The 57,671-nt window shown below is 44.8% G+C and carries 53 protein-coding genes and 1 pseudogene; 31 read left to right on the top strand and 23 right to left on the bottom strand.

Going from position 1 to position 57,671, the window contains the following annotated elements:
• Window positions 1–34: 34 nt before the first annotated feature.
• Entirely contained in the window at window positions 35–6,145 is a 6,111-nt protein-coding gene (locus RIC07_RS01920; protein ID WP_446393034.1) for a CHAT domain-containing protein, read from the top strand.
• On the opposite strand, the gene RIC07_RS01915 is transcribed toward RIC07_RS01920, so the two are convergent.
• Window positions 6,092–6,484: a hypothetical protein gene (locus tag RIC07_RS01915; RefSeq protein WP_446393033.1), complete on the bottom strand. Its 393-nt coding sequence runs from the start codon at window positions 6,482–6,484 to the stop codon at window positions 6,092–6,094. The two genes, RIC07_RS01920 and RIC07_RS01915, sit on opposite strands and share 54 nt — an antisense overlap.
• Window positions 6,485–6,621: 137 nt before the next feature.
• Window positions 6,622–6,822, bottom strand: coding sequence for a hypothetical protein (locus tag RIC07_RS01910; RefSeq protein WP_446347773.1), 201 nt, complete (start codon window positions 6,820–6,822; stop codon window positions 6,622–6,624).
• 154 nt (window positions 6,823–6,976) lie between these two features.
• Between RIC07_RS01910 and RIC07_RS01905 the strand changes: the two genes are divergently transcribed.
• On the top strand, window positions 6,977–7,198 hold the full coding sequence (locus RIC07_RS01905) for a helix-turn-helix transcriptional regulator (RefSeq protein WP_446393032.1): 222 nt from the start codon (window positions 6,977–6,979) through the stop codon (window positions 7,196–7,198).
• A gap of 157 nt (window positions 7,199–7,355) precedes the next feature.
• Entirely contained in the window at window positions 7,356–7,640 is a 285-nt protein-coding gene (locus RIC07_RS01900; protein ID WP_446374948.1) for a DUF427 domain-containing protein, read from the top strand.
• A 271-nt stretch (window positions 7,641–7,911) separates the two neighbouring features.
• Here the strand turns inward: RIC07_RS01900 and RIC07_RS01895 are convergent, their stop codons facing one another.
• On the bottom strand, window positions 7,912–8,688 hold the full coding sequence (locus RIC07_RS01895; protein WP_446393031.1) for a hypothetical protein: 777 nt from the start codon (window positions 8,686–8,688) through the stop codon (window positions 7,912–7,914).
• 215 nt (window positions 8,689–8,903) lie between these two features.
• Window positions 8,904–9,599 carry a sigma-70 family RNA polymerase sigma factor gene (locus tag RIC07_RS01890; RefSeq protein WP_446393030.1) on the bottom strand — a complete coding sequence of 232 codons (696 nt, stop codon included), beginning with the start codon at window positions 9,597–9,599 and terminating at the stop codon, window positions 8,904–8,906.
• Window positions 9,600–10,271: 672 nt separating this feature from the next.
• Here RIC07_RS01890 and RIC07_RS01885 point away from each other — a divergent pair.
• The gene (locus tag RIC07_RS01885) at window positions 10,272–10,607 is read left to right on the top strand and encodes a hypothetical protein (RefSeq protein ID WP_446393029.1); all 336 of its coding nucleotides are present in this window, start codon (window positions 10,272–10,274) and stop codon (window positions 10,605–10,607) included.
• Here the strand turns inward: RIC07_RS01885 and RIC07_RS01880 are convergent.
• The 3 genes from RIC07_RS01880 to lepB all read right to left on the bottom strand — a co-directional run bounded on the left by RIC07_RS01880 (window position 10,591) and on the right by lepB (window position 15,329).
• Entirely contained in the window at window positions 10,591–11,592 is a 1,002-nt protein-coding gene (locus RIC07_RS01880; RefSeq protein ID WP_446393028.1) for an aldo/keto reductase, read from the bottom strand. The two genes, RIC07_RS01885 and RIC07_RS01880, sit on opposite strands and share 17 nt — an antisense overlap.
• Before the next feature lie 195 nt (window positions 11,593–11,787).
• Window positions 11,788–14,106 (bottom strand): GAF domain-containing protein, encoded by a 2,319-nt coding sequence (locus RIC07_RS01875; protein ID WP_446393027.1) that lies wholly within the window; start codon window positions 14,104–14,106, stop codon window positions 11,788–11,790.
• 179 nt (window positions 14,107–14,285) lie between these two features.
• Window positions 14,286–15,329 (bottom strand): signal peptidase I, encoded by a 1,044-nt coding sequence (gene lepB, locus RIC07_RS01870; protein WP_446393026.1) that lies wholly within the window; start codon window positions 15,327–15,329, stop codon window positions 14,286–14,288.
• 229 nt (window positions 15,330–15,558) lie between these two features.
• Here lepB and RIC07_RS01865 point away from each other — a divergent pair, with 229 nt between their 5' ends.
• Window positions 15,559–16,242, top strand: a complete 684-nt coding sequence (locus RIC07_RS01865; RefSeq protein ID WP_446393025.1) for an SAM-dependent methyltransferase — start codon at window positions 15,559–15,561, stop codon at window positions 16,240–16,242.
• 352 nt (window positions 16,243–16,594) lie between these two features.
• On the opposite strand, the gene RIC07_RS01860 is transcribed toward RIC07_RS01865, so the two are convergent.
• Both RIC07_RS01860 and RIC07_RS01855 read right to left on the bottom strand, forming a co-directional pair.
• Window positions 16,595–16,792 carry a hypothetical protein gene (locus RIC07_RS01860; RefSeq protein ID WP_446374963.1) on the bottom strand — a complete coding sequence of 66 codons (198 nt, stop codon included), beginning with the start codon at window positions 16,790–16,792 and terminating at the stop codon, window positions 16,595–16,597.
• 147 nt (window positions 16,793–16,939) lie between these two features.
• Window positions 16,940–17,143: a hypothetical protein gene (locus tag RIC07_RS01855; RefSeq protein ID WP_006101891.1), complete on the bottom strand. Its 204-nt coding sequence runs from the start codon at window positions 17,141–17,143 to the stop codon at window positions 16,940–16,942.
• Window positions 17,144–18,098: 955 nt separating this feature from the next.
• Here RIC07_RS01855 and RIC07_RS01850 point away from each other — a divergent pair.
• Complete coding sequence (locus RIC07_RS01850; protein WP_446393024.1) at window positions 18,099–18,656, top strand: hypothetical protein; 558 nt, start codon at window positions 18,099–18,101, stop codon at window positions 18,654–18,656.
• Here RIC07_RS01850 and RIC07_RS01845 read toward each other — a convergent pair.
• Window positions 18,647–19,288: a DUF938 domain-containing protein gene (locus tag RIC07_RS01845; RefSeq protein WP_446393023.1), complete on the bottom strand. Its 642-nt coding sequence runs from the start codon at window positions 19,286–19,288 to the stop codon at window positions 18,647–18,649. The two genes, RIC07_RS01850 and RIC07_RS01845, sit on opposite strands and share 10 nt — an antisense overlap.
• 757 nt (window positions 19,289–20,045) lie before the next feature.
• Between RIC07_RS01845 and RIC07_RS01840 the strand changes: the two genes are divergently transcribed.
• On the top strand, window positions 20,046–20,516 hold the full coding sequence (locus RIC07_RS01840) for a hypothetical protein (protein WP_446393022.1): 471 nt from the start codon (window positions 20,046–20,048) through the stop codon (window positions 20,514–20,516).
• An 85-nt stretch (window positions 20,517–20,601) separates the two neighbouring features.
• Here the strand turns inward: RIC07_RS01840 and RIC07_RS01835 are convergent, their stop codons facing one another.
• Both RIC07_RS01835 and RIC07_RS01830 read right to left on the bottom strand, forming a co-directional pair.
• Window positions 20,602–22,482 (bottom strand): glycoside hydrolase family 10 protein, encoded by a 1,881-nt coding sequence (locus RIC07_RS01835; RefSeq protein WP_446393021.1) that lies wholly within the window; start codon window positions 22,480–22,482, stop codon window positions 20,602–20,604.
• Window positions 22,483–22,534: 52 nt separating this feature from the next.
• Window positions 22,535–22,711 (bottom strand): hypothetical protein, encoded by a 177-nt coding sequence (locus RIC07_RS01830; protein WP_446393020.1) that lies wholly within the window; start codon window positions 22,709–22,711, stop codon window positions 22,535–22,537.
• 709 nt (window positions 22,712–23,420) lie between these two features.
• Between RIC07_RS01830 and iscB the strand changes: the two genes are divergently transcribed.
• The 3 genes from iscB (at window position 23,421) to RIC07_RS01815 (ending at window position 25,591) form a co-directional block, all read left to right on the top strand.
• Window positions 23,421–24,767: an RNA-guided endonuclease IscB gene (iscB, locus tag RIC07_RS01825; protein WP_446393019.1), complete on the top strand. Its 1,347-nt coding sequence runs from the start codon at window positions 23,421–23,423 to the stop codon at window positions 24,765–24,767.
• Entirely contained in the window at window positions 24,751–24,900 is a 150-nt protein-coding gene (locus RIC07_RS01820; RefSeq protein WP_446393018.1) for a hypothetical protein, read from the top strand. Before iscB ends, RIC07_RS01820 begins: the two co-directional genes overlap by 17 nt.
• 178 nt (window positions 24,901–25,078) lie before the next feature.
• Complete coding sequence (locus tag RIC07_RS01815) at window positions 25,079–25,591, top strand: hypothetical protein (protein ID WP_446393017.1); 513 nt, start codon at window positions 25,079–25,081, stop codon at window positions 25,589–25,591.
• Window positions 25,592–25,664: 73 nt separating this feature from the next.
• Here RIC07_RS01815 and RIC07_RS01810 read toward each other — a convergent pair whose 3' ends face one another.
• From RIC07_RS01810 to RIC07_RS01795, 4 genes are all read right to left on the bottom strand, one after another.
• Window positions 25,665–26,042, bottom strand: coding sequence for a DUF423 domain-containing protein (locus tag RIC07_RS01810; protein ID WP_446393036.1), 378 nt, complete (start codon window positions 26,040–26,042; stop codon window positions 25,665–25,667).
• A gap of 232 nt (window positions 26,043–26,274) precedes the next feature.
• Entirely contained in the window at window positions 26,275–26,829 is a 555-nt protein-coding gene (gene cysC / locus RIC07_RS01805; RefSeq protein ID WP_446374975.1) for an adenylyl-sulfate kinase, read from the bottom strand.
• A gap of 226 nt (window positions 26,830–27,055) precedes the next feature.
• Window positions 27,056–28,096 (bottom strand): glucokinase, encoded by a 1,041-nt coding sequence (locus tag RIC07_RS01800; protein ID WP_446393016.1) that lies wholly within the window; start codon window positions 28,094–28,096, stop codon window positions 27,056–27,058.
• A 9-nt stretch (window positions 28,097–28,105) separates the two neighbouring features.
• On the bottom strand, window positions 28,106–28,744 hold the full coding sequence (locus RIC07_RS01795) for a histidine phosphatase family protein (RefSeq protein WP_446393015.1): 639 nt from the start codon (window positions 28,742–28,744) through the stop codon (window positions 28,106–28,108).
• A gap of 702 nt (window positions 28,745–29,446) precedes the next feature.
• On the opposite strand from RIC07_RS01795, the gene RIC07_RS01790 reads away from it, so the two are divergent.
• The 14 genes and pseudogenes from RIC07_RS01790 (at window position 29,447) to RIC07_RS01725 (ending at window position 43,732) form a co-directional block, all read left to right on the top strand.
• The gene (locus RIC07_RS01790; protein WP_446393014.1) at window positions 29,447–30,406 is read left to right on the top strand and encodes an RNA polymerase sigma factor, RpoD/SigA family; all 960 of its coding nucleotides are present in this window, start codon (window positions 29,447–29,449) and stop codon (window positions 30,404–30,406) included.
• A 110-nt stretch (window positions 30,407–30,516) separates the two neighbouring features.
• Window positions 30,517–30,858: a DUF760 domain-containing protein gene (locus RIC07_RS01785; RefSeq protein ID WP_446393013.1), complete on the top strand. Its 342-nt coding sequence runs from the start codon at window positions 30,517–30,519 to the stop codon at window positions 30,856–30,858.
• A gap of 29 nt (window positions 30,859–30,887) precedes the next feature.
• A pseudogene (gene mutT / locus RIC07_RS01780) lies at window positions 30,888–31,450 on the top strand (8-oxo-dGTP diphosphatase MutT); the annotation flags it as partial.
• 1,215 nt (window positions 31,451–32,665) lie between these two features.
• Complete coding sequence (locus RIC07_RS01775; protein WP_446393012.1) at window positions 32,666–33,550, top strand: alpha/beta fold hydrolase; 885 nt, start codon at window positions 32,666–32,668, stop codon at window positions 33,548–33,550.
• A complete protein-coding gene (gene mutT / locus RIC07_RS01770) occupies window positions 33,543–34,787 on the top strand; it encodes an 8-oxo-dGTP diphosphatase MutT (RefSeq protein WP_446393011.1) in 1,245 nt (414 codons plus the stop codon). Before RIC07_RS01775 ends, mutT (RIC07_RS01770) begins: the two co-directional genes overlap by 8 nt.
• Before the next feature lie 920 nt (window positions 34,788–35,707).
• The gene (locus RIC07_RS01765; protein WP_446393010.1) at window positions 35,708–36,448 is read left to right on the top strand and encodes a glycosyltransferase family 4 protein; all 741 of its coding nucleotides are present in this window, start codon (window positions 35,708–35,710) and stop codon (window positions 36,446–36,448) included.
• Between the two features lie 26 nt (window positions 36,449–36,474).
• Window positions 36,475–37,101 (top strand): glycosyltransferase family 4 protein, encoded by a 627-nt coding sequence (locus RIC07_RS01760; protein ID WP_446393009.1) that lies wholly within the window; start codon window positions 36,475–36,477, stop codon window positions 37,099–37,101.
• A 33-nt stretch (window positions 37,102–37,134) separates the two neighbouring features.
• Complete coding sequence (locus RIC07_RS01755) at window positions 37,135–38,820, top strand: FAD-dependent oxidoreductase (RefSeq protein WP_446393008.1); 1,686 nt, start codon at window positions 37,135–37,137, stop codon at window positions 38,818–38,820.
• A 36-nt stretch (window positions 38,821–38,856) separates the two neighbouring features.
• Window positions 38,857–39,396 (top strand): metal-dependent hydrolase, encoded by a 540-nt coding sequence (locus RIC07_RS01750; RefSeq protein WP_446393007.1) that lies wholly within the window; start codon window positions 38,857–38,859, stop codon window positions 39,394–39,396.
• A 13-nt stretch (window positions 39,397–39,409) separates the two neighbouring features.
• Window positions 39,410–40,264: a TylF/MycF/NovP-related O-methyltransferase gene (locus tag RIC07_RS01745; RefSeq protein WP_446393006.1), complete on the top strand. Its 855-nt coding sequence runs from the start codon at window positions 39,410–39,412 to the stop codon at window positions 40,262–40,264.
• Between the two features lie 42 nt (window positions 40,265–40,306).
• Window positions 40,307–41,098, top strand: a complete 792-nt coding sequence (locus RIC07_RS01740) for a methyltransferase domain-containing protein (RefSeq protein ID WP_446393005.1) — start codon at window positions 40,307–40,309, stop codon at window positions 41,096–41,098.
• Between the two features lie 42 nt (window positions 41,099–41,140).
• A complete protein-coding gene (locus RIC07_RS01735) occupies window positions 41,141–41,893 on the top strand; it encodes a class I SAM-dependent methyltransferase (protein ID WP_446393004.1) in 753 nt (250 codons plus the stop codon).
• 37 nt (window positions 41,894–41,930) lie between these two features.
• Window positions 41,931–42,704, top strand: a complete 774-nt coding sequence (locus RIC07_RS01730; RefSeq protein WP_446393003.1) for an acyltransferase — start codon at window positions 41,931–41,933, stop codon at window positions 42,702–42,704.
• Window positions 42,705–42,745: 41 nt separating this feature from the next.
• Window positions 42,746–43,732, top strand: coding sequence for an NAD-dependent epimerase/dehydratase family protein (locus RIC07_RS01725; protein ID WP_446393002.1), 987 nt, complete (start codon window positions 42,746–42,748; stop codon window positions 43,730–43,732).
• A 109-nt stretch (window positions 43,733–43,841) separates the two neighbouring features.
• Here RIC07_RS01725 and RIC07_RS01720 read toward each other — a convergent pair whose 3' ends face one another.
• Window positions 43,842–45,239, bottom strand: coding sequence for a flippase (locus RIC07_RS01720; RefSeq protein ID WP_446393001.1), 1,398 nt, complete (start codon window positions 45,237–45,239; stop codon window positions 43,842–43,844).
• 326 nt (window positions 45,240–45,565) lie between these two features.
• Here RIC07_RS01720 and RIC07_RS01715 point away from each other — a divergent pair, with 326 nt between their 5' ends.
• Both RIC07_RS01715 and RIC07_RS01710 read left to right on the top strand, forming a co-directional pair.
• On the top strand, window positions 45,566–47,344 hold the full coding sequence (locus tag RIC07_RS01715; protein ID WP_446393000.1) for a metallophosphoesterase: 1,779 nt from the start codon (window positions 45,566–45,568) through the stop codon (window positions 47,342–47,344).
• Between the two features lie 78 nt (window positions 47,345–47,422).
• On the top strand, window positions 47,423–48,019 hold the full coding sequence (locus RIC07_RS01710; RefSeq protein ID WP_446392999.1) for a hypothetical protein: 597 nt from the start codon (window positions 47,423–47,425) through the stop codon (window positions 48,017–48,019).
• 98 nt (window positions 48,020–48,117) lie between these two features.
• Here RIC07_RS01710 and ychF read toward each other — a convergent pair whose 3' ends face one another.
• Window positions 48,118–49,209 carry a redox-regulated ATPase YchF gene (gene ychF / locus RIC07_RS01705; RefSeq protein ID WP_446392998.1) on the bottom strand — a complete coding sequence of 364 codons (1,092 nt, stop codon included), beginning with the start codon at window positions 49,207–49,209 and terminating at the stop codon, window positions 48,118–48,120.
• A 38-nt stretch (window positions 49,210–49,247) separates the two neighbouring features.
• On the opposite strand from ychF, the gene RIC07_RS01700 reads away from it, so the two are divergent.
• Window positions 49,248–50,600, top strand: coding sequence for a helix-hairpin-helix domain-containing protein (locus tag RIC07_RS01700; protein WP_446392997.1), 1,353 nt, complete (start codon window positions 49,248–49,250; stop codon window positions 50,598–50,600).
• 98 nt (window positions 50,601–50,698) lie between these two features.
• Here RIC07_RS01700 and RIC07_RS01695 read toward each other — a convergent pair whose 3' ends face one another.
• Window positions 50,699–50,980: a hypothetical protein gene (locus RIC07_RS01695; RefSeq protein ID WP_446392996.1), complete on the bottom strand. Its 282-nt coding sequence runs from the start codon at window positions 50,978–50,980 to the stop codon at window positions 50,699–50,701.
• A 153-nt stretch (window positions 50,981–51,133) separates the two neighbouring features.
• Between RIC07_RS01695 and RIC07_RS01690 the strand changes: the two genes are divergently transcribed.
• Window positions 51,134–51,418, top strand: a complete 285-nt coding sequence (locus RIC07_RS01690) for a hypothetical protein (protein ID WP_446392995.1) — start codon at window positions 51,134–51,136, stop codon at window positions 51,416–51,418.
• Between the two features lie 225 nt (window positions 51,419–51,643).
• Window positions 51,644–51,808: a hypothetical protein gene (locus tag RIC07_RS01685; protein ID WP_446392994.1), complete on the top strand. Its 165-nt coding sequence runs from the start codon at window positions 51,644–51,646 to the stop codon at window positions 51,806–51,808.
• A gap of 120 nt (window positions 51,809–51,928) precedes the next feature.
• Here the strand turns inward: RIC07_RS01685 and RIC07_RS01680 are convergent, their stop codons facing one another.
• The 4 genes from RIC07_RS01680 to RIC07_RS01665 form a co-directional block, all read right to left on the bottom strand.
• Window positions 51,929–52,303 (bottom strand): transposase, encoded by a 375-nt coding sequence (locus RIC07_RS01680; RefSeq protein ID WP_446392993.1) that lies wholly within the window; start codon window positions 52,301–52,303, stop codon window positions 51,929–51,931.
• A 258-nt stretch (window positions 52,304–52,561) separates the two neighbouring features.
• Window positions 52,562–53,311, bottom strand: a complete 750-nt coding sequence (locus RIC07_RS01675) for a DUF4058 family protein (RefSeq protein WP_446392992.1) — start codon at window positions 53,309–53,311, stop codon at window positions 52,562–52,564.
• Between the two features lie 180 nt (window positions 53,312–53,491).
• Window positions 53,492–53,689, bottom strand: coding sequence for a hypothetical protein (locus RIC07_RS01670; RefSeq protein ID WP_446375027.1), 198 nt, complete (start codon window positions 53,687–53,689; stop codon window positions 53,492–53,494).
• A gap of 30 nt (window positions 53,690–53,719) precedes the next feature.
• Window positions 53,720–55,228, bottom strand: coding sequence for a UbiD family decarboxylase (locus RIC07_RS01665; RefSeq protein ID WP_446392991.1), 1,509 nt, complete (start codon window positions 55,226–55,228; stop codon window positions 53,720–53,722).
• 76 nt (window positions 55,229–55,304) lie between these two features.
• On the opposite strand from RIC07_RS01665, the gene RIC07_RS01660 reads away from it, so the two are divergent.
• Both RIC07_RS01660 and RIC07_RS01655 read left to right on the top strand, forming a co-directional pair.
• A complete protein-coding gene (locus RIC07_RS01660; protein WP_446392990.1) occupies window positions 55,305–56,729 on the top strand; it encodes an NYN domain-containing protein in 1,425 nt (474 codons plus the stop codon).
• Between the two features lie 179 nt (window positions 56,730–56,908).
• Window positions 56,909–57,553 carry a MotA/TolQ/ExbB proton channel family protein gene (locus RIC07_RS01655; protein WP_446392989.1) on the top strand — a complete coding sequence of 215 codons (645 nt, stop codon included), beginning with the start codon at window positions 56,909–56,911 and terminating at the stop codon, window positions 57,551–57,553.
• The last annotated feature ends 118 nt before the right edge of the window (window positions 57,554–57,671 follow it).

Here is a 57,671-nt window from a genome sequence, read left to right as displayed (position 1 = left end):
ATTATAGAGGAATTACCTCCCTCAGGAGAAGTCTATGTCAGTCCCCATCTACCTGAAACTACTGTCAACCCTAACCTTATGCCTAACCACATTGGGGTTCATGTCATCGGGGTTAACCCAACCTATTGTTTCCGATGACAGTACCGATACGACTGTGAATCAAGAGGGAAACCGCTTCGATATTGAGGGGGGGGAATTGTCAGGAGATGGCGCGAATCTCTTCCACAGTTTTAGTCAGTTTGGTTTAGATTCGGGACAAATTGCCAATTTTTTATCAAGCCCATCGATACAGAATATTCTCTCACGAATTACTGGTGGTGATCCATCGGTTATTAATGGGTTAATTCAAGTTAGTGGTGGCACTTCTAATCTGTTTTTGATGAATCCGGCAGGTATTGTCTTTGGCAATCAGGCTCAATTAAACGTCCCCGCCGCCTTTACTGCTACAACCGCTACAGGGATTAGTTTTGGCGATAACCTGTTTAATGCCACCGGGATCAATGATTACACGTCTCTGGTAGGAACCCCCAATGGCTTTGTCTTTAATACACCAGAACCCGGTTCTATCGTTAATACAGGTACACTCGAAGTCAATTCTGAACAGAATCTCAGTTTAATTGGCGGTACGGTTGTGAGTACGGGTGAGTTAGTCGCCCCAGAAGGTCAAATTACCGTCGCCACGGTTCCTGGTAATCAATGGGTGCGGATTAGTCAAGCCGGACATTTGCTGAGTTTAGAGGTTCCGGCGGCGGCGACGGAAGTGCCGTTTACGCCTCTTTCTCTTCCACAATTGCTAACGGGAGGAAACGTTGGTAACGCCACAGGTTTGTCGGTGAATGAACAGGGTGAAGTTGCGCTTACGGGTTCAGGGATTGCGATTGATAATGGTGATCTGGTTGCGAAGACGGTAACGGGGGGATCAGCGTTACTGTCAGCAGAGAATAATCTCACGTTGGTGGAGAGTCAGTTAACCACAACTGGGGATTTGCAGCTATTGGCGCAGGATACGGTACGGGTACGGGATACTGTGGCGAATCCATTTAGGGCAGAGGCGGGGGGGGATCTTACTATTCAGGGTGAACAAGGTATTGATATTCTGACGCTGAATCATCCGGGAACACCCTTTCAAAGTGGTGGCAATTTGACGTTAGTCAGTGATGGTTCGATATCAGTAGATGCCCACTTTAGAAGTGGCGGTGATTTTTCAATTCTTAATTTATCAGGAGAACCTGCTAACTTCGTTAGCCTTTATGATCCGATTATTACAACCGGGGGAAATTATAACGTTGGAACTTACGATGGACCTGCACTTAAGGTTGAGGCAGAGGGTAATATTCGGGGAAGAAATATTACGATTACAGAACCTGATCAATCGGGTATGATTCCCACGAGTGATCCAGACTTTGACCTTTTAACAACAACGCCATCCCTGATTTTGCGCTCAGATACGGGTGATATTCGAGTCGGTAGAATTAGAACAAATTCTACCAATATTAACGTTGATGCGGGTTCGGTGATTTTTGAAGCAGCGGGTGATATTAGATTTACGGGAATTGATACGGCTTGGCGAGGAACAACAGGTTCAGGTCGAGGGGGTGATATTTATATTAAAACGACGAATGGAATCATTATCGGTATTACACCGGGCGTCTTGAGAAATATCGTATCGGATAGTGTAAACGGGGATTCTGGAAATATTACCCTTGAAGCGCCTAATGGAAGTATTGACGTAGCAAATATTCTAGCTAAAGGCAGAAGCAATGGAGATGGTGGTAATATTCAAGTGATTGCTGGTGGGAATGTTGTTAGTGGGAATATCCAGTCAAGTGGTGATAATGGTGGAGATATTGTAATTAGAAGCGGTGGACAAATTGACACTACTACCCGTATCAATGGAGGTGTTAATGAAGGAACAATACAATCCTGTAGTCAGGATGAGGGTTGTTCTGGTACTGGCGGAACTATCACACTGGAAGCAGAAAGAATTCTGGTAAGAGGAATAGAATCGAATGGTTCTATCGGGGGTGAAATTAGCCTGACCAGCAATGAGATCCAGCTTGTGCCAGCGCCGAGTAAACCTGAACTTCCCTATATCAGAGGCACAGGAGTCTTAGATATTCAAGCATTTACAGGGGAAGAGATAGTCGTAAACACTGGAGGGAATGACCTCACTCTCGATAATCCTCTCCAACTTGGGGGCAATATCAGTTTCAATACGAGTGGTGGTAATGTTACCTTTAATGGCACGGTTGATGGAGAATATGATTTAAGTTTAAATACGGACACGGGTACAGCACTATTTAATGGTATAGTTGGCAGTCTGAATTCTTTAAATATTATCAGCACGGACGCTAACGGAAAAACGATCATCAATCGTGATATAACTGCCAACCAGTTAGAATTCAATAACATGGTGGAAGTGCTGTCAGACTCAACCTTAACCTTGACCCAAAGCGGAATGCAGCCTCCTCCAGCAATCGACTTTATGGAAAGTGTTGAATTAAAGGCTGATCTGACGATAAGCACGATTAGAAATAGTCAAATTAACTTTAATAGCACGGTTGATGGGACTTATGATTTGACCGTATTAAATTTAGGAGAAACGACCTTTACAGGTGAAGTTGGCAGCATCAGCCGTTTGAATACCCTTAGGACAGATGAAGCGGGAACAACCCAAATCAATAACAATATTACTGCTAATCAACTCGACATCCAAGATGCAGTCGAGGTGCTGTCCGACTTATCGTTAACGGCGGATGAAATTGAATTCGGCTCAACGATTACGGGAACCAATCAAAATCTGATTCTTCAATCGTCAAATACTACTGATATCTTTAGCCTAGTCGGATCAGGGACATCCTCCGAGGAAGCGGGATTTCAAGATGGTTTCGAGAGTCTGACAATTCGCAGTACGAATAGCGGCGGACAAATTGATTTAAGCAATCTCACGTTTAGTGATCCAGTAACGATTCAAATGCCTGATGGTGTCATCGCGATTAATGGCAAGATTACGGGTACAGATGATGCTTCAATTACACTCAACAGTGCCACCACTAACTTAAATGCCGATATCACGACTGTAGATGGTAGTATAGCGTTTAATGCAGACAGCGTTGTACTGGGTAATGATGTTATTCTCAACAGTGGTAGTAACCCGATTCGCTTTAAAGGTACGGTTGATGGCAATCATGATTTGACAGTATTGAGTTCCGATACAACCAGCTTTGGAGGCGCGGTTGGTGGTTCTACCCGACTGAATAGTCTCACGACAGATTCTGGCGGAACAACTCAATTTAATGATAATGTGACGGCGAATCGCTTGAATTTACAAGATTCGGTAGATGTGCTATCCAATTTATCCCTAACCGCCGCAGAAATTGAATTGAATTCAATTGAGACAAGCACCAATCAAACCCTGATACTGCAACCTCTAAATCCGAACCAAGACTTTAGTGTAAATGGTGGGATATTCAAAGACGGTTTCCAGAGTATAACCATTGGACGAGAATCAGGGAATGGCACAATTACACTGGATGATAATTTTACCTTCCGTGATCCCGTGACTATTCAGTCGCCTAGCGGGGAAATTGTTCTCAATGGTATGCTGATGGGTGAAAATAATGCCGCGATTACCCTCGATGCTGCCACGACAACACTGAATTCTAATATCACAACCTCAGGTAATAGTCTCACGTTCTTAGGAGACAGGGTTAATTTAGGCGCTGATGTTGACCTGAATACGGTAGATGGTACTATCAGCTTTGATGGCATTGTAGAGGGCGATCGCACTTTACGTATCTTCAGTACCGGAACCACTACATTCTCTGGTGCTGTGGGTAGTGTCACACCATTAAATAGCCTCACCACCGATGCTGGGGGAACCACCCAATTTGGCGGAAATGTTACCGCGAATCGTTTAAGCATCCAAGATTCCCTCGCCGTCTTATCGGATTTATCCCTAACTGCATCAGAGATTACCTTGGGTGCAACGGTAACGGGATCAAATACTAATCTGGTTTTGCAACCGCTTAATCCCACTCAAAAGTTTAACCTCACCGCAGGCGTGTTTGAAGACGGGTTCCAGAGTCTCAGGATTGGAAGAGAGAATAGTAGTGGCGCGATCGCACTCAATGGCAATCTCACCGTTAGCGATCCGCTATCCATCCTATCACCAACAGGTTCAGGTTCGATCACCGCCATAGGTACAATTACCGGATTGGATAATGCCACGATTAACCTGCTGGCGAATCAAGCTATTAATGTAAACGATATTACGGCTAATTCAGGAATTTCTCTCACCAGTAATCAAGAGGCTGTCACTACCGGAAATCTGAATACATCGGGAGTAAATCAAGGCGGAGATATTACAGTACAAGCCAAAACTGAGATTCAAACGGCTGCAATCAATTCCAGTGCAACTCAGGGCGATGGGGGGAATGTCACCTTAGATCCAGAAAACGATATCGAAGTGGATTCGATTAACGCTCAAGGTGGCAGCAATGGCAGAGGTGGTAACGTTGATATTACCACAGAACAATTTTTCCGCGCTACCGAGACATTTAGCGATCGCACGGGTACAACAACCAGTATCTCTACCGCAGGCGGGAATGGCGGTGGATCAGTGATCATCCGCCATCAGGGAGGGAAATTGGGTATCCCCTTCACCGTCGGGCAAGACTACAATAACGAGAATGGTACTAGAGGCGCGATCGCCACAGGAAGCGATAATCAAATTACCGAGGGTTCCTATCCCAATCCCTATACTCAGGGAATCGCACCGAGTCAGATTCAACTGATTACACCCGAAACAATTACACCCGAACCCCCCAGTGAATCGTCCGCCGAAAATCCGCTGATTCTGCAAAAAGAGTCCCCCTCACAACCTCAAGTAGAAACCAGCGTGCCATCTGTTACTATTGACACCGTATTTGGCACAATTGATGCGGCGTATACCCAAGAATTTGAAACCTATCTCGACAAATCAGGCACTCAAATTTTCACCCTAACTGAGGCGCGTCAACTTTTGCAGGATATTGCCCAAGAAACAGGCGTTAAACCTGCATTAATTTATGTCATGTTTGTCCCCAGTAGCCTTTCTTCTGCAACGGCTACCCCCCAGGACAATGATCAACTTGATCTCGTTTTAGTTACCGCCCAAGGAGAAACCATTCACAAATCCATCCCCATCACCCGCGCTGAAGTTTTACAAGTGGCGCAACAGTTTCAACTAACGGTAACGAATGTCCGAGATGCTACGGGTTACTTAGCCCCAGGAAAACAACTCTACGACTGGTTAATTACGCCATTAGAAGCTGACTTACAAGCCCAAGGCATTCAAAACTTGGTGTTTGTGATGGACAGAGGATTACGTTCCATTCCCGTCGCCGCCCTACACAATGAACAACAATTCTTGATCGAGAATTATAGTGTCGGAATTATGCCCAGTTTAAGTATCACCGATACTCGCTTCCAAAGTGTGCAAGATAGCCAAGTATTGGCAATGGGGGCAGCACAATTTAGTGATCAAAAACCTTTACCCGCCGTTCCTGTGGAATTAGAATCGATTACCCAGAAACTATGGCAAGGTCAATTTTTCCTAGATGAAGGCTTTACCCTAGATAATCTGAAAGCCCAACGGAAAAAACAACCCTTTGGGATTATTCACCTCGCTACCCATGCCGATTTTCGTCCCGGTGCGATCAGCAATTCCTATATCCAATTATGGAATAGTAAGCTACGCCTTGATCAATTGCCAGAATTAGGATGGAATGATCCACCTGTAGAATTACTGGTACTCAGTGCTTGTCGTACTGCATTAGGAGATGAAAACGCCGAATTAGGCTTTGCCGGATTAGCGGTGCAAGCGGGAGTCAAATCAACCTTAGCCAGTTTGTGGTATGTCAGCGATGAAGGTACATTGGCACTAATGACCCAATTTTATGATCAGTTAAAAACCGCTCCAATTAAAGCCGAAGCCTTACGACAGGTGCAAATCGATATGCTTAAGGGGAAAACTAAACTGGAAAATGGTCAACTGATTACGTCTGCGGGAACGATTTTGTTACCCTCTGAACTGCCCCAATCACAAGATTTAACCCATCCGTATTATTGGGCATCTTTCACTATGGTGGGGAATCCTTGGTAAAAATAAGTCCCGTGTTATCCTTTGTAGGAAAGGCAGAACATAAGCTGGGTAATGTTTCCAGTGCTTGGCATGATCAAAGGCGATCGCACTCCATAAGTGTTGTAGCTGGTCTTTGGTGGAACATTGCTGTAGATGAAAGGCGATCGCATTCTTCCATTGTTCCATTTGACGGTAGCTGATAAATTGTCCACCTTGGTTTTTACGATGGACAAAAATAACATAACACCAGCATTCGACGTTAACAATCATGGATTTAGGAATTCTCAGAAATTTTGCGATTTGGTGCTTGGTGATGCGGAATTTTTTAGCGGGTTGGATGCGGCGAAATAAGGCAGACATGGGATTTTCAGTGTATCTGTGTAGAGACGGGTTCAGGGAATAACGTTTGTAGCAGCGATAAAGCTTCATCAAACCCGCCCTCACATCGATAAGAGTGAAGGTGGGTTTGTTATCTCTAACGCCCTTAAATCGGTGGTCTAGTGCGAGTTCGGCTGGTACTCTGGTGGTAAACCCGGATTAAACATCACCACAAATTGGGCATTTGGCATCAGACGGCGAAGAATGCGAAGATGCCCATCAGCATCGGAACGGTTGCGGTATTGTGCTACGGTAATTCGTTGCATATTGGGTAGCAGGCGAACCAGCACCCAAGGATAAAGGCGTTCTTTGTAAGGCATAATTGACTTGTCTCCATGTGTCATTGGAGCCAGAGCCAGCGTCGTCCCGTGGAAAGTTCGTGCGCTGGCTCATGACTTGACCCTATATTACAAATATATTTAGGGCTTTGTCTACTTAGATAAATAGATTTAAAGTTAAGGGAACTAGGAGGCAATGAGTTCAGGGATTAAGTTAACGAAGCTAAGGAAACGGTTGGGACTAACTCAGAAACAAGTAGCTGATGCGATAGGCGTCACCGATCAGACAGTCAGTAACTGGGAAGCTGGAAGATTTGAACCTCGACTCACCATTAGTCAGACACAGGCTTTATGTCGCGTCTTGGAATGTCCTTTGGATGAACTACCAAGTTTTAAGGATGCACAGGAGTCAGACTGAAACGTGAGTGGCTGATTGGCATCGGAATGTAGATGAGGGCAAGACGCGATCGCTTGCTTTTACTAGCAAAACTGGCGGAAATTTTTGGCTGAGTCCCCCACTCCCCTGCACCTTTACCTCATAATGAGAATTGGAGAGTTTATGAAGAAACGTAACAATGCCTAAAGCTATCTGGAACGACACGGTTCTCGCCGAGAGCAACAACTGTCAAATTGTCGAAGGAAACTATTATTTCCCTCCAGACTCAATCAACCAGGAGTATTTTAAGGAAAGCAGTACCCATACAAGCTGTCCCTGGAAGGGTCAAGCCAATTACTACACCATCGAAGTTGATGGGCAACAGAATAAAGATGCAGCCTGGTACTATCCTCAAGCAAAAGAGAAGGCGAAAAATTTTGAGGGCTATGTTGCCTTTTGGAGAGGAGTAAAAGTTGAAGCATAGCTAGTATGGGTTTAGAATCCGCCCAAGTAATCTTGTCGGCTTTTCAGGTTTGTAGTAAGCGCTGTCTTCGCTTCTGGCACGCTTCGTGCCTACTACCGACCCAGCTTAAGTCAGTGCAATTCCCCTTAACTCGAATGTCGCTGACTTAAGCTGAATGGTACTGAAAATTTGCATTTTTTGCTCGCCGAAACCCTTGATGTACCGTAGGGTGGGCATTGCCCACCAGCATAATAGGTATTTGTAAAACGCTAAAGCTAAACCTAAATCCTTTCTACTTTTTAACAGCCCTATCCTCCCCGGAAGTTCGCCAGTTTTCCCGATGGAAATTCGACTGAGATTGAACCCAGAAGTTTGCACCCGATTCAATTAACTCTTGCTCAATTTGCACAGCATCCTCTACTATCGCCGCTGTCAAGTTCATCGTCTTTAGATAGACATTATAAGCCGCGACTGGCACATTTAAAACAGTACTCCAGGCTTCCTCTTGTTGGTGAAACACCTGAATTTCTGGCTTTTGTTCAGGGAGTCCCTTTCCTATCTTTAATCCACATAACTCAATTTCTGACGCCGATGATGGTTGATCAATTAAACCATGATAGTAATCTCCTACATTCAGCAATATGTCATAAATCTCTCTAGACAACCGTTTACCAATGGGATGAGACAAATTACAGGTTAACATTGGCAGTACATGCCAAGTTTGAGCGAGCAAATTTTGTCTAACACCAGACAGAGTAGCGGGAATCAGCAGATCAACAGAACTCAGAAAATCCGTGTTCAGGGAAAGAACCATGACGGAAACAACTTGCCACTCCTCTGCGGCGACAGGCGATTCAGGTTCCTTCACAATCATCACATAGCGCGGTGGGGCATTTCCCGCGAGAAACCTTCGTGCGGAATCAGGAAATAGATGCTGTTGCTCCTGTGGAGAAAACTCTAGAGGACTATACACCGAGCGATTAACCTCCCAGATTTCTCCAGGTTGAGGGGGTTGCTGGTTTAATGTTGAACCTTTAGGAAACCTGTATTTACTATAGTTTATACGCATTTGATTCTAGCTCCAGATAATACCGTACTCTGCTCTGATGAGAAAGCAAATCACCTGAAACCTAGCCTACTCTAAATTTAACCAAACGGCGTATCAAAATTGATCAACTTTACCAAAACTTCAAATCGCTAGCCCGGATAGATACACCCCATCGACTTATGATTGTTTAAACTTCCCTCAAACCCTCACCAATGACAAATGACAAATGATGCTCCTTACCAACCTTGAGTTGATCGCACTCGCTGAACGTTTTGACTGCTTGTCGCTTTGATTTCAGATTGAATCGTTGCAGGTTGCATCAATCCTAACTCTTCAGCCAGGTATTCTAATAACTCGCGCCAACGTTTTGAGACAGCACCTTGAGTTTTTAATCCTAAATCAGCAGCCAGTTGGACTTGAGTTTTGCCTTGTACTTTACCATACCAGAGTTTTTGATAACCCCGATTAGGATGACGTTTATCCAGCACTGAAATCGCATCAATGGCGCGGCTAACTAAATCTGCACGTTCTACAGTATCCAACAAATCCAACTCATCCTGTATCGTTTCTAACAAAGGCAAATCCGTGCCTGGAATGGTTTGGTCTAAACTGATACAGTTTTGTCGTTTTTCCTTACGAACCAAGTCAATAATCGCAAAACGTGCCACCATTGCAGCCCAGTGGTAGAAGTCTTGGACATCCCCTTGGCGGAACTTTCCCGCCATTACAGCTTGAAATACTTTAGCATGGGCAGTTTGGGCAGCATCTTCCCAGGAAACAGCCGTACCTCTCGTATTTTTACGGGCAATTCTTTCAATTCTTCGTTGATGTTCCAAGTGGCTCAGAAGTTGTCCACAAACCAGACAATCTCCCTTGAGACAGCGTTTTATTGGGTCTTCAGGAAGAAGAGCGTGATTAAAGTGCTGAGTCATATCAAGTCTGGCTAAAGATTATATTATGTGCTTTGTTTCGGCAAATGGGTTGACTGTGTAGAAAATTTCACGGGTACAAGAGACTCCTACACAGATGTGTAGAAGTCATAAATGAGCTGAAAGCATTACATCATAGCAAAAGTGTGGCAAGATTGATCAAGAAATTATCAAACCTGCGGCTGACTAGGTAGAAAAACTTACGACTCCAGGCGGGTGGTTGTTGTTCCAATTTTTGGTCAAGCACCGGGTTCTAATCGCAACGACTCAACTGACAACAAAACTTTTTTCGGGGATTTCGGAATAGTTGGCTCTTAGGATTCGTTACCGATCACTAGGTAAGGGAAGGGCAGCGGATGAGTTCCTCTCCTGCTTGTGCTGGTGAGGCTTCGCGAATAAAAATTAGTGGCGTCCAAAATCCCAGCATTAGCGTATTGATTTTCATGATTTTGTCTGACAAAAACAGATTCTACTCATTACTCGTCAGAAGAGAGTTAATTTTACGCAGAACATTGACTTTGTTTACAAAACGTTACTTCGACTGATTGTTTCCTTTATCCTGGCATAGGACATCAGTCAAGAAACCCGGTTTCTCGGAATACTTGACTGGTATTATAGACACCTTGCCCCCTACAGTTGGATATAGCACATCAGCTTGGAAACTGCCATATAATTATGCAAAACGTGATTCTGAATTGGTCGATCTCCCTGGTTTTATTAACCTTGACAGTCGCTTGCATGAGTAATCAGTATGTTCCCTATCGCCCAGTTATTCGCTCGCAAGATGAGTTAGTGGTTTCCAATTCGGCTGTTAACTCAGAACACCGAGAAAATATCAAGCGAGTCTTTGATTTTTATAGTGTTTCTTATCGCGAAGAGAATGGGCAAATCCTGATCCCGGCTGATGTTTGGCAAGATAGGGAACTGATGTGGAACTATACGACAAAGGCGAATGACCCTGAATGGCTACGTCAACAAGAAGAAGATGGTCATATTAAGTCCACGCCCTAAAAAATGTATTTGTCTGCCAACTCGCCGCCGTGCGCTGTTCAATCGCCGCCAATTCCATCTCATCCAAGGGCTGAAAACGGCTGGCTACCTCCACATTTGACTCTAACTGTGGCACATCTTCTGCCGCAATCACCGCACAGTGAACCCCGGATTGAGAGAGAGTATATCCCAGCGCCTGGTGCATTCCGTCTAAAGCACCGGATTTAAACAACCGCCCATACGCTGGGACTTTCATGGCAATCACACCCACCTTTTGCTTTCGCGCAACGGGTAAAACTGTGGGAATAAATGGACGGGGGTGATGTTTATCCGCCGCATTAATACAAACTAGGGTCGTATCAAAAGGATAACGCTGCAATCCAGCCGCAATCACATCGGGTTCGTGATGTCCAGTAATCCCAGAGTATTTAATCAAGTTTTGGGCTTTGGCTTCTTCGATCGCTTTAGCAGCCCCGGTTGAACTAAAAATCGTATCGAGTTCTTCATGAAAGGAGACGTGGTGCAATTGCCACAAGTCCAAATAATCCGTATTCAAGCGTTTGAGCGATCGCTCTAACTCCCGCCATGCCCCATCGCGATCGCGTGCGGCGCTTTTACTAGCGAGAAATACCTGCTGTCGGTAGTTTGGTAAGATTTTACCCAGATAGTCTTCACTCGGTCCATAACTCGCCGCCGTATCAAAGTAACGGATTCCTAATTCTAACGCCCGTTGAATAATCGCCAACGCCTCCGCTTCTTTGTTCGGTTTGGATAAGGGTGTCTTCCCTGCCCCTCCTAAGCCTAAAATCGGCACAGAAACCCCTGTATCTCCTAACATCCGTTCTGGCATTGTGGTGGTTCCAGAGACTGACATGGCGATGGTTTCCGCTGATTGCTGTTGAGAAGCTGAGGGTTGATTTTGTTTCCACGCCGCACTTCCCACAATTCCACCCGCTACCGCCATACCCGTTAAGAGAAATGTGCGTCGGTTCGTTTTTTCAGACATGCACTGCACCTCCAGACTTTCTTCCCATTGTGCTGACTTTGCTTAACTTTGCAATAACTAAGGGGAGGGAACAGGAAACAGATTGAGTTGGGGCGGGTTTAGTTACATCTGGGGTGAGGTGCGAAACGATAGTAGTAAAACCCGCCCCTACATCCCTCACGCGCCAGTCAACAATCAACAATGAACAATCAACAATCAACACTCAATACTTAATGTCCACACCCCATCCCAATTGGGGGGCGGAGGAGAGTCTAGCCAATACAAACAGCGCTGGATATGTAATCTCGCCGCCTTATCAGCGCCATCCATCTCCAAAACCTGGGAAAATTCACCAATTGCCAGGGCAAATTGGTGGTTGAGGTAATAGCGACGCCCTTTTTCATAATGGTCAATAATTTGTTCTTGCTGAGGGGAAAGAGATTGGGAACGAAGTCCCATAAGTTCATATATGGCAAGGGATTGGGGCTTACTCTTCACCGGGAGGCGATCCAGTTCCCGCACCCAGACGCGATCGCGACAATGTTTATAAATCGTTTCGCTAATAATAATGTCGCAGCCATAATCGCGACTGACTTGTTCGAGTAATGAGGTAAAGTTGACAATATCCCCAGACAATGGGAGTTGAGAACCATTTTGACTCAGATGGATTCTCCCGGCATGAATACCAATCCCCAGGCGCGGCATTGGCTGATGGGGTGTCAAATGATTACGATTAAACTCGGCTAACTGTTGGCGCATGTCTATCGCTGCTTGTACCGCATACCAGGCGCGATCGCTTACGGCTAAGGAGGTATCAAAGACAGCAATTAATGCATCACCAATATATTGATTTAAAGTGCCTTGATACTTCAAGACAGTCTCCACCATCAGTTCACAATAGTGATTGAGCATGGAAACAACAGTTTCTGCTTCCATGTCATCCATCAAGCTGGTATAGCCTTGAATATCGGCACATAAAATCGCCACATTGGGATGGGTAAATAACTGGATATCATATTTTCTCAAAAATTCCTGGGTGAGTTCCTGGCTGACTTGGTGATAGGTAGGGAGTTGAGTGGAACTCGTGGAATTAATTTCTTTAAGAACAACGACGAGTCCATAAAAATGATGAGATCCGTTGTTCTCGGCGATCGACCGAATCGATAAATCAATCGGTTGTTCCTGATCACGGGCAATAACCGTATGAGGGGCGTGATAGTCCTGATGTTCCGTTAAAGCCCCTTGGACTAAATGAGCAAAGTTACTCTCTTTAACCTGAATAAAATCACCAATCCAACTCCCTTCCACCCCATCTTCCTCATCGCTTTTGAGAAGCTGATGCGCTTTTTCGTTGACCGTAATAATCCGTCCCGTTGCATCAGTATAAATCACGCCATTATCTAGCGTCTTTAAAATAAGCTGTTGAATCTGTTCCTGTTCTTTAAGCGATGCGAATTGGCGAGAATTTTGTAATGCAATCCCCACTTGCAGCGCAAAGGCTCCCATCAATTGTTGATCGGCTTGACTAAAACTTGCCTTAAAGATATCCGGTGGAATGGGCCAACTATCGGGATCATAAGCGGGAAAATATCCCCGTTTCTTTTTATTAATTAATTCCAGGACACCTAAGACTTCGTTATCCGGTGTCCAAATGGGCATATAGAGTAAACTACAGGTACGATATCCGGTATGGCAATCCCTTTTTTTGATCCGATCAACACCAGGGTGGATATAGAGGTCAAAGGGAATATTTAAGGCTTTTCCCGACTCAGCTACTTTACCCACAAAGCCAACGCCAATCCCGTGACGCTTCTCGTAAGCAGAACCTTCCTCTGTTTCTACCCTTGTCCACAGTTCCTGACGTTCCTGATCGATTAGCCATAAGCGAGTGCGATCGGCATTCATTAATTCATTGGCTTCTTGAATAATAAGCTGACGGATCGCATCAAAGTTTAATCCACCTTGGCTAATCGTATGAATAGCTTTAATAAAGCCAATAAAAACCTCTTGTTTTTTTATTTCTGCATAAAGCGCCTGACATCGCTCAACCGTTGGACGAATCCACGCACTTGCCTGATAAAATCGCTTTTCATCGTCTTGAGTAAATCCATGATTGTCAATCGTCTTTTCTATAGGCTGATCGGGGCTAGCCTCTGGTTTTAATTTGTTGATTAATTGAACGAAAGCAACGATGTTTTTTTGTTTATTAGCTAAAGGGAGAGATAATAAATTATAAACGATATAATCAAAGGATCGCGGTAGCTTTATGCCGTGTTCTTCACGGTAAAACTGACATTCAAAAGGATTTTCTACAAAACTCTGCAAATTGGCAATTCCGCCAATCCCAGTAGTGTTTGGAATTCTTAACTCTTTCGGTTGGGAAGAGTTTGGTGTTAAAACGAGACACTGCTCCGGATCATATCGGTCTAATAAAAAAATATTAACCCGATCAACACGGATAATTTTCTTGAAGCACTGAGCGACTTCTATTAACATTTCTGTTAATATAAAACTTAAGTCCTGGTGATTTGACATCAGTATAGATCCTCCCTTTTCTTTAACCAGGCAGTTGCCCATTTAAGCCGCTTCTCAAGGTTTATCGGGTAAGATGCTTCTGAAACAGTGCGATTTGGCGCAACTGCTCTACCTACAATCTTGACATGCCTGTGACCTATCGACCATACTACCTGTACTGTAGCCACTTTTATGCCTGATTAGTCAACGATCCCCATTCGTTGGGGAGGGAAAAATCGTTTGGTCACCTTTCCCAGAATATTCTGTCGGGGAAGAAACCCCCAATCCTCACTATCATAGCTGTGGTTCCGGTTATCCCCCAAGACAAAATAAGAATTGGCGGGAACGGTGATGGGAGTAAAGGCATCTTGAGAACCTCCTTGGCGATAGTTTTCTTCCAGAGGCTGAGAATTGATATAAACTATTCCCTTTTGAATCTCTACCCGTTCTCCAGGTAAACCAATAATTCGCTGAACAAAGGCTTCTCGAAAATGGTTGTCTTGCAAAGCTTCCGGTGGTAAAAATAGGACAACATCTTGCCGTTGGGGGGATCGAAAATGGTAGGTTTGTTTATCCACAATAACGTGATCGCCGCTTTGTAACGTTGGGTTCATCTCGTTCGTGGTAATGACGTGACTATCAGCGATATGTGTTGTAATAAAGAACATCTGCATAGAAATTATGATAGAAAATAGAATCGAGACAAGCGCCATACATAAAATTGGCATCTGATTTCGTTCACGACGAACTTTTGAGGCGATATAAACATGATACAAAACCAGAGATTTGAGGAGTATCGGCACGAGTTGAACCAGCAACGAGGTAACAAAAAAAGTAAAGAATAGAACACTCAACCACAGACGATTAATATATAGATGTCCCGCACCAGGAACAAGACGCGAGAGAAAGACAGCCAGCCATGGATCTTTTCGACTGGTTCTGATTTTCTCAAAACTTGGTGGATTAGCTTTCTTGGCACAGTCATACGCATCAAATATTCCCCAAATACTCAAGGCGAATGTAGCGAGTAATAGAATTTCTCCGATGAAAATATTGCCGATTTGACTTAAAATTAACCATCCACTTAAAGCATATAACCCGACTTGAGTGATAATTAAACTATACCCTCTGATCATCTTTCCCGTATAAAGCTGACCAATTCCGGGAAAAAATAGGGATAAGTTAGCCGCTAGCCAAGGTTCTTTTCCTGAACTCGGTGAGGAAGGGTGCTGCAATTGAGACATCAGTTTTGCCTGCGATATAGGTATAGTCCAGTAGATACCCCATGTTAAGATGCTGAATTTAACAAAAGTCTAAGAGAGCGGCTTTACTATAACGAGTAACCGGGCAGAGTGACAAGTTGATTTAAGTATCTTTATAGAAACTTATAAAATAAAGCCTATAGTTTAAATAAACGGTAAAGTTAAAATAGTATTTTATCCTTTGTCATTCCTACTTATCAGAGAAATAAAAATGGGATTTAAACTCGAAACCGTTATTCCTTGGGGGCGTTCGCTAGACGAATATGTCAGAATGTTTGACCTGCAACCCGATGAACTTAGATTAACCCTACTCGATTGTGCGGGGGGACCGGCTAGCTTTAATGCGGAGATGACGCGCCAAGGATATAATGTTATATCCTGTGATCCTATTTATCAGTTTTCGGCAACTGATATCAAAAGACGCATTCAAGAGGTATATCCAAGGGTGATTGATGGGGTGAAAGCGAATCGTGATAACTATTTGTGGCAAACAATTGGATCACCGGAAGAACTGGGAGAAATTCGCCTGTCAGCTATGGAAAAATTTATCGGCGATTTATCGATGGGAATTGAACAAGGACGCTATATTAACGCTGAGTTGCCTAGTTTACCATTTACAACCCATCAATTTAGTTTAGCGGTTTGTTCTCACTTCCTGTTTAGCTATTCTGACTTATTGTCTCAAGCGTTTCACCTGCTTTCGATTCAGGAATTGTGTCGTGTGGCAAATGAGGTGAGAATTTTTCCGCTGGTAGATATTTCGGGAGATGTTTCTCCCCACGTATCACCTGTAATCAGGGAGTTAAATGCACAGGGATATAATGTGGAAATTAAGCAGGTTGCTTATGAATTTCAACAAGGCGGACATCAAATGTTGCAGATAAGAAAGTTTTGAGTAAGTAGGTGGACACAATTAAAGTTAGCGGTGGAGATTAGGGAACACCTCGGCTTACCTCGACTTCGCTCGGTAACACGCTCGGTGTGTAACAGGGAACAGGGAACAGTAAGGGTTTGAGACTTGTTTACATAACTTAATCTAGTTAAGTTTATTTTCACCAACCTACTTATGACGAATGACGAATGACGAATGACGAATGACGAATGACGAATGACGATCCCCACCTACTTATCGTTTCTTTTTTACGCAGATGTAACTAAACCCACCGACTCAGGATTCCGGAGGCGCTAAAGCGCTGACTACGAACGAATAGTGCGATCGCATCCGGAGCGTTAACCCTGATTGAGTATTAGTACCGCTTGGTTTTCTGCACTCCGTAAATAATCCCTGTGGCAATAGACAGAAAAATTAATAGCCACAAAATACCTCCTGGAATAAAGCTGAGAATGCCTACACCTCTAAAAATATAAACCACAATCGTAACAGCGACAGAAATGGAAAAAAGATAAGCATAAATTAGGGTATCAGATGGGGGAGGTGGACTCATAATATAAGTAGTTGAACAAAATTAAAGGTAACGGCGGGGAACTCGCTGCCCTTGAGAAGCAAGCTACGCCTTATGTCATTTGTGAAGGTTTCAGGAATAGTGACAGAACGTAAGAGAGTTCGGTTTATTTCCACCAACCTGCTTAATTTACCGTCGGATCGTGAGACCGGTGAGGATACCGATACCAATGGAAAAGAGAACGATCGCCCAGACGACAGCCGATGGAATTTGCTGAATTACACCGAGTCCCGTGAGTAACAAAACAAATGCTGCGAGTAACAGACCCACACCCAGGGCAATGCCAATAATATACAAAAAGGTTTTTGTGCCTTCATTGGGGGATTGATTCACAATTGAATTCCTTTAGATTGAGACAACGACAGAACTACGGGACTTATTTTTGCATAGAATGGAACAATCCGTTACATATAGCCCACAGGCTCTCCCTCACCTGTACGAGTATGGCACTGCTGTGTCCCTACGGTTTGCTGCAAGTTGAGCGATTGTCGCACTCAAACCCGCAATTGTCGCACTGAAAAACTCTTTCGGAAACGGCATTGGGTCTTTTTCAGCCAGTCAATTAAGGGTGGATGAGGGCGCGATCGCATAGTGACCGACGACTTTCGCTTTTATTGATGATATTCAAAACAGAACCAATAAATTAAAGCGAACGATGAAGAGTACAGTCAAAAGTTACTCTAAACTGGTACTCGATAGTGTGAAGCAGGGACTGACTGATAAATCATATAATCGTTATCCATAGCAGTCCGTTTCATTTTTTGCCGGAGACTACGTTTGTATTTCAATACCCCAATGTTTTGGATACTCCCGAAAGCTAAAGTAAGCTAAAGCTTACTGTATTAAAAGCTAAAACTCATTTAAACGAATTTTAACTTTTAGCCCGTTCGCGTGAAGCGAAGCTACTGACATACCAAATATCGCTATTACGCCGTCCTGAGACGAGGACTGACAGCGATGCTATACTAACGCCAAGGTCAAATCTATTGGCGATCGCTAAATCTCCTGCTCTGTTCCGGTAGTAGAACATTCACGCAAGGCTGCGCCAGCGATGATATATCCTTAAATCCTGGGAATAACTCGAACTCTGCTTTCCACGACTTCCTATATGGGAAAGCGAGAGGATCAATATATGGAATTTCCTGAAGCTCTGAGTATTATGGGGTAAATGTAGATGCACCCCAGATATATACACTAACCCAACTTATCTAGGATGGGATGAGGGGTAATACCCCCACCCCCTACAGAAAAATTCAGGTTCTAATAAGCTGACAACTACCAGACTGCTATGGCTCGCAAAAAAAAATCCAGCCGCAAAAAAACCAATATCGAATCTTTGACGTCGAATGTTCCTGAAACGTCAGAGACATCTGAATCCACGAAAACAGTTGAGGAATCAACCCAGGACAGCACTGAGGTTAATCCTCCTCAAACTGAGGAGTCAACCCAGAGTTCTACTCCCGCCAATCCTCCAGCAACAGAAGAAAAAGCCGAGTCAACTCAGAGTTCTACTCTAGCCAATCCTCCAACGGCAGAAAAGAAACCCTATCTAGCCATTAAACCCAAACCTATCCCTGCCAAATCCGTTGAAAAGAAACCGCCACCCCCTCCAGTGACAGAAGCGACAAATGAAGCTGGCGAACTGTTTCACAAAGGCGACTCGATTACAGTAAAAGCACCTTGGGGAGGTGAGGCGACAGCAGAAATTGTAGACTTTTATCAAACCCATAGCGGCAAGATTTGGGCGCAATACAATCCCTTAGACTCTCAACCAAACTGGACTTGGTATAGCGGATGTATTCGTACCAATCTTTTGGAGAAAGCAACACAAACCACTCAAGTATGATGAAAGACGACTGAAAGATTGTTCGCAGGCATCGGGTAGATTTGATCCAAGACTAGATGCTGATCTTGGGCGATTGCCACAATATCCTCAAGGTCACGCACACCCCAGTCTGGATTGGATGCCTGCAACGAGGCATCAAAGGCAGCATTACTGGCAGCAGTATGCTGTCCATTGCGCTTGAATGGGCCATATAAATAGAGAACGCCCCCTGGAGGAAGCAGACGACTTGCCCCGGCTATCAGTCCCAAGCACGCTGACCAGGGGGCGATGTGAATCAAATTAATGCTGACTATCGCCTTCAACGGTGAGGTTTCCCAATCAACAGGTGACTCCTTCTCTACAGACCAACTCGGTGTCTGCACATCAATATCTAAGGGTGGGTAAAGATTATCAGCAGGTTTGTAAGCAGACCAGTCTGCAATACTGGCACGCATTAGAGGATTGGCATCAGAAGGCAACCATTGACGTGGCTTTAGACGTGGGGCAAAGAAAACAGCATGTTCCCCTGTGCCACTAGCAACTTCTAAAACTGTACCTTTTGCAGGCAGTACGCGACGTAAAATCTCAAGAATCGGTTCGCGGTTGCGTTGAGTCGCAGGTGCATATTGCCGTGCATCGTCCGTTGTACTCATAATTTCTGCTTATTGATTAGACTTACCTAATTTCTATTACTTGCCCCGTTCCTCATTTCTTTCATGAGCAGGGGAGGAGTACGCATGAGTAAGGCTGAACAGGCATCATTGTAGGTGAGGTTTGCTGTGATCAGCCAAAGGTTGCCGGAGAAATTGGCTGGGCGGTCATCGCGAATGTAGTCTTGATAACAGTTAGTTTATAAGCATCTGGGTCTTTGGCGGCTAGAAATTTATTGTTTTATCAGTTAAAATAATATATGACTAAGAATAGCTAAGGGTAAACGCAGCAAGAGTCATCTACCAAACGCTAACCGATACGAACGGTACAACGCCAGCTTGAGGGATAAACTTCAAGCCTAGCGAAAAAGAGCTTGTTCATCACTTGCTCAACCATAGAACCCCTTGCTCAAAACACTATACCTGCTCTTCTGTGACCCCTTATACTCTAGCAGCTTACCCTGTTTAAAGTTGTAGGAACGCCAATTCTATGTCAAGCCGAGTGACTAGACTGACAAACTATAAGGATTGAGTTAAGCCAAGAGAACAATGTTTGACTTGATTCTGTAGATGTTGCCATTGGGTAGCGTCCAATCAAACAACATATTTCTTTGTTCCCGTTAAAAATTTTATAGCAATCGATTTTAAAATGCTGCAACCGGAATAAGCGGCTAGATTCCGGACTAACTCGGTATTGGGGTGCTGTGATCTACCGATTGGTACGCTATCCGAACTCAAGCCCCCTTATCTAAGATTTGTGATGAAAACGATTAAACCCACTAACTCGGAAACATCAACCTTTCAAAACAATGCCATCCAACCCCGTCTAATTCTTCAAGCCATTGCCTTTACTCTGATTTTGTCCTTTAGTGCGGGTCATCTATCACCCAAGAATAAAGGGATGACGAATCAGTCTCCTCAGGCGAATCCTCAGCTATCTACGGCAATTGGTCATATTGTTTTGCAACATGCCTCTGAGCATACACGAGTGCCTTCCTCGAAACTCGACCTGGTTGAGGTGCAACCCCATACCTGGTCTGATAATTGTCTAGAATTGGCTGAAGCAGAAGCCTCTTGTCAGCAGATACCTGTATCTGGATGGCAAGTGGCTGTTGCCAAGGGGCAACACCGCTGGATCTATCGCACGGATGCTTCTGGTTCCGTGGTTAAATTAGAAAGCAGTAATGTTGATCCGGCGAGGGAACAGGGAACAGGGAACAGGGAACAGTAAAGAATATCCTTTCCCTGCCCAAGGTAGCTGCTATAAGCTGAAAGTCCCATTACCTGCCTCGACAAACCCTACCCGACGCTTCAAACTAATCCGAGACGTCCCAATCCGCTGAAATTTCCGGCGATCGCGCAGGTAGAGGGAAGAGTGCCTGAAACGCTGCCTGACGCTGGGGTGAGGGTTCTGGAGCGTTGTCCCACAGGGTTTCGTAGAAAAAGAATGATACCCCAGCAAATCCTCGCTGACGCACAGCTTCGACTTGCTTTTGAATTTGTGATAACGAAATTGGCTTATTTTTTAATCCGGCTAAAATCCCGATCCCCACAGGGATATGACGCCGCGCCGCCTGGACTTCCGGCTGTTCGAGTTCTGCAATAAACCGATCAAAGTCATTCCGATAAATCTGGACAATCAATTCTTCGACTAAACCCCGGCGTTCCCAGGTATACCAATCGGCGAGATAGAATTCATAAGAAAAATCTTGAGGATTGGGAGACAGGGAGATAATCACATCCGACTTTTGCGCTTTAATCGCTCGGAAAAGTTGGGTTAAGTAGTCGGTAATTTTGTTCGCCCGCCAACGTACCCACTCTGGATCTTTGGGATCACGAGGAGGGGATTGACCTTGATGCTCTTGTTGATAGAGCTTAATTGTCAAGGGATCATAACCTAAGTCAGAGGGCAAGCCGAAATGATCGTCGAATTGAATCCCATCAATGTCATAGTTGTTGACTAACTCAACGACTAAATCCTGGATAAACTGTTGCACTTCCGGGTTAAAGGGATTGAGCCAAACGCGATCGTGACTTCCTTCTTGTTTAATCTTCCCACCTTGGCGATTTTGCGTCAGCCAATCGGGGTGACGTTTGGCTAACTCCGAGTCAGCCGGTGCCATAAATCCAAATTCAAACCAGGGAATCACCCTCATATCCTTTTGATGGGCTTGTTGGATGATTTCCTTGAGCATATCTCGTCCTTGGGTTCCCTGATTGGGATCAAGGGATTCATCCAAAGGAGTCACTAGCCTTACCGCCCGCCCAATTTCCCGTTCAGCCACTTGACTAGGGTAGAGGGTATAGCCCCAATTCCAAACGGTAGGATAGACGGTGTTGAAGTTGAGTTGATCCAAGCGTTGAATGGCGTCGGTAATGCCTTGCGTGGAAAATAAGACTTGGCTATCAATATTCGTCAGCCACACCCCCCGTAACTCAGCTTGAGCCGAATTGGGAACTTGAGTCTTGACTTTGGCAATGTACTGGGAGGGGATCAACTCAGGGGTTTGAGTCGCTTGGCACAAAAAAGCGGCAATTTCAGCCCGACTCGCATTTTGGTTCGGGTTAAAGGTTTGCACACTGGGATAATTAACTACAAGCTGGTTTTCTACAGCGGCTGCGATCGCGCCTTGGGAATAATTGGGAATCGCATTAGCATCTTCAAATGCTGATGTCAAGGTTTCAACGGCAGGTTGCTGGGGAACATACTTCAACCCACTGGCTAAAGAGACTAAGGCTTGCACACGGGGGATCGGTTGATTGGGTTGGAATAGTCCACCCGGATAACCCGCTAAAAATCCAGTTTGATAGGCTTGGCGAATCGCTTGACTCGCCCAGTGTCGAGTTGGCACATCGGCAAACTTTCCGCCCGTGCGTATCTCTGGCGCATCCGGAAAGGCTTGACCCAGCATAGCGGCAAATTCAGCCCGGGTGACGGGAGAATCGGGTTGAAAACGATTATCTGGATAACCACGAATAATCTGCTGCTGTGCTAACTGTTCAATGCACGATTGCGCCCAATTTCCTTGGATATCACTCAGCCGCGTTTGAGCGTAAGCTAGGGTTGGCAGCCATAAGGCTAAGCACAAGCCCAACATAAACAGAAACATTAACCAAGCCTGATGCCCACAAGCACGGCTAAAAGCAACTAGCCCATTGGCAAAGGCTGTAAATAAGGTTTTGACCAACTGTTTCATAAAAGGAGCAAATCTAGATATATCACTATTGACGGGCTACACACCTTCCTGATCAGGAATGACTGGCTGAGTTAGGCAAAGGTTGCCAAAGCGACTTATCGCCATTGGCTGTCGGATCAAGACTGGGAGAGTCGTTTTGAGTTTTGGGACTCTGACTGATTGGGAACGTTGCTCCGAAACTTTTTGTATTTTTGGCTACAAACATTTCTGTATTGTCGGTCAATGACATGGCGAATTGGCATAATATTTTAAGTTTTTCAACATTTTTCGGCTGGGGTACTCCCAATACCTACCCAAAAATTTCACATTTAAGGTGTATTTTATGAGTAATATTGTCTTGAGGTCAGGAATCTTAGCCGATCTCTCCCATTTCCTTATGATTTCCCCAGCAGGTTTTGGGATATAGGATCTTAAACAGCTGAACTCATCTCCATCAGCCAGGTTAACAAAACTTGGCGTTAAATGAGTGGAAAGGTTCAGGATGACAAGACGGGGAAACAAGAGGGAGTGGGAGGGTTCCAGGTGCGGGGGAACTGGGGAGATTAGCTGGTCAGCTATTTAGAGCCATGCTGCACTAGAGACGTCCACCCTAGCTCAGAAAATGTCACGAATCCAACGCTGACCGATACGAGCGGTACAGCGCGGGCTTGAGAAAAATCTAGGTCCTTCGTGATTAGCCTCAGTATTCCGACGAAAGCAAGGAATACTACGTTGATCGGAAATATATAGGCATCGTGAAGTACAGGGTTGGCAACCCGTTTCCTAGCTTCACGCCCTGCGGTTTTCATTAAACATTCCTGTTGGGTAGGGAAAGTGTGAAAACATCAACATCTCGACTCCGCTCGATGTTGAAGCTTCGACTTCGCTCAGCTTCAAAACTCCGATGAACATTGGCGCAGGAAACCACACTGCAAGGTGAAAACCTACTTGTTAGGTCTATGAAAGTCTACGTTCTTAACAAACACGGGCGTCCCTTGATGCCCACAACCCCAAGAAAAGCTAGGTTGTTACTCAAAAATGGTCAAGCCAAAATCTTTGGACGTGACCCGTTCACTATCCAGTTAATTTATGGCTCCTCTGGGTACACTCAACCTGTGGACTTAGGGATTGATGCTGGCTATCAACACATTGGCTTTAGTGCCGTTAACGAGAAAGAAGAGGTACTCGGCGGCGAACTCAAGATGTTGGAAGGGATGTCCGAAAGGATTACCGAGAAGCGCAAGTATCGCCGTACCCGTCGAAACCGATTACGATATCGCCAACCTCGTTTTTCTAACCGGAAAAGGGACGAAGGTTGGTTAGCGCCCTCTATCCAGCACAAGCTCGATACTCACCACCGTCTTATCGGCAAAATCTGCCGTATTCTTCCTGTTAAGACTGTAACTATCGAAGTCGCAGCCTTTGACATCCAGAAGATTAAGAACCCCACAATAGAAGGGGAACAATACCAATATGGGGAACAGTACGGCTTTGATAATTTGCGGGAATACATTTTACACAGGGATGGGCATAAGTGCCAGAATAAAGACTGTAAAAACAAGTCGAATAACCCTATTTTACAGGTTCATCACCTGGGCTTCTGGAAGAATCCACCCGACCGTACAGATAGACCCGGAAATTTGATAACCCTGTGTACCAAATGTCATACTTCCAAAAATCACAGCAAGAAAGGTTTCTTATTTGGATGGCAACCCACACTCAAGCCATTCAAAGGGGAAACCTTCATGACAATGGTGCGGTGGCGTTTAACCGATGAGGGTCTCTTGCAAGCTACCTTTGGTTACATCACCAAAGGGAAGCGTCGGGAGTTAGAGATAGAAAAATCTCACCATAATGATGCTTATGTCATTGCTGGTGGGATGACTCAGCCCCGTGTCCTCAAGCCTTTGATGCTCGAACAGATCCGTCGTAACAAGCGGTCATTGGAGCAGTTTTACGACGCCAAGTATCGCGACAAAAGAGATGGAAGAATCCGTTCTGGCAGTGAGTTATCTTCTGGTCGTCGAACCAGAAATACAAATCTCAACGATGAAAACTTAAGGCAGCATCGGGGTCATAAGGTGAGTGCTGGACGCCGTTCCATTAAGAAGAAACGGTATCCCTACAAGCAAAAGGACTTAGTTCTGTTTGAGGGACGCATTTATCCTGTTGTCGGAGTCCAAAATTTGGGAACTCGCCTCAGTTTAAAGCCAGAGCCAGGGTGCAAAACCAAGTACAAAACTGCGGCAATAAACAAGGTTAAACCTTTAAAAAGAAGAGGAGGAATCTGTGAGCAACAAGCATAACTTGGAGAATTCGGGGGCAAAATGCCCCACAAATTCTCCCGCTATTCCTCTCGACGCCGAGTTGGTGGTACGGCGCGAGGCTCCTGGCGGTTTAGCTGAACTGGATGGAAGTGTTAAGTTTTATTACAAGTGAACGGATTGGGAGACCGACACCTTGTTGTTCTCTATCGGTTCATACTCACTCATCCCCTAACATTTATTAGAAATTAGGAAGTTAGATTAATTTTTTATTTAAAAATACAAATAATTACTAGGGAAAACTTAGATAGAATCCAAGCATTCAAATTAGGAAAAACTGTCAGCATCTTCCTATGACTAATATAGAAGCACAAGCTTTCAACGCCAATAACGAACAATCCCTGAGAAAGCTTGCCAGAGCAATCATTATGTCCCAAGGTCATTTTGCCCTGATTTTGGTGTGCTGCAAGTTTTCACCCCAACCCCTATCCGTATTAAACCAGTTACAAGAATTCTCTGCACTTCCTATTCAGGGTGTGATGCTGCCTCCCTCCGTGGATACTCTGTTTACGGCAATACGCGCAGCCGTGGATGAACCGCCACCTCCGGCTGTCGTTGTCTTTGGTCTTGATTCGGTGGTTGCTGTTGATCAAGTCTTGAGTGCGACTAATCTAGTGCGTGAAGAGTTTCGCAAACAGTTTCCTTTTCCACTTGTTTTGTGGATCGACGATACAATCTTGCAAAAGATGATTCGACTAGCCCCTGATTTTAAAAGTTGGGCAGCGAATCCCCTGCGGCTGGAATGTTGTTGTCACCATAGGGCTTTTCAGCAAACTTACAAGATGGCTTGCGTTCATGGAAGATAACAAATAAGCACAGAATGTGATAGAGTCATAGATGGCTTAATAACTATCAAAATTATTCTGAAAATCTGGTTCATTATTTAAAATTCCACGCTGCGATCGCTAAACATCCCCATCCCAGGATCAAGGCGACTCCCCCCAGTGGAGTAATCGCACCCAGCCATTTAATACCGCTTAAACTTAGGGCGTATAGACTGCCCGAAAAAATAGCGATTCCTACAATAAAAGCAATTCCAGCAGCGATGAGGGGAGATGAGGGAGTTTCAGCGCGAGAAAGCAGCAATGCCACGACGAGCAAGGCTAGGGAATGATAAATTTGATACCGACTGCCCGTTTCAAAAATTTCCAACGCCCGTTCACTCAGTTTTTCCCTCAACGCATGAGAAGCAAAAGCTCCGGCGGCGACAGATAAACCCCCGAACAGGGCAGCAACACCTAAAAAAATCCGAGTCATCATAAGTTTCATAGGAAAGGGGGAGCAGGGATACGGATGTGCAGGGGAACAATGAAAAAAGGGGAATTCCAGACGTAACATGCTACTCGGTCGGGGCGGGTTTAGTTACATTTGGATGAGGTAAAAAACGATAATCGTCAAACCCGCCCCTACACAAAACCTTCCCTCTTCCCCACGGTTTAACTGTTGACTGAGAGGGCTGACTGGGATTACTGGACTGACGCTCCAGTCTCTAAGCGCCTTCTACCGCAAGTTGCTTGGGTAAATAACCCAATTCTTCCAGCTTTTGCAAAACTTTGGCGACACTCTCAGATAACTCCTCCTGATCAGTACGGCATTCCACTTCGGGGTTAAGTGGCGGTTCGTAAGGATCATCAATTCCGGTAAACCCAAGAATTTCTCCAGCGCGGGCGCGTTTATATAATCCCTTGACATCTCGTCCTTCACAAGTTGCCAGGGGAGCATTCACGTAAACTTCTAGAAAATCACCAACTTTTTGGCGTACCTCATCTCGAATTGCCCGGTAGGGCGAGATAGCCGATACCAAAACGATTACACCATTGCGGGTCAGTAGGTGAGACACAAACCCAATGCGACGGATGTTTTCGTCGCGGTCTTCTTTGCTAAAGCCCAAGCCTTTGGTGAGATTCTGACGAACGATGTCGCCGTCTAAGACTTCTAGCTTACACTCCTTCTCTTGCAAGGTTTTGGCTAAGGCTTGGGTAATCGTGGTTTTACCTGCACCACTTAGACCCGTGAACCATATCGTTACACCGCGCTGATTCATGATTATTTCTGTCGCTATCCTAAAGCCTACTGTAAGTACAATTTATCCTGTTTTCTCAGGTAAAACACTAATCGTCAAACGGCTGTTTTCTGGAATAACAGCTTGTTTGATGATCAGACTTAGATTTTAACCTGAGTCAAGGAGTTGACAATAGTTTAACTCTATTGTTTCAAGAACCCAACCGACAAAGGTGACATGCTCCCCAACCGAAAACGTTTTGAGCAACTTACAATCGCGAGGCGCATATTGCTGCACCAATTAGCCCAACCTGGGGATTCATCACAATATGAACCGGAACCTTTTCCAGCAGAGGACTGACCCGACCTTTTTCCGTAAAGGTTCGCAAAAAACTACCATCCTGCATCAAGGGCAAAATCTTAGCCGCAATCCCGCCAGCAATATATAACCCCCCGTAGGGTAAGAGTTTGAGTGCTAGATTCCCGGCTTCAGCACCATAAGCTTCCACAAACATTTTTAAAGTCTGTTCACTGAGATAGTCACTCTTTTGCAGTGCTGCTTTAGAAATCTCCGCCGCCGGATCAACGCTTTTCTCGCTGCGTCCCATTTCCCGTTCCCAGGTTCTAACAACTTGGGCAATATCTGGAGATTCGTGGGCAAATTCGCGATCGCGCAAAAACTGGTAAACGGCGACAATTCCTTGACCGGAAACGACTCGTTCAGCGGAAATGCGCTGAATATCGTACTTCTCGCGTAAATATTGTAAAAGTTGGAACTCCAGTTCAGTGCGGGGAGCAAAATCCGCATGTCCGCCTTCGGACGCGAAAACCTGATACCTGTCCTGGTTCTGAATCAGAAATCCTTGTCCTAAACCTGTACCCGCACCAATGACGGCAATTGGCGCATCCGATTGAGGATTAACCTGTTGCAGCGTACATAAATCATCCGCCTCTAAACCGAGAATCCCGTAGCCAACCGCCGCAAAATCATTGAGCAGAGTGATTTTAGCGATCGCGAGTTCTTCCTCTAACCGTCTAGCGTCCAACACCCACGCTAAATTGGTCAAGTTAGAGGTATCGTTGACCACAGGACCTGCGATCGCAAAACAGGCTTTATCAATGGTCAGTTTCCGCTGAAGCTTCTGTCCGGCTTCTGATAGAAACGTTTGGACGATCGGTACTAAATCTGGGAAATCCCGGCTAGGATAACGGGCTTCATGGAGAACCGATAACGATTCTGAGTCTGAATCCTCCACCAGTCGCAAAATTGTTTTAGTCCCGCCGATATCTCCTGCCAGTATTAATGTCATTCTTATACTTTAATGAAATCGAATCACGTCTTCAGTTTGACTCAGGTGGGAAGTATCCCCATTGAGTTCCATCACCCATTTTTCCTCATGACGCACGAGTTTGACTAAACAGCATAAAGCGGCGTTCACTTCGGGTTGACCCGGAATTAATCCCCAGGTCGCACCGACGACTGAAGCACCATGACCCACTAATAAGATATCGTCTCCGAATTCTGTGGTCAGCAGGCGAGCTGTTTGAGCGGTGCGTTCTAGCACTTTCTCATTTGTTTCTGGATACTGAGGGATGACGCGGGAGGTATACCCCGAATCAATACAGGGAAAACGCTGTTGTAATTCCTCAACAGACAGTCGTTCTGGCTCTGTTCTCATCCATTCCGGATTCAGCCATTCACTCAAACCCGCCTCCATCTTAATGGGTAAGTCCAGAATCTGAGCAATTTGGTTGGCGGTTTGTACCGTTCGCAAAAACGGTGAGGCGAAAATATGCTTAATCGTCTCCCCGCGTAATCGTTGACCTAACTCCCGCGCTTGACCAACGCCATCGTCCGATAACGGGGGATCATAAGGATGTTCTGCTGTGTTAAACCAGTCAGGGTTAACAAAGTCGAGGCGATTTCCATGTCGGGCAATCCAGAGGGTTTGAGTCATTCGTCATTTGTCCTTCGTCATTTGTCCTTCGTCATTTGTCCTTCGTCATTTGTCATTTGTCATTTGTCCTTCGTCATTTGTCATTTGTCATTTGTCATTCGTCAGGGAACACCTCGGCTTACCTCGACTTCGCTCGGTAACACGCTCGGTGTGTAACAGGGAACAGTTAACAGGTAAGGTAGAGTTTTGAGTTAACTTACTCAGCTCCCCCAGCTCCCCCAGCTCCCCCAGCTCCCCCTGCTCCCCCAGCTCCCCCAGCTCCCCCAGCTCCCCCTGCTCCCCCAGCTCCCCCAGCTCCCCCAGCTCCCCCAGCTCCCCCAGCTCCCCCAGCTCCCCCAGCTCCCCCTGCTCCCTCCGCTCCCCCAGCTCCCCCCGCTCCCCCAGCTCTAGATGGACGGCTTTTGATTAAGATATGTTACAATATTTAACGAAGTGTTAGCTAGTGTCAGATATAACGTATGCAATAAGCAGAGGCAAAAACAAATTGGATAGATAGCCAATTCTAAATCTGGGTTAGGGATGGGGGCTTTAACTCACCCAGTCATACACATTTCGAGTTTTCTAATCAATCTATTTCCCCCTATTGAAATAAAACTTAACATTTCTCTCATAGAGAAGCGTTCACCCCAGCCTGAGGTGAACCCTCCTGAAAAGGAGCTTAGTTGCTTGAACTCCACTCATAATATAGATATAGCGATCGCTATGAAAACTGCTCAGACCTCTACAGACCTTGTCCGCACTTACCTCCAAGAAATTGGTCGTGTACCCCTGTTGACCCACGAGCAAGAGATATTATACGGAAAACAAGTCCAGCGTTTAAATGCCTTAGAGCAAACCAAAGAGTCGCTGTTTGAAGAACTAGGTTACGAACCAACGCTGTGTGAGTGGGCGAAAGCCTCGTCCCTATCGGAAGCCGAGTTACAATCGTGCATCAGGGCGGGTCAAACGGCTAAGCGCAAAATGGTGGAAGCCAATTTACGTCTGGTGGTTTCCGTCGCCAAGAAATATATCAAGCGTAATGTAGACTTGCTGGACTTAATTCAGGAAGGTACGATTGGGATGCAACGGGGCGTAGAAAAATTTGACCCGACCAAAGGGTATCGTTTCTCTACCTACGCCTACTGGTGGATTCGCCAAGCGATTACCCGTGCGATCGCGGAGAAAGGACGAACGATTCGCTTACCGATCCACATCACCGAAAAGCTGAACAAAATCAAAAAAGCCCAGCGCCAACTCTCCCAGACGCTAGGGCGTGCCGCCACCATATCGGAATTGGCAACAGAATTGGACCTGACACCAAAACAAGTGCGGGACTACTTGGAAAAAGCCCGTCAACCTCTGTCATTAGATCTACGAGTCGGCGATAATCAAGATACGGAATTAGGAGAACTGCTCGAAGATAGCGGACCCTCGCCAGAAGATTTTGCTACCTATTCAGCTATGCAAGTCGATCTGGAGAAGTTAATGGCGGATTTAACCGAGCAGCAACGTGAAGTGCTAATGCTACGCTTTGGTCTAGTCGATGGTCAACCCATGACGCTTGCCAAGATTGGCGATCAACTCAAAATCAGCCGGGAACGAGTCCGCCAAATTGAACGGGAAGCGCTGTCTAAGCTTCGCAAGCGCCAAGCCGATATGCGTGAATATATTGCGGTGAGTTAGTTTGTCTTATGTCATTGGTAATGTGAGACAACCTGATATTATGGGTTCGGTTCCACCTATCCCTTGTTAAGTTAGATGGAAGATATAGAGCTATTGCTCGGAGGTAAACGGTGAACAATCAATCTGATCGCGTCCCAGAATTTTTTGAAGGCAATGGAGACAATAATCTTTTGTGGGAGTACGTACAATCATTGAGTCCAGAAACCGTTTCCCATTTATCCAAACCCACCTCGGCTGATGTGTTTCAGGTCATGGAACGTAATGCGATGGGATTGTTGGGTAATATTCCTTCAGACCATTTTGATGTCACTATTAATACTAGCCGCGAGAATCTAGGACATTTGTTAGCCTCAGCAATGGTCAGTGGTTATTTCCTACGCAAAGCAGAACAACGCATGACATTTGAAAAATCGTTGCAAAAGACCGATGCCTCCGGCGCAGATGCTGGCTAGAGTAAGAAGGCAGAAGAAAAGAAAGTCCTCCTGGCACTTTTAATCAGGCGTTAATGGATTTAGGGGCGATTATTTGTACTCCTAAAAACCCGATTGTTCCCATTGTCCTTGGCAGGGTCACTGTCAGGCGTACAATCTAGGTATTGCATCTAAGTTACCCATGCGTGAAGCCTCTACCCCCTTACCTCACAAAATCATTGGTGTTGCCGTGATTTGGAATGACCAAGGACAAATTTTAATTGACAGCCGCCCTGCTCAAGGGTTACTGGGTGGATTATGGGAGTTTCCTGGCGGCAAAATTGAGCCAGATGAAACTGTGGCAGACTGTATTAAGCGGGAAATTCGGGAAGAATTGGGAATTGAGATTGAAGTAGGCGATCGCGTAATCACGGTTGATCATGCCTATAGCCATTTTCGCGTGACGTTGATTGTCCATCACTCTCGTCATCTATCAGGTGTGCCTCAAGCCCTGGAATGTGATGAAATCCGTTGGGTAACCCTAGAGGAAATTGACCAGTTTCCGTTTCCCAAGGCTAATATTCAGATTATTGCAGCATTGAGATCTTCCGGACAAACTCAGCCAAACTCTTAGTTAAAATGGCTTCATATCGAGTTATACGGTGATTTTATGCCTCAACCCATTAATTCATCAAAAAACTGTGAAGCTAGGACTAGGATTTAAATCGTTTATTTTTCGCAACGAAACCATTACGACTGCTGACTTGTTTTTTAAATTTAATACCCGTGACGATCACACCTACAGCTAGAAGACTTAACAAATTATTGGGCTCAGGTACTGAGACTGACCTAGAGCTGAAATTATCAAATGTAGCATTGTTTGGGTCATTAAAGTTAGGAAAAGACACCTGACTAATATCCACCGCAACACCTGAAGTCCCTGTCAATAAAGGAGCATTTGTATCTATTGCGTTTAGGCTAAACAACTCAACGCTACCTGAAGCATCAAAGAAGCGACCGATGACTTTGTTCCTAATAACTTCTAGCTCACAGCATCCGCAGTGTCATCGCACTCTCAGGAGTCATATCATGTCTTAACGATTGCCCATAATTGCAATGCTGCAATAACAGGGGTTTCAGGCGTTTTTATTAGGGGTGTTTGACCGGACATGATATCAGCCCCCGAATTGCGATCGCACCTCCAAACCAAAAACCCCCAGTTTGAATGGCTGAGGGCATGAACAACCTATAACGTCGCCAACCGTGTTAATTAGGCAAAGTGTTGCTAGCAAAAGCATCCATCCGGTAGGCAGGAAGGAGTGCGCTGGCTGTAATCGGTAGTTGGTTGAATGTGGCTGAAACCGAATTGTCGGTGCTTTCTGTGCAATTTCTCAACCGTCGGATTGAATCGGTTGAGCAACTTCAACATGAAGTTGCGATCGCGTCCAGTAGAAAGGTGTTCTCAAATTCTTGTTGGCGGGTGGTTGTGGACTCATCCAGATATTTGGAGAGCAATCGCGTCCAGTAGAGGGGTGTTCTCATTATTAAATCCGTTTTCCCCGATACTAATGCACCATTTTAGCTGGGTCACGCCAGTAGGGTGAGCTGCTCAAGGATTGCTGCCGCGATGCACTAGACTATACCTGAATGGCATCGCCAGAATGTAGTTAGTACGGTTTGAGCTAGTATCATCCCGGTTCTCTTTGAGCATGATAGTGTTCAACAGCATTGCTTTGAGAAGCCTCCTCTCCTCTACAATGACTGGTATTCACAACTTCCGCAAGTCCCTTACAGTAGAGTAAAGAATTGAGAAGATAATAATTATCGAAATTAGAAGTAGATTTGCCAAATGAATCACAAACATTCAGATGATGCGATGCAGAGCAAGTGGCCACAAGACCAGTACACTAAAGTGGGCTCGAGCAGAACTCGCTATTGGGCATTGGGAGAGCAAGGAACGATAGTTATCTTGCTCCATGGTGGTGGAGCCTCCGTGGAATTTTGGTTGTACAACCTCGCTGCTCTGGCACAATCTCACCGCGTTTTTGCAGTAGATATGATCGGTTCTGGTTGCTCTGATAAGCCATCAATCTCCTATTCGCTGTCCGAGCAGGCTCAATTCGTCAAAAACTTTATGGACACTTGCCGTATCCACCGCGCCAGTTTAGTTGGGAACTCGATGGGTGGTGGTGTGGTTTTACAGTTTGCCCTAATGTTTCCTGAAAGAGTAGAAAAGCTGGTGTTAGTAAACAGTTTTGGGCTTGGAAAACACATAGATCTCTTTTCCCGATTAGCAGCACTCCCCCTGATTGACAGAGTAAGCTGGTTGCTCCGCCCCACTCGACAGAGTGTAGCCTTGGTCTTGAAACCAGTTGTGTATGATTCATCAATTATTACTGATGAGTGGCTTGAACGGATTTACCAACTAGCTTTGCTCCCAGGAACACTGAATGCACTTATCAAGCTAGCACAGACAAATCTTAATATCTTTGGTGTGCGTTTTGAGGTTTTTAGTCCAATTATTAATCAACTGTCTAACATTACTGTACCAACGCTGATCATTTGGGGAAAACAAGATCCCGTCTTACCTGTTGCTCATGCCTACCATGCTGCCCAGGGGTTAACCAACGCTCGTTTGCACATTTTTGAGCGTTGTGGACATTTCCCGCAAATCGAGCATTCAGAGGAATTTAACCAACTTGTTTTAGACTTTTTGGGTAACACCTTTGTATAACAACGAAGAAATTTTGGTCGCCATTCATCTCGCCAGTAGGCCTTCGGCTACGAGTGTCCGAGAAGTTGTCTTTATATTTCCTCAAAAATGGGTTAGTATTTACTCATATCAAAAGTTAGACCAACGCGCACGAGAGATTGCTGCTTACATCCAATTGTTTTGCAAACCTGGAGACAGGGCTTTACTGCTGTATCCATCTGGTCTAGAGTTCATTGAAGCTTTCTTTGGCTGTTTGTATGCAAAGGTAGTTGCAGTGCCAGCTTATCCGCCAAGGCAGAATCAAAATATGTCTCGATTACAGAAAATTTTGAAAGATGCCCAAGCTACAGTTATATTGACCACAATCGAGGCACTAGCGACAGCAGATTTACAACAGGTGCTTTTGGTTTGGCAGGGATTAGGGTATTACAGTAGAGCGAGAAATCTCCACAAAGCCGCTCAACAAATAATCCAGGACTACGGGGGAATTTTTCCAGATCAACTGAGTGACGTTTTAGCATTACCAGGAATTGGTCGAACCACAGCCGGCGGAATTCTCAGCGCCGCTTTTAATCAACCTGTGCCAATTCTGGATGGGAACGTGAAGCGAATTCTGGCACGATTGGTAGCTTTACCTGTACCACCTGCTAAAGCGACAAAACAGCTTTGGCAACTTTCGGAAACATTGCTTGATCCCGAACATCCTGGCACGTTTAATCAGGCGTTAATGGATTTAGGGGCGACTATCTGTACTCCTAAAAACCCCGATTGTTTCCATTGTCCTTGGCAAAGTCACTGTCAGGCGTACAATCTAGGTATTGCATCTAAGTTACCCATGCGTGAAGCCTCTACCCCCTTACCTCACAAAATCATTGGTGTTGCCGTTATTTGGAACAATCAAGGACAAATTTTAATTGACCGCCGCCCTGCTCAGGGGTTACTGGGTGGATTATGGGAGTTTCCTGGCGGCAAAATTGAGCCAGATGAAACTGTGGCAGACTGTATTAAGCGGGAAATTCGGGAAGAATTGGGAATCGAGATCGAAGTAGGCGATCGCGTAATCACGGTTGATCATGCCTATAGCCATTTTCGCGTGACGTTGATTGTTCATCACTGTCGTCATCTCTCAGGTGTGCCTCAAGCCCTGGAATGTGATGAAATCCGTTGGGTAACCCTAGAGGAAATTGACCAGTTTCCGTTTCCCAAGGCGAATACTCAGATTATTGGGGCATTGCGTCAAGAGACTGAAAGGATGTAGATGTGAGACTATCTATTAAAACTATGGCGATAGAAAAAATGTACCATTGCTCCCCCTGCTTCCCCTGCTCTCTAACCCCACCACAATACTTATTCAGTAGACCCTAAGTATTTCTACTTCCTTTCACTAGGGGCATTTTCCTTCGCTTTATAAAGCTTGTATGAAGTAAGTCTATAGGCGTACTCCTTTAGTTATATAATTTTTACTTATAGTTTTTGGATTGATAGTTTTGATCAAGTCGCTGGGATCAGGAGAATGTGTCAAATTAGATGTCCTCTCAGTAAGGAAGTAAGCGTTGAGATTCTGAACGAGATGAAGCTATGTAAAGAAGTCAGGCACAATTGAATCGGAAGCGCTCAACTGTAAACCCGGTCACCTGTGCTATCGCTTCGACCTTATCCATCACTGCTTATGCTCCCATCCCATTCATCTTCAAACATCTGATTTCCTTGTGTTTAAGATGTTTCCGCTCCCACTAAATCGGATTCATTTCTGAGCAATATTTAGCTAATCAGAATCCACTTTTGTTTCCCGTCAAAATAAGTAGTCGGACATCAATAAAGTGAAATGTATTAAGTTTCATAAAAAAACCGATCAGTACGCTTTCAGAGATCAAGTATTTTTGTAAAAATTAATAAACTATAGTTAACTTTTATCCGAATGCTTAATAGCTAGAGATCGTCCTCCTCCACAAACTCCATGTCCTCTTCTTGCCTGCGTCGTTGAGCGCCGACATTAGGGACATCTGAGTCTCCTCCAGCCAAGATTTAATATAATTTTTAATTATAAATCCAGAATATGAAGATTCAGTAAAGTTGGTCTTCAAGTCTAGAGAAATTCTAGTAATGCATGTTATTTATATGTGACAGGAGAATTTAATCGAGCTAAAGATTTGTATCTCCTAGTAGAGAGTGTGAAGATTGTTTGCTCTCCATATTGCCACCGATAACTATAAATCATTTCTAACTATCGACCTAAACAAGGAGCAAGAAATGTTTTTGATTAACCAAAAACCTCTGACGAGAGTAAAAAAACGCTCGACTAAGAAAACTCGCTTTCATCAAAGGGCTGTATCTGGAGCAAAAAAAAGCCCTCCTCAGATGAATGTCCTATTACTCGCCCCCCACCCCTTTTACCAAAACCGGGGTACACCCATTGCCGTGAACTTGGTTTTAAGGGTGTTGTCTGAACGAAGAGACCAGGTTGACATGGTGACTTATCCAGAAGGACGCGATATTGAGTATCCCAATGTAACCATACACCGGACGCCACGGCTACCCTTTGTTCACAACATTAGACCGGGTTTCTCCTGGAAGAAATTAGTCTGTGATTTTTTCATGATTTTTAAAGTCATCGGTTTGATTTCCCGGAAGCGCTATGATTTGGTTCATGCCGGAGAGGAATCGGTCTTTATTGCCTTAATGCTGAATCTATTCTGCAAGCTTCCCTATGTATATGACATGGATTCTTCCCTAGCGCAGCAGCTTATCGAAAAGTATCCAAAGTTAACATTGCTCAATTCATTTTTGAATTTTTGTGAACGAGTAGCGGTGCAAAAGGCGGCGGTTGTTGTGGCGGTTTGTCAGGCATTAGCGACTGATATTCAAGCCTACAACCCTAAAAATGTGGTGGTTATCCCCGATATATCGTTATTGAACTGACTGAGATTCTGTAAAAAGGGTGGTGTATGCAAATGCAGAGTAATTTGAGAACTGAATTAGGAATCAACCATGTACTGCTTATGTATGTGGGAAATCTGGAAACGTATCAGGGGGTAGATCTCCTCCTGGAAAGCTTTGCCTTGACTTTAAAGAAAGATAAGTTTGCTGATTTAGTCATTATCGGTGGAGAGGCGTCTGACATTCAGAAGTATAAGCAGCAGGCTAAACGTCTTGGTATTCTAGAAAACGTTCATTTTTTGGGACCCAAACCCGTTGATGATCTAGGGCTATATCTAGCACAGGCTGATATTGTCGTCTCGCCTAGAGTCAAAGGGAAAAATACACCGATGAAACTCTATTCCTATCTACACAGCGGCAAAGCCTTACTAGCGACGGATTTACCCACTCACACCCAGGTGTTGAATAGCCAAATTTCCCTACTGGCAGTACCCAATCCTCAAGCTTTTTCCCAGGGAATGGTGCATCTGATTGATGATCCCGATTTACGACTCAAACTGGGTAGCAGCGGAAAACAATTTATTGAACGGAATCATACTTATAAAGTGTTTTGTCGAAAATTCAATCTTCTCTATGATTGGTTGTATGCAGGAGTAGTGGAGGGTGCAGCCGTAGCATTAAGCGTAGAAGCTTAGTTTAATCAAAATCAGGGTAAGGAGCATCATATTATGAAGAGAAACCTGCTCAATTTAACCAGAAACACATACGACTTACTGATCATTGGCGGTGGTATCTATGGTGCCTGCATCGCCTGGGAAGCCAGCTTGCGGGGTTTATCCGTGGCGTTGGTGGAGAAAGGGGATTTTGCCTCAGCCACCTCTGCTAACAGCTTAAAGACGATTCATGGGGGATTGCGATATCTGCAAAATGCTGATTTTCGGCGTATGCGGGAATCGATTCGGGAACGCAGAACCTTATTACGGATTGCGCCTCACTTAATCCACCCACTCCCAGTTTTGATTCCCACCTATGGACATGGGATGAAGGGAAAAGAAGCCTTGAGTCTGGCACTGGCAGTGAATGATATGATTAGTTGCGATCGCAACCAACTCGATGATCCCCAAAAACATATTCCCAATGGTCGCGTCATTTCTGCTCAAGACTGTCAGCAGTTGCTTCCAGGTATTCCCCATCAAGGGTTAACCGGGGGCGCACTCTTCTATGATGCTCAAGTCTACAACTCAGAACGACTTCCCCTCTCATTTCTCCAGTCTGCGGCACAAGTTGGTGCAGATGTCGCCAACTACGTGGAAGGGGTTGACTTTCTTAAAGAAGGGAATCGCATCACGGGTATCAAAGCCAAAGACATCCTTACTGGGGATCACTTGGACATCCGCGCCAAAACCGTCATCAATACCAGTGGTCCCTGGATGAATCAAGTTCTGGGTTGGCTTCAGGGAGAGTCACCATCTGTTAATGTGCCTTTGGCTAAAGCAGTTAACCTCGTCACTCGTCCCCTATTCCAAACCTATGCTGTAGGAATTTCTAGCACCAACAGCTATCGTGACCCCAATGCCATAGTGAATAAAGGAAGTCGCTTCCTATTTATTGCCCCTTGGCGAGGCAAATCGATAATCGGTACATCCTATACAATTTGGGATGAGAAACCCGATGATTTACAGGTTACTACAGCAGACATTCAAGACTTGTTGGATCAAATTAACCAGGCATACCCACCTGCTAATCTCACACCCGAAGATGTTGATTTTGTCCATGGGGGACTATTGCCCAGAACCGGAGTAGATTCCCACACCGGAGAACCCCTACTGGAAAAACAGTATCACATCCACGATCATGCCCGTGAAGGATTACCCGGACTCCTGTCAATTATTGGTGTGAAGTATACCACCGCCAGAGATGTGGCGGAAAAGGCAGTAGACCAACTGTTTAAATCATGGGGACAACAACCGCCACAATCGGTTTCTGATATCACTCCCATTTACGGTGGAGAAATTGAACGATTTGACACCTTTTTACAAACGGCGCTGACAAATTCCCCTAATGGATTAACAGAGGAAATCATGCGTCGTCTGGTTTATAACTATGGGTCTGCCTATCCGGATATACTTGAGTCCCTAGAAGGCAATCTTCACCAGCAACAAGCGCCAGTAGATGAGTTGGCGATTCTCAAAGCCGAGGTGATTCACGCCGTCCGCGAAGAAATGGCTCAAACCCTAAGTGATGTGATATTTCGGCGCACAGAACTGGGTAGTGCTGGCGTTCCCGAACCTCACATTCTTAAGTATTGTGCTGAAACTATGGCAACAGAACTGGGCTGGAGTCTTACCCGAATTGAACAAGAAATACAAGCGGTGAAGGAGGTTAATCAGCATCGATTTCTAAACGTAGTATAAATTGTTGGAACTCAAAATTCATCTCCTGTTTGACCTATGCCATCTCCCATTGCCCACGCTGTTTCCGGATATGTCCTTGCCAAGTTTTTACCCTTGACTCAACTCAGAACCTCTAGATGCAGGCGATGGGAAATCCTGTGTTTGTATCCAGTTTTTGTCGCCACTGTTGCTGACCTAGATTTTATTCCTCAGATCATCACTGGAGAATCATTCCATCGCGGTTTAACCCACAGCCTAATTTTTACCCTTGGCTTTAGTCTGATTTTGGCGTTCATACTCCATAACCGATGGCAGTTCTCTTACAAGCAACTGGCTTGGATAACGTTTATTCTCTATGGTTCTCATCTGGTTTTGGATTTTTTTACTGAAGGCAGAGGGATTCCGTTGCTGTACCCGTTTACGGAAAACTTTTTTGTATCTTTAATTACCATTTTTCCGGGAGTTCATCACTCTAGGGGGTTGTGGCATTACAGTCACCTAATCCCGATTAGTTTTGAATTGGTTTATTCAGTTTTGCTAGTCTGGGGAGTAAGATGGTGGCGATTAGTCAAAGCCAATCCGAGAAGAAATATCTAATTCAACTAAAAAAATGAAATATCCAGATAAATCTTCATTTATTGTATTGCTGCGATGCTTGGGTCAGCTATTACCAGGAAACTATCTGAAAACAACGGTTTACTTAAATTTAGTTCACAAACCTCGTAAGATACTGCGTCGTCTTCTGAATAGTTTTTATCGAATGGATATAATTTACGAAGTTATTCAGGAGTTTAAAAATCAGTATAAAGGAAACTTTTCTATTCTTGAATTTGGCACAGCCGATGGTTATTCTTTTACGAAAATGCTGTATGCGACCAAGTATCTTGACATGGATAACCGAATCACCGTTCACACCTTTGATTCTTTTGAGGGAATGCCAGCTTCTGTTGATGCAAAAGACAAAGATGTCATTGCAGATGATGGATGGGTTGAGGGTCAATTTAAGGGAAGATATCAAGAGCTTGAAGACTACTGTCGGAGTCACTATAAGAATTACCAAATTCACAAAGGCTATTTTCAAGATACTATGACCGATGAAAATCTCAGTTTCCTGAAAAATAATTTACCCATTTTAGTTTGGATAGACTGTGATTACTACAGTTCAACTCGTACTGTTTTTGATAAACTAATTCCTTATTTACCCAATGGTTGTGTGGTCTATTTCGATGACTACGATTTCAACTTCGGTTCGCGATTCACCGGCGAAGCCAGAATTGTCTATGAAATTAATCAAGGTCTGTTGGGTGAGGGAATAGAGTTGATTTTGGATCGAGAGCTATCATTAAATTCTAACCGTGTCTACCGTTTCATTCGCTTCGAGTCAGACCTCCATTTTGAGCGATTGTATAAACGGAATTTGGTGAGCCAATTGCGTCAACGAACCAATGATTCACCGATGCCATAAGGGTGGTTAACCAAGGAAACAGTGAAGTATTAGGAAATCAGTATGAAAAAGATATTAGAAAAAGAGTGGCCCCTGTTGCTATTTAATAAATCTGTACTGAAGCAGAGGAAATTTAAAGAAATTACTGCGTTGCTGGGAGAAAGTAATGATTTGCACTGTCTGGACATTGGTTCTGATAATGGTGTAATTAGTTATCTGCTGCGCCAACGGGGTGGCACCTGGAAAAGCGCTGACCTGGATGAACATACGGTGGATTCCATCCGGGGATTAGTGAAAGACAACGTATTTCAAATTAATGGTCGTCAAACCCCCTTTGCCGATAACGAATTTGACCGAGTGGCTATCATCGATTTTTTGGAACATATTCACACTGATGAAGAATTTGTTAAGGAATTATTCCGTATTATCAAACCGGGGGGAGAATTAATCATTAACGTGCCACATATCAAAAACAGCCTGCTGCGAAAGTTTCGGCTGGCAATTGGGCAGACGGATGAAAAACATGGACATGTTAGACCTGGGTATACGGTGGATGACTTAGTATCCCTGTTGATGGGTCGGTTCAAAATCGTTAATCATAGAACGTATTCCAAGTTTTTCTCGGAAGCCGTTGATACTTTGATGACGTTGGCACTTGACTTACTCAAGCGGGGAGGAGCAAAATCTCAGAAGGGTCGAATTGTCACAGGACAAGACATGAAACGATACCAAAAAATGTTCAGGATGTACTCCTTGGTTTATCCGGTTGTTTGGTTATTTTCTAAGCTAGATGCCTTATTATTAGGAGCAAGTGGTTATATGCTGATTGTCAAAGCCAGAATTGATAAGACCTAGGAAATAGTTGGCATAACGTTAGTTGTTCAGGGGCATGAAACAGTGGTTACGACAAATAATTTTCCCGAAACAGCAGATATCGAAACATCCTCGGATGATTATGCATCCCGCTTTGCCGGGGAAATTGGCGCTTGGTTACTCAAGGTTCAAGAAGAAGCAACGCTGAAGATGCTAGCAGCTTATCCCTATGCCAAGATTTTAGATGTTGGCGGTGGGCATGGTCAACTGACGGAGGCGCTGATTCAGAACGGTTATCAAGTTACCGTTTTGGGAAGTGCAGAGAGTTGTCAAGCGCGAATTCAGCATTTTGTGGACGCTAATCGTTGTAACTTTAAGGTGGGTAATATTTTGGACTTACCCTATCCGGATAACACGTTTGATATTGTGATTAGCTATCGGCTACTTCCGCACGTCAGTCAATGGAAACCCTTTCTGGCTGAATTAGCCCGGGTGGCGGATAAAGCTGTGATTGTAGACTATCCAACCGTCAGAAGTGTGAACGCGATCGCACCCTACTTATTTAAGCTGAAGAAAGGCTTAGAAGGCAACACACGACCCTTTACATGTTTCCAAGAATCAGAACTGCTGGATTACTTTCGGTCTCTAGGAGTCACTCCCATTGACCGTTATCCGCAATTTTTCCTGCCTATGGTACTACATCGGATGTTAAAATCTCCTCGAGTTTCATCGGCGTTAGAAAAATTATCCAGAGTATCAGGATTAAGCTATTGGTTCGGATCTCCGGTTATTTTGCATTGCCGCTTTATAAATCGGAAAATATTAAACGTGGAATAAGTGATAATCATCATTATTTTATTTTTGAGAGGCAACTATGATAGCGCGTAAAACGAAAAATCGAGTCTATAAGACTCCATTAACAGAGCAACTGAGTCAAACAGAATATTCTGTATTAAAGCGATATCAAAACAAAGTTTTAGGAAATGATAGAATTTTTTATTTGTTAAAATACGAAGTAATAACATCCTTATTTGGCAACGTTAACGGTGGCTTAGGGTATTTGCTTCGCAAACGATTTTATCGCAACCTTTTCAAGAGTATTGGTAAAGGAGTAATTTTAGGAAAAGGCATTGTATTGCGTCATCCTGGACAAATTTTTATCGGGGATCGTGTAGCTATTGACGATTATGGACTATTAGATGCCAGCGGTGCTGGCGAGGAAGGTGTCCACCTAGGAGATGATGTGATTGTCTCCAGAAATTGTGTGATACGGGGTAAAACCGGTTCAGTGAGAATCGAGGATAAAACCGATATTGGCTGTAATACTATTCTTTCGTCCACTAGCGGAATTTTTATTGGTCGTTCTGTGTTAATTGGTGGCAACTGTTATATCGGTGGCGGACGTTATTTATCAGACCGTTTGGATATTCCAATGATGGAACAGGGAGTTTACTCACAAGGACCCGTTGTGATCGCAGATGATGTGTGGTTAGGTGCTGGCGTAATTGTACTGGATGGGGTTTCCATTGGCAAAGGATGTATTATTGGTGCAGGTGCTGTGGTGACCAAAGACCTTCCTGATTATGCGGTAGCGGTTGGAGTACCCGCTCGAATAATTCGCAACCGTAAAGAAACAAAAGATGTTTAAATATTTACGGTAAAATTTCTGTATTAATTTGGAGTAAAAACATGAAAATTTTAGTCACAGGTGGGACAGGCTTTACGGGCAGCCATTTGACGCGCCGTCTACTACAAAAAGGGCATGACGTTGTCGCTATTGATAATAAGCCAGGTCTCTTTTTTGATGAACTCAAGGAAAGAGGTGCAGAAATTCACATTGGCAGTGTTGCAGACCGAGACCTTGTGGATAAAGTTACCCAAGGGTGTGAAGTTGTTCACCATTTAGCAGCAGCATTCCGCCAAGTCAACCTTCCCAAGAAGATCTACTGGGATGTAAATGTTGAAGGAACGCGCTACCTACTAGAAGCAGCTCTGAAATATGGCGTTGCCAAGTTTGTCTATTGCAGCACTTGTGGGGTTCACGGAAATGTTAAACAAACCCCCGCTGATGAAAATGCCCCAATTACCCCGGCGGATTACTACCAATACACAAAATACGAAGGAGAGAAACTCATACCTGATTTTGTGCAAAAGGGTCTAAAGGTTCTGACACTCCGACCAGCAGCCATCTATGGACCGGGAGATCCAGAGCGCTTTTCTATTCTCTTTAAACGAGTGAAAAAGGGACGCTTTTTAATGTTTGGAGATGGTCAATGTCATTACCACCCCTTGTATATTGATAACCTAGTCGATGCATTTGAACTCGCTGCCGCCTCGGAGAAAGGCAATGGGGAAGCCTACCTGATTGCCGATGAAAACTATCATACCCTGAATAAGTTAGTGACTGCGATCGCTAAAGCCATCGGCGTCAATCTAACTATTACCCATCTACCATTCTGGCCCCTTTGGACAGCAGCTTTGGCAACGGAGATAGTATATAAACCCTTACCAGGAATTGATCCCCCTCTGTTTCGCAGACGGGTTGATTGGTTCCGGCATAATCGAGCTTTCAGTATTGACAAAGCTAAACGAGAACTAGGTTATCAACCCCAAGTCGATTTGGATAAGGGATTAGCTTTAACAGGTAAGTGGTATCAAGAACAGGGCATTCTGTGATGTACTCCCGACCTCGACGCTCAGATTGCGTTGCACGAGATTGTCCTTTGGCGATAGAACTCCCCATTTAGATATAACCCTTAACTTTTTATAACCAAGATCGCTGGTTTTAAGTCATTCGTAAAAAGCGATCGCGGCGCATCAACACAACCATCACGGCAATACTGGGAACCATTAAGCCCAACCCAACAATTGGTGTCAATCCATACAGAATCAGAGATGGAATTGCCGTTATCAGCCAACTAATGACAGCAATAATGCCAAGGCATTTGCTGATATGCTGATACTCCATGCGGTTCATTAGGTATAGACCAATAAAACACAACATAAGTTCACTCAATAAAGTTGCTATGGCTGCACCAACACCTCCTAGATAAGGAATAAGAAGAAAATTGGAAATCACATTAGTCATTGTTGCTCCAAACATAAGAGTAGGCAGTTGCTTTTCTCGCCCGGTAGCTTGAAGTAACTTTTGCACTAAGGTGCCAAACATTTTGAAACTCAAGCTGGGTAGCAGGATAGCCAGAGGTTTGACAGCAGGAGCAAAGGCTTCGCCATAAATAATTTGTACTAACATAGTTTGGGTAAAACCTGCCACAACAATCACAGGCAAAGCTATCCCTAAAAGCAGGCGCGTACACTTATAAATCTGCTCTGGAAGTTTTTCAGGTTCGTTGGCATAATATCGAGCAAATCGAGTGAAGGCAACATAGAAAATAACTTGTGGCAACTCAGTAAAAATTTCCAGCATCCGGTACGCTGCACTGTAGAACCCCGCTTCCCCGGTAGGAGCTAATCCCTTGAGCATAACCACATCAATCTGATAGTAAAGAATCCACAGAACCCCAGATAGCGCAAATGGGTAAGCTGTCCGAACAGATTGCCAAAGTCCATTCAGGCTTAGAGGTAACCAGATCGAAGTTTTCCGACTCAGGTAAACCAGCAACCCCACAATATCCAGGAAACGGACAAGAACAAACGTTCCGACTACCCATACTAAATTTTTCGATAGAAACAGAACGACACATGAAAGCAGCACAGCGAAAAATCGCTCTATGGCTACGGAAACCGTTTCGCTTCTAAACCATCCCATTCCTTTAAGAACACCGCGTAGCGTCATTTTCACACTACGACACAGTTCCGCAAAGATGACTAAGTAGCAGACAATTAAACCCTCACCTTGGTAACCTAATAAACGAGCGATGGGAAAGAGAAGGATAAGAACGAGCAGAAAGCTTAATCCCTCAACAATCAGAAACTGACCTGTCGATTTAGACCCTTCGACTGGGTTGGCTGCTACCTCGCGAGTCAGTAGTGCTGGAAACCCAAACTGGATGAGCAGGGAAAGGATAGCTCCCAAGGCAACAGCAGCCGCGAAAATCTCATATCGCTCAGGCCCGAGGACGCGAGCGAGAATAATATAGAAGGCAAACGTCAGAGCGAGAGTTGCTTCTCCGATTAAAACGTAGAGATAGGACAGATCCAAACGACTAAGTAAATTTCTCACAGTCAGTTAAAGTGATTTAGATTACATCCCTGAACGTTCAGCAATACCTCTAGGAAAGCCCAGGATAGCTATTTCCAAACAGTAGGCTGCTGATTGTAAAATTTTATCCTTATCTGTGGTGTCGTGAAAATAACATCTAGAGAATGAAAGTATCTTTTTTACGTGGAAAAATTCTTTTCTCAGGATACGAGCAGTTCTTCCCTTTAAACAACCAAAGAACAAGAAGTAGTCGAGGTAATATGTTATCGTAAATAACGCCTGAACAGACTCCCACTTTCCTGTTTAACTGAGCAGTATTGCATCTAATCTTGTATCGAGGACGATTCATGGTCAATCGTTTAACCAGTCGCCCACTTCTTATTGCAGGTTTACTTGTCGTCTTCATTGCGCTTGCACCCATCGTTGTGCTGTTCACCCAACCACCCACTTATCTGACCCCAGCGCAACTGCTGACTGATCCGTTTCTACAATTGCCCACTGACACCTCGGTGCGCGTCGTTTGGTTTACAGAATTTGCTGGAACCCGTCATAGTGTAGCTTATGGAAAAGGACTGAGGCGGGTTGCGATCGCGAATACCACCAAACTCACTCGCACCCGGGAAGACCAAAAGTCCCGTGTTGGTGAGCAAACCGAAGATGCTCAAGTTTACCAGAAACCGACACTAAGGGATATCTGGCGACATGAAGCCGAGGTAACGGGACTCACTCCGGGTGAACGAGTTCCCTATCAAGTAACCAGCGTGCGGAACGATGGACAAATCATCAAGAGTAACCCCTTTACCTTAGCCGCTGCACCTCCCCCTGATACCCCCCTGAAAATTCTGCTCACTTCAGATCATCAACTCATGCCCATGACAGCCGCTAATTTACAAAAGGTAGCAGAAACTGTAGGCAAAGTGGATGCCATTTTTCTGGCGGGAGACTTAGTAAATATTCCCGATCGCGCTTCCGAATGGTTTGATGATAATCGCGGTGGTGCTTTCTTTCCCGCACTTCAGGGACAGGCTGACTATAAACTGGAGAAGAATAACATTACTACCCGCTACACCGGAGGTGAGTTAATTCAACATGCGCCCTTATTTCCCGCCACAGGAAATCACGAGGTCATGGGACGATTTTCTACAGATAGCGGATTAAATGACCAGTTCAATGACCCAATTCCTCGCCAAGTTGCAGCAGAAATTTATCAACAAACATCCGCCCAGTCGAACTCGAATAATCCTCTCATTTGGCTCAAAGAGCATTCCTTTAATACCGACACCTACAACGAAATTTTTACGCTACCGGGAAACGAGAACTATTACGCCATAACCTTTGGTGATATTCGTCTAATTTCCCTGTATATTACCAACATCTGGAGAACACCCAGCCTCAAACCCAATGCCAAAGGACGATATCGGGAACGAGAAGCGGATTTAAATGATCCCACGGCTTGGGGATATGGACAGCATATTTTTGAACCAATTAAACCGGGAAGTCCTCAGTATAACTGGCTCAAAGCAGAACTCAACAGTCCAGAGTTCCAACAAGCCAACTATAAAATCGTCATGTTTCACCATCCCCCCCACTCTTTAGGAGACAATATTGTCCCACCTTATACTGACCCCATACAAATTATAGAACGAGATAGGAATGGAACGATTATGGCGGTGCGTTATGACTATCCCCCACAAGCCGATTATATTCTACGGGATGTGATCCCCTTACTAGAAAGCGCAGGCGTACAACTGGTTTTATATGGACATTCCCATCTCTGGAATCGCTTTGTCAATCCTCAGGGAATCCATTTTCTGGAATCATCCAATGTGGGGAATACTTACGGGGCTTACCTAGGCGAAAAACAGCGTAAAGTGCCAGAGGGTAAAGACTACGCGGCTACAGGCGATCCCAATGGATTAGAACCGATTCTGCCAACAATTGCACCCTTACTAGGTGAGGATAACCAACCCTTACCATATATTGCCAGTAACGATATCACCGTATTTAGCATCTTAGACACCAGCACAGGAATTGTCAGAAGTTATCGCTTTGATACCAGGAAACCCGACTCAGACATAATCAAGTTTGATGAATTTCCAATCGCCCCGGTTCGTAGGGTGCGTTAGCGAAGCGTAACGCACCTTTCCCCTGGAGTACAAGAAAATATAAAAAATAAAATTCGTGAACAAGGCGTTAGACAACCTATGGCATTTACAGACTTCAAATCCCTGGCTCAAGTTCAACAAGAATACAATATCAAGTATTCAGAAGAAAGCTTTATTTCATATATTAACTTGAACCCTTCGGATAATTTCCGTAACGAATTTGAATTTAACCTAGAAAATATAGATGTTTTTACATCTGAAGCCTCTCGCTGTGAAAATGTTATTTATCCAATCTTAAGAGAAGTCTATAAAAGCTTTGTTGATAAATACACACTCTGGAGTCATAAGTCCATTACTTATGATCATAAACTCACAGGCACACCTGATTATTTAATATCAACAAAATCAGAACTCGGAAAAACCATACTGGGTTTACCGCTTGTCGTCGTTATTGAAGCCAAGCAGAATAACTTTATTGAAGAGTGGGGACAATGCCTTGCGGAGTTAATTGCTGCACAGAAGATGAACCAGAATGAAACAAAACCTGTTTATGGCATTGTTACCGATGGAGAATTATGGCAACTGGGGCGGCTTGTGGAGGATATTTTTACCAAAGAGAAAATCAGAATAGCGATTACAGATTTAGATAAATTATTTGGCGCGATCGGGTTTTTGCTAGCTGCATTGAAACAGTAGGGGCGCACGGCGTGCGCCCATAAACCCCGGCGTGTACCCATGATGTCGGCGGTTGTCGGCGTTTCCCTTGTCTATCATCACTTGGCGCGAGGGCTAGATCAAACATTAAACCGAAATAGCATCACATCGCCTTCTTGCACCACATACTCTTTCCCTTCCGCCCGCACTAATCCTTTATCCTTCGCCGCATTCATTGATCCAGACGTGACTAAATCATCATAACCAACCGTTTCCGCCCGAATAAATCCCCGCTCAAAATCAGTGTGAATCGTACCAGCCGCTTGGGGGGCTTTCATTCCGGCTGTAATTGTCCAAGCCCGGGTTTCTTTGGGTCCCGTGGTTAAAAAGGTGCGTAATCCTAACAACTCATAAGTAGCCCGGATTAAGGATTTTAATCCCCCTTCTTCTACACCTAACGACTCCAAAAAATCGCCCCGTTCCTCTTCGGGTAACTCAATTAATTCTGACTCGACTTGGGCTGAAACCACCACAACTTCTGCCGCTTCAGAGGTTGCCACTTGGCGCACTTGTTCCACCCATTCATTCCCAGAGGCTAAATCATCCTCTGACACATTCGCCGCATAAATAATCGGTTTTGCACTCAATAATCCTAACGGCTTCACCGCCTCGGATTCGTCTTCGGTTAAACTAATATTTCGCGCCGATTTACCTTCATTCAATCCCGCGCTCAACTTTTCCAAGGCTTCCAGTTCCAACTGCGCCTCTTTACTCGTCCGCGTCTGCTTGCGAGTGCGTTCCATGCGGCGTTCTACTTGGGCTAAATCCGCTAACGCAAGTTCCAGATTAATTACGTCAATGTCACGTACTGGATCAACGGAACCGGAAACATGGATAATATTCTCATCATCAAAACAGCGCACCACATGGACAATGGCATCCACTTCCCGGATATTGGCTAAAAACTGGTTCCCGAGTCCCTCGCCTTTACTCGCCCCCTTCACCAATCCAGCAATATCGACAAATTCAACCCGAGTTGGCACAATTTGCTCAGAGGTGGAAATCTTCGCCAGCACGGACAACCGTTCATCGGGTACAGCGACAACCCCAACATTCGGCTCAATCGTGCAGAAGGGAAAATTCGCCGCATCTGCTTTAGCATTGGCGACGAGGGCGTTAAATAAGGTTGATTTGCCTACGTTGGGCAATCCCACAATTCCGGCTCTTAGCATGTCAGCGCAATTTGGAAACGATTTAAGGAGTTCTAAACGTGGTTAAAATTATCGGTCGTAAACCCTTGGGTACTCAACCAGTCTATGACATTGGCGTCGAGCGCGACCATAATTTTCTGCTCTTCAATGGCTCGGTGGCGTCCAATTGCTTTAATAAGTCCCACTCCACGGCGTATGCCTATGTTACTTATCAGACAGCGTTTCTGAAAGCCAATTATCCGGTGGAGTACATGACGGCGCTGCTGACAGCCAGTAGTGGGAATCAGGATAAGGTGCAGAAGTACATCGCCACCTGTACCACCATGGGCATCGATGTCTTGCAACCGGATATTAACCGATCGCACGTCGATTTTACCCCAGTCTCTGGCAAAATCTTATTCGGATTCTCGGCAATCCGGAATTTGGGCGAGGGGGCGATTGATAATATCCTTCAGAAACGGGATAAGGACGGGGATTTTCAGTCATTAGCCGATTTTTGCGATCGCGTGGAGTTGCGGGTGGTGAATCGTCGCGCCTTGGAATCCCTGATTTACTCCGGGGCGTTTGATCGCCTAGAACATAATCGCAAACAACTGATTCACGATTTAGAGGTGCTGATTAGTTGGGCGCAAGATCGGGCGAAGGATCGAGAGAGTGGTCAAATTAATATCTTTGATATGTTAGGAAACACGGATAATAACGATAGTGATGGGAATGAGGCATGGAAAGCTGCTCCGAAAACCCCGCAGGTTGAGGATTTCTCGGCTCAAGAAAAGCTACAGCAAGAAAAAGAGTTGCTCGGCTTTTATGTCTCGGATCACCCCCTAAAATCCGTGCGCCCCGTCGCCAATCAGGTGCTGACTCCGATTAACCTCAACGAATTAGGCGATCAAAATAAACGCACCATCCTGAGTGCCATTGTCATGCTGACTGAGGTCAAATTTCACAATACCAAAACAAGTGGCGATCGCATGGCATTTGTGCAAATGGAAGATCTCACCGGTCAAGCCGATGGCGTTATTTTTCCGAAAACGTTTGAGCGAATTAGTTCCTTCATTGAAAAGGATGCCCGTTTAATTGTTTGGGGGAAGGCGGATGAACGAGATGAGAAAATCCAGATGATTATCGAAGATGTTGAACCGATTGAAACGGCACAAATGATTATCGTGGAACTGACCCCCCAGCGCGTGGACACAGCCACCCTGCAACGTCTCCAATCGATTTTGCAAGAACAATCAGGAGAGAGGAAACCGCAAAAAGTGCCAGTTATCGCTAGGGTTGGGGCGTTAAATCAGAGCCAATTTGTGCGCTTTGATCCTAAATACTGGGTACAAGATTATCAAGGTATGGTTGACAGGCTGAAGTCGGCGGGATTTCAAGCTCGCACCAAGGCGCTGGCGGACAATCAGTAGGGAATGCGATCGCCTCCAGGTCAAGATAATCTGTAGGGGCGGGTTTAGGAACTAACCTATCGACACATAACCGATAACAGTTCAAAACCCGCCCTTTCCTAGTGCATCCTGGCAGAAATAACTGAACAGCTAACATCTCCCCCAGCTCCCTCTGCTCCCCCAGCTCCCCCAGCTCCCCCAGCTCCCCCAGCTCCCTCTGCTCCCTCTGCTCCCTCTGCTCCCCCAGCTCCCTCTGCTCCCTCTGCTCCCCCAGCTCCCCCAGCTCCCCCAGCTCCCTCTGCTCCCTCTGCTCCCTCTGCTCCCTCTGCTCCCTCTGCTCCCTCTGCTCCCTCTGCTCCCTCTGCTCCCCCTGCTTCATCGTAATCTACAAAGCTGCTCAAGTATTTCCGCAGCGCTACACTAGGGCATCGGTCAAGAAGAAATGGCTAGATTTACAATCTTTTTACAACCGAAAGAGCCGTCTTTGCCATTCCTTCATAGTCTTTCATTTAGGATGATTTACAGATAGCAAATGATTAAGTGGGACAAGCATCATGCCCGAATATCAATGGAAGCTGACGATCGTCGAACGCAACCTATTATATTCCAACTGGATCACTTTGATGCCAGAGGCACAAGAGCGAATGTTAGAGGAAGCTGAAGAATTGCTCAGGGACTTACCGCTATTAGATAAACAACGATTACTGACATTTTTGGCAAGCCTTAAAGATACCGAAAAACATTTGCATCATAAAATTCAGCAAATTGTTAGCCATCATATTCAAAAAAATGCACACAATATTATCGGGAGAACATTGCTCTCTAGTAGTGCTATATAACGGATAGAATTCAGTTGACATCCGCCAAAAACCCAGTAGAGACGCGCCATGGCGCGTCTCTACTGTCCCAGTTAGCGGTCGAGACTTTTTCGACACACAGTCCTACACTTAGATGTAAGGAAAGTTTCCTAACTGTCAGTAGTCGCAGAGGCAGTTCAAGATGGTACTCTCCGTCTTCCCTATCTCTGGGATTAGTTTGATTAGGGTTATCTACCGTTAACGATTATGTTGTCACCATTTTTCATACTATTCCTCTATGCTTCGCTTTGGGTTTGGTTCTTTGGTGGATTTACGGCTAAAAAGCCAGAGAAAAAAAAGACACCCGAAGAACTATTGGGAGAATCACTGTCCAAATACCTTTCTTCCTTAGACATTCCCAAAAAGAGTTAACCGATTAAGTTGACAAATCTCCAATACCTTTAGACAGACCCCACCCTAACCCTCCCCTTACCAAGGGGAGGTAACTCAAATGGCTTTAATTTAGGGGGTTAATGTCACTGGACTTGTAATTCATTTAAACTCTATTTCAACAAGTCGCTGTAGCAAGTCCGCCTCTTGAGTCATTGCCTGACGAATCCGGGTAATCATATAGGAGGCGGTATTCTTGTTGACTCCAATCTTTTTCGCTAACTGACGTACACTAATCCGTTCCAGAGGATTGAGAACCAGATAAATTGCCAGAAACCATTTTTCTAAGTCAACATGCGTTTTGTGAAACAGAGTCCCAACTGTAACGCTATATGAAGTAAAGCATTCGTTACATTGATATCGACGTTCCTTTTTTAAGCGTCGAGAATGAGTTGATTGGCAATAGGGGCATTGGGGATACTTACCCCACCGGATTTGTTCCAGACGGGCAAGATAATTATCGTTTTTGTGGCTCATCTTTAGTTCCAAAATATGATGAACCAAAGATGAACCATAAAACTCCAATAAATAGGTGTTTTATGTCATATAGTGTTGCAGAAAAATGCCAAGGCGGATTGCCTCGGCACTGAATTAACTCGTTCTACTATTTCTGGGATTGAAGTGGAGAACAATGATGTTCGTTGTACTAAGAAATATTAAACAATGTCAAATTTTGACTATTTTCCGTTTCTTCTTCCCTTGTCCTTATGCTCAACTTGAATGGTGTCTGACTACTTAGCGTAAGGTATCGAGCCAACCCATATCTGCTTCATTCAAGGCGGGTTCTGGCGGCATCGAATAGTCAACCACCAAGTCAAGGGCGGCTTCCTGATAGGCTTGTTCAAGTAAGGCAGCCAAATCGATCGCAGGTTCAACGTCTGCGGCGCTCAGGGGTAATAAAAAGACGGGTATTGGTTCCCGCAAATCAAAGGGATAGCGTTCTGCAGCAGGTCTTTCATTGGCTCGACTGACTAAGATTTGATAGTCTGCTTTACATCCACCTTCCAGAGGCATGGATTCACCACTTCTGAGCAGATCAATTTCGACCAAATGAGTTTGGCTATTGAGTATAGTTTGACGCTTTTTGAGGTACTGCGATCGCCCTTCCCCCGATCGTTTATTCTTGGGTGATAGCACTTCAATAACCGTAATAACCTTGCGAGTAGCCACTTCGCGAATTTCCAAAAAGCGTTCGGTTATTTCTTCGAGCATAGGTACCGCCACGCGCTCAGGCTGGCTCAAAACGGCGGCTGAGGTAGAGGTTGTAGTGCGATTAGGGGTTTGCTGAATCACCGTTGTATCAGGAATACCCACTAAAACAGAATCCAGGTAAACCCGCTTATCGACAGCCGCCCGATATTTGGGGTTAAGTACTGGGTTGAGTGTCCTCATTAGCCCACTAATCAACCCGTAATGGATTTCGGGCCAAATGTCTGGTCGTTCCAGGTAGGGGTTCATACCAGGAAAATTAGGTTGACTGGTCATATCAAGTCCGGTAGCGTCGGTTGTGTATTACTTGTAAGTTTTGAGGGGTGTAGGGGCGGGTTTCACTACTATCGTCTCTTTTTGACCCAGATGCAACTAAACCCGCCCCGATTAATCCTTCGCTTCGCTCTAAGACATGGCGCGTGACCCTTCACTTCGGAAAGAGGACATGGTTTTGATTTAAATTTGGCTTTCTTTAACTAACTCTTTGGCTGTATTGGCGAGTTTTCTGGCTAAGGTAGAATCACCTTGTTTATCAGCAATAACTGCCATGGCTTGAAGCACCTCCGCATTCGTAACACCGCGTTCCTGCATTCCTTTGACTTCATTTTCAAGGTCTTGGGCTGAGGGTTTGATTGTTTTTTTTGATTCGGTCAAGGGTTATCTCCTAATCACGTATAAATTTGTTCACCGCATATCATAGCCAAACAGATTCGGATTAACCTCTCCTAATTCCAAATCATCTAAGCCATACTCGACCCAACGCCGATCCACCATAGCCGCAACATCCGCATCGGATTCCAATGGCGCACCCCATTCATGTTCCGTTTCGGGAGGAATTTTAGTCGTTGCATCAATCCCCATGCGTCCGCCTAAACCAATCTTTTCACTGGCAAAATCTAGACTATCAAAGGGCGTATTCGGCAGAATAAAGACATCTCGCGTCGGGTCTACTTTGGAACTAATTGCCCACACCACTTGACGCGGATCACGGATATTAATATCTTTATCCACAACAATGACAAATTTGGTGTAAGTAAATTGGGGTAAGGCACTCCAAAAGGCTAAAGCCGCCCGTCTCGCTTGTCCGGGATAGGCTTTATCAATGGAAATAATCGCGGCTTTGTAACTGAGGGCTTCCATGGGGAGGAAGAAGTCCACAATCTCGGATACCTGTTGGCGTAAAATTGGCGTATAAATCCGATTGAGTGCGATCGCCATCATGGCTTCTTCCTTGGGGGGACGCCCACTGAAGGTGGTAAGATAAATGGGGTTTTGGCGATGGGTCATGCAGTGGAAGTGAATCACTGGGGAATCTTCGACGCCGCCGTAATACCCCATGTGATCCCCAAAGGGTCCATCGGGTAATACTTCCCCTGGTGTGATTGTCCCTTCTAAGACAAACTCGGAATCAGCCGGGACTTGTAAATCTAACGTCTTGCACTTTGCCAGTTGCACCCCAGAACCGCCGTAGAGTCCAGCAAACAGCCATTCAGAAAGGTCTACGGGAATTGGCGTGGCGGCTGCCATAATAATTAAGGGATCAACCCCAAGTGCGATCGCAATTTCTAGTTTCTTGCCATTCTGCGCCGCTTTGCGTAGGTGTCTCGCCCCACCCCGTACCGATAACCAATGAACACTCATGGTAGTCCGGGATTGGAGTTGCAGACGGTACACACCCACATTCGGAGTACCCGTTTCACAGTCTTTGGTAATCACCAACCCCAAGGTAATAATTTTGCCCGCATCCCCTGGATAGGGACGAATTAGGGGCAGTTTATTTAAATCTAGGGCGTCTCCTTCCACCACCACTTGCTGACAGGCGGGGAAAAAATCGCGTCCTGGTTTGGCTTTGACGACATCAAATAAAATCTTGCCAAACTCCACCGCCTGGGAAATTTTCTTCGGTGGTTTCGGCTGTTGCAGCATTCCCAGCTTTTTCCCCAATGTTTCCAACTCTTGGGGATGTTCCATATTCATCGCCCAACACACCCGTTCCTCGGTTCCCATCAGGTTGATGGCGACGGGAAATGATGAACCCTTGACATTCTCAAATAATAGTCCGGGTCCCCCCGCCTGTAGCATCCGATTGGATATCTCGGCAATTTCTAAATCCGGGTCAACCAACGCCGTAATCCGGCGTAATTGTCCCCGTTCCTCTAAAAGCTGGATGAATGCCCGCAGATCTCTCGCCATAGTTAATTAAGATGTGTAAAGCTTTTTCTTTCTTTTATTATGGATGCATACGCCATCCTCTGTGCTACTTCGTGATATGTCTGATCCGTCCAGTGCGCCATTGGCAACTGATACAGCAATTATTGATCAAATATGCGATCGCGTTTACCAAATCGTCCTGGATATCCAACAGCAGCATCCGGAACTCCTCAAAGAAAAGTACAGGAAGATTCCTTGGCACACCTCCCACAATCAATCTGTCTTGATCACGAAGCTAAAAGCTAGACTGACTCAAGCTGAGGACGAGGAAACCAAAATGATAAACCTACGGCGTTTCCTAGAAATTTTACTCCTTCCCAGCTATTTTACACAACCCAGTTTTGGTGAATTGACTCAAACTCTACAGTCCTTAATTCCCCAAACTTCCCCATCAGCGTCGCTGAAAGTGGTCAGTTCAGATAGTTCTGAATCTGTCTCCTCTCCGGCTTCAGTGACTAATGATTCCCCAGGTATTGCCATTCTTTTACTCGACGCCGAAAACCTACAACTGGATATCGAAACTGAAAGATTCCTGGCAAAAGTCTGTACCTATGCGATTCAAATTAAAGTCGCCTTTGCCAATTGGCGCAGCCTCGGCAAAAAAGACGCAGAATTCCACAGTCGTGGGTATGAACTGATTCACGTTCCACCGGGGAAAGATAGTGCCGATATGAAAATGGCAACGGTGGGAGCATCAATTTTTATCCATTATCCCAATGCCAGGGAAATATTGGTTTGCTCCTCAGATGGCGGGATGACTCATCTTTATAATACACTTCAGACTCATGGATTTACCGTCTATTTAGTTCGCAAACAAGGGGATAATATCACCGTTTTAAATAGTAATACGAACCAAACTCAAAGACATTGCCTGAATCCGTCCCCGGAAATCCCTGGTCTAGAAGAATTTATTAATCAAATCAAAGCGATTATTAGACTTGAACAAACTCGCACCGGGAATCTTTGGGTGGAACTGTCTCAGGTTTCCACTTTATTTGGCAGCCATCACCATACCAGGATCAGTCACTTAGTCTCATTGCACTGTCCCGGCAAAACGGTTCAAGATTTTTTTCGCGATTATCCGTCTGAGTTTGTGTTACATGATTTACCAGAACAGTCAGAGTTATATGTAACCTTGTTTGAAAGCAATCCTTCCGATTTCACGCCTAACTCCAATGTCTTGCCTGAATCTACAGCTTTAGAGAGTTCTTTAAATAAAATGATTCGCTCCAAGGTTGAGTTAGAACAGGAATTAACTAGAATCGTGAAAAGGCTCATGGCGGCTTCAGGTCAAACCTATGTTCCCATTTCTAATGTAGGCAGTGAATTCTGCAAACAGCATAAGCAAGGAATTACTCAGGTACTTAAAGGTTTAAACATCAACGCTAAATTCGTAACCTTTTTAAAGAGCTGTCATTCATTGAATCTCAAAAAAACAGGAAAAGAACATAAAATTACAATTTGTAATTTGACAGTGAAATAAACCCAAAAGCACATTAAATCAACTCCAGGCTCGATCGCGAAATAGTTAAACTAAAGATAAATCCCCGACCGGAACCCGTCGGAAATCTAACTCCTTACCTGTTGGACAATAGGTCTGTACCGTTATAAGATAAAAGTTACCAGGGTTGATTGTGCGGAATTAGTCTGAGATTTTCTTAAATGACAAGAGTTTATGATTTATTAATCCAAGGCGGTTTCGTCATGCTGCCCCTGCTGGGATTATCTATATTAACGATATCCTGTGGGCTAGATCGTGCTTGGTTTTGGTTTCAATTATTAAGCCAAGAAGCCACCCTGGTTAACGATGTGCTAGGGACGGCACATTCTAACTTAGAACAGGCTAGAGACATCGCTGAATCGGCTCAACACTTGCCCATTGGTCGCTTTCTCTATGCACCCCTCAAGCTAAAACAGCCAACACCAGAAACCTTTCGTTTAGCCATGGAAGCTGCTGGTGATAAAGAATTAATCAAAATGCGAAAAGGGGAAAAACTACTGGAAACCATTGTCGCTGTTGCCCCTCTATTGGGTCTATTGGGAACGGTTACGGGTTTAATTAGTACATTCAATAACCTAAAAATTGGTGGGGGAGGAACAACGGTTGAGGCAACAAAAGTGGCTGGAGGTATTGGTGAAGCGCTAATTACTACAGCAGCGGGTATGATTGTGGCAATTATTGCGCTTTTAATTCTCCGAACTATCGTCACGTTACACTCCCAGCAAATGGACTACTTTGCAGAGGTGGGAAGTGAACTAGAACTTATTTATCGCCAGGTTTGGTATGAACCGCTTCTAAAAACCTAGACAAACCTACCCATAAGTAATTCTGCCTTGGTATAAGTCCACGGTGTAACTTTTGGTCGATGACCGTTAACGCTTGCGCTTGGCTGATACCCGGCGTTGTTGCTCGATATCAGCCTTA

The organism is Coleofasciculus sp. E1-EBD-02 (assembly GCF_040218245.1).
In the GTDB taxonomy this organism is placed as follows: Bacteria; Cyanobacteriota; Cyanobacteriia; order Cyanobacteriales; family Coleofasciculaceae; genus Coleofasciculus.
Note: the sequence above shows the minus strand (reverse complement) of the source record. Positions and strands in the feature narration are given on the sequence as shown.

Excerpts from the sequence above, each read along its gene's own strand:
- RIC07_RS01710 (WP_446392999.1), top strand. The coding sequence starts at position 47,423 with ATGGCATTTACAGACTTCAAATCCCTGGCTCAAGTTCAACAAGAATAC.
- RIC07_RS01775 (WP_446393012.1), top strand. The coding sequence starts at position 32,666 with ATGAATCACAAACATTCAGATGATGCGATGCAGAGCAAGTGGCCACAA.
- RIC07_RS01810 (WP_446393036.1), bottom strand. The coding sequence starts at position 26,042 with ATGACTCGGATTTTTTTAGGTGTTGCTGCCCTGTTCGGGGGTTTATCT.
- RIC07_RS01715 (WP_446393000.1), top strand. The coding sequence starts at position 45,566 with ATGGTCAATCGTTTAACCAGTCGCCCACTTCTTATTGCAGGTTTACTT.
- RIC07_RS01890 (WP_446393030.1), bottom strand. The coding sequence starts at position 9,599 with ATGACTCAGCACTTTAATCACGCTCTTCTTCCTGAAGACCCAATAAAA.
- RIC07_RS01845 (WP_446393023.1), bottom strand. The coding sequence starts at position 19,288 with ATGAGTACAACGGACGATGCACGGCAATATGCACCTGCGACTCAACGC.
- RIC07_RS01830 (WP_446393020.1), bottom strand. The coding sequence starts at position 22,711 with ATGTCATTGACCGACAATACAGAAATGTTTGTAGCCAAAAATACAAAA.
- RIC07_RS01850 (WP_446393024.1), top strand. The coding sequence starts at position 18,099 with ATGGCTCGCAAAAAAAAATCCAGCCGCAAAAAAACCAATATCGAATCT.
- RIC07_RS01655 (WP_446392989.1), top strand. The coding sequence starts at position 56,909 with ATGACAAGAGTTTATGATTTATTAATCCAAGGCGGTTTCGTCATGCTG.
- RIC07_RS01740 (WP_446393005.1), top strand. The coding sequence starts at position 40,307 with ATGAAAAAGATATTAGAAAAAGAGTGGCCCCTGTTGCTATTTAATAAA.
- RIC07_RS01895 (WP_446393031.1), bottom strand. The coding sequence starts at position 8,688 with ATGCGTATAAACTATAGTAAATACAGGTTTCCTAAAGGTTCAACATTA.
- ychF (WP_446392998.1), bottom strand. The coding sequence starts at position 49,209 with ATGCTAAGAGCCGGAATTGTGGGATTGCCCAACGTAGGCAAATCAACC.
- RIC07_RS01745 (WP_446393006.1), top strand. The coding sequence starts at position 39,410 with ATGAAATATCCAGATAAATCTTCATTTATTGTATTGCTGCGATGCTTG.
- RIC07_RS01750 (WP_446393007.1), top strand. The coding sequence starts at position 38,857 with ATGCCATCTCCCATTGCCCACGCTGTTTCCGGATATGTCCTTGCCAAG.
- RIC07_RS01800 (WP_446393016.1), bottom strand. The coding sequence starts at position 28,096 with ATGACATTAATACTGGCAGGAGATATCGGCGGGACTAAAACAATTTTG.
- RIC07_RS01660 (WP_446392990.1), top strand. The coding sequence starts at position 55,305 with ATGTCTGATCCGTCCAGTGCGCCATTGGCAACTGATACAGCAATTATT.
- RIC07_RS01760 (WP_446393009.1), top strand. The coding sequence starts at position 36,475 with ATGCAAATGCAGAGTAATTTGAGAACTGAATTAGGAATCAACCATGTA.
- RIC07_RS01905 (WP_446393032.1), top strand. The coding sequence starts at position 6,977 with ATGAGTTCAGGGATTAAGTTAACGAAGCTAAGGAAACGGTTGGGACTA.
- RIC07_RS01900 (WP_446374948.1), top strand. The coding sequence starts at position 7,356 with ATGCCTAAAGCTATCTGGAACGACACGGTTCTCGCCGAGAGCAACAAC.
- cysC (WP_446374975.1), bottom strand. The coding sequence starts at position 26,829 with ATGAATCAGCGCGGTGTAACGATATGGTTCACGGGTCTAAGTGGTGCA.
- RIC07_RS01880 (WP_446393028.1), bottom strand. The coding sequence starts at position 11,592 with ATGTCTGAAAAAACGAACCGACGCACATTTCTCTTAACGGGTATGGCG.
- RIC07_RS01725 (WP_446393002.1), top strand. The coding sequence starts at position 42,746 with ATGAAAATTTTAGTCACAGGTGGGACAGGCTTTACGGGCAGCCATTTG.
- RIC07_RS01795 (WP_446393015.1), bottom strand. The coding sequence starts at position 28,744 with ATGACTCAAACCCTCTGGATTGCCCGACATGGAAATCGCCTCGACTTT.
- RIC07_RS01875 (WP_446393027.1), bottom strand. The coding sequence starts at position 14,106 with ATGTCAAATCACCAGGACTTAAGTTTTATATTAACAGAAATGTTAATA.
- lepB (WP_446393026.1), bottom strand. The coding sequence starts at position 15,329 with ATGTCTCAATTGCAGCACCCTTCCTCACCGAGTTCAGGAAAAGAACCT.
- RIC07_RS01910 (WP_446347773.1), bottom strand. The coding sequence starts at position 6,822 with ATGCCTTACAAAGAACGCCTTTATCCTTGGGTGCTGGTTCGCCTGCTA.
- RIC07_RS01860 (WP_446374963.1), bottom strand. The coding sequence starts at position 16,792 with ATGAGTCCACCTCCCCCATCTGATACCCTAATTTATGCTTATCTTTTT.
- RIC07_RS01865 (WP_446393025.1), top strand. The coding sequence starts at position 15,559 with ATGGGATTTAAACTCGAAACCGTTATTCCTTGGGGGCGTTCGCTAGAC.
- RIC07_RS01690 (WP_446392995.1), top strand. The coding sequence starts at position 51,134 with ATGCCCGAATATCAATGGAAGCTGACGATCGTCGAACGCAACCTATTA.
- RIC07_RS01915 (WP_446393033.1), bottom strand. The coding sequence starts at position 6,484 with ATGTCTGCCTTATTTCGCCGCATCCAACCCGCTAAAAAATTCCGCATC.
- RIC07_RS01755 (WP_446393008.1), top strand. The coding sequence starts at position 37,135 with ATGAAGAGAAACCTGCTCAATTTAACCAGAAACACATACGACTTACTG.
- RIC07_RS01885 (WP_446393029.1), top strand. The coding sequence starts at position 10,272 with ATGCAAAACGTGATTCTGAATTGGTCGATCTCCCTGGTTTTATTAACC.
- RIC07_RS01680 (WP_446392993.1), bottom strand. The coding sequence starts at position 52,303 with ATGAGCCACAAAAACGATAATTATCTTGCCCGTCTGGAACAAATCCGG.
- iscB (WP_446393019.1), top strand. The coding sequence starts at position 23,421 with ATGAAAGTCTACGTTCTTAACAAACACGGGCGTCCCTTGATGCCCACA.
- RIC07_RS01685 (WP_446392994.1), top strand. The coding sequence starts at position 51,644 with ATGTTGTCACCATTTTTCATACTATTCCTCTATGCTTCGCTTTGGGTT.
- RIC07_RS01840 (WP_446393022.1), top strand. The coding sequence starts at position 20,046 with ATGAAAACGATTAAACCCACTAACTCGGAAACATCAACCTTTCAAAAC.
- RIC07_RS01815 (WP_446393017.1), top strand. The coding sequence starts at position 25,079 with ATGACTAATATAGAAGCACAAGCTTTCAACGCCAATAACGAACAATCC.
- RIC07_RS01730 (WP_446393003.1), top strand. The coding sequence starts at position 41,931 with ATGATAGCGCGTAAAACGAAAAATCGAGTCTATAAGACTCCATTAACA.
- RIC07_RS01790 (WP_446393014.1), top strand. The coding sequence starts at position 29,447 with ATGAAAACTGCTCAGACCTCTACAGACCTTGTCCGCACTTACCTCCAA.
- RIC07_RS01665 (WP_446392991.1), bottom strand. The coding sequence starts at position 55,228 with ATGGCGAGAGATCTGCGGGCATTCATCCAGCTTTTAGAGGAACGGGGA.
- RIC07_RS01835 (WP_446393021.1), bottom strand. The coding sequence starts at position 22,482 with ATGAAACAGTTGGTCAAAACCTTATTTACAGCCTTTGCCAATGGGCTA.
- RIC07_RS01675 (WP_446392992.1), bottom strand. The coding sequence starts at position 53,311 with ATGACCAGTCAACCTAATTTTCCTGGTATGAACCCCTACCTGGAACGA.
- RIC07_RS01920 (WP_446393034.1), top strand. The coding sequence starts at position 35 with ATGTCAGTCCCCATCTACCTGAAACTACTGTCAACCCTAACCTTATGC.